Consider the following 56,360-nt stretch of genomic DNA (forward strand, 5'->3'; position numbering starts at 1 on the left):
CGAAGATGATGACGGTGGTTGCGATCATGGCCGGCCTGCTGCCGATCATGTGGAGCAGCGGAACGGGATCGGAGATCATGCAGCGGATTGCCGTGCCGATGATCGGCGGCATGATCTCGTCGACGCTGCTGACGCTGATCGTAATTCCCGCGATCTTCGGGCTGGTGAAGGGCTTTGGGCTGCGTACGGGCGATGGGGTTATCGCGTCGGAGCAGATTCCGGAGGCCGCCGAATGAACGCGTAACCGCCGTTTGTTGCGAACCGGTCGCAGTCGCATCGTGATGCTGCAACTGCGACGTTGAGTTCCGCATACGTAACATTATTGCGGGTCGACACTGTTCCCGCCGCCATGCTAGGCCAGCCGAACCGACAGCGAGAGTGAATTCGTGGTCCTGAATCGCCGGCCCTTCAGACTGAGCTACACACGCAACTGGCGTGGGCTCGTGGCTGTGTTCGTCGCGGTCATGTATCTGCTCTCGGGCGCGCTCCACGGCGCCCACGACATCGATGTCACCAGCCCGTCCGGCGGCCCGGAGATCGCCTCGATGCTCGAAGACGGCGCCGCCGGCCATGGCGATCACAAGGCGCTTGCCGGCCATCACTGCCACGGCTGCTTCTCCGTCGCCGTCGTGCAACCGGTGCAACCGGAAACCGCGGCCGACGTGATGGCCGCGCCGGTCCCGCAGCGGCAGCCGGCGCTCGCCGGCATCGCGCCCGATACGGACTCTCCTCCCCCCAAGCACCTGACCTGAACGGATCAGCCGGGCGCCCCATCGCGCCCATCGGTTCTCCTTCACAGGTTCGGTTCATGTCTTGCAGGCGACTGGCCGCGCGCATCGCGTGCGCGACGGCTATTCTCATCAGCCCACCCCTGGTGCTGACGTCACACGCCCAGACGCTGACGATGCGCGCAGCGCTCTCGCGCGCGCTGGCCGCGAGCCCACGCCTGACGGCGGCGGAGCGCGACGTCGGCATTGCCACGGGCCAACGCATCCAGGCAGGCGCCCTTCTCAATCCGGAACTGTCCTATGAACAGGACAATTCATTCGGGTCGGGCATCTATCGCGGCACGCGATCGGCCGAGACCACGCTCCAGATCAGCCAGGCCTTCGAGCTGTTCGGCAAGCGGGACGCCAGGATCGCTGCCGGACAGGCCGGCATCGAGGTCGCCGCGATCCAGCGCAAGGCTGTCAGGTTGGAGGTGCTGTCGGAGACCGCGATCGCCTTCCTGAGCGTGCTCGGCGCGCAGCGGCGCATCCAGATCCTCGACGAGCAAATTGTCGCGATTGACCGGCTGACGCCGCTGCTCCGCCGCCGCGTCGAGGCCGGCGCCTCCTCCCCGGCCGAGACCGGCCGCGCCGAGGTCGCCTCCGCCCTGGTGAAGGCCGATCGCGAGCGCTTCAAGGCGACGCTGGCGAGCGCCCGGCGCGAGCTTGCGGTCCTGATGGGCGATGCTGCGGCGAAGTTCGGCGAGGTCTCCGGCCGGCTCGACACCACGGGACGCCCGCCCACGTTCCAGTCGGTCGTCGCTGCCATCGATGCCAATCCGCAACTGGTGCGCTGGACGGCGGTCTTTGCCCAGCGCAATGCCGAACTATTGATGGCGCGGCTCAAGCCCTATCCGGACGTGCGGATCGCGGCCGGCTGGCGCCATTTCAACGAGACCAATGACGATGCGGCGCGCCTCACCGTCTCGGTGCCGATCCCCGTGTTCGACCGGAACCAGGGCAACATCCTCTCCGCGCAGGAAAGCCTCGCCAAGACCAGGGCCGAGCGCGAGGCCAACCGCAACACGCTGATCGTAATTGCGGGCCGTGCCTATGACTCGCTCCAGGGCTCGCTTCGCGAGCTCGCCGTGCTGCGCGAGACCGCTATCCCTAAAGCCACTGAGGCTGCGGACGCGATCTCGCAAGGTTACGGCCAGGGCCGCTTCACCCTGCTCGAAGTGCTCGATGCCCAGGCCAGCGTCGCACAGGCGCGGCTGCGCGAGCAGGAGGCGCTGCAGAATTTCCATGCCGGGGTGGCGACCATCGAAGGCCTCGTCGGCAATCCCTTTGCGCTGGCCCGGGAGGGCGCACGATGAAGACATCCTCTACCATCCTCCTCGCGATCATCACCGCAGCGCTCGGTGCCTATGGCTACGCCATGCTTGCGCCGGCCAGGGTCGCGCCGACCGAACATGCCGCCGACAAGAAGCCGGAGAAACCGAACGACCATGTCGAGCAGGACGAGCACGGCGCCGACCGCATCCGCATCTCCGACGTCAAGCTGGCCGCCGCCGGCGTCACGCTGGCGGAGGCCGCGGGCGCCACGCTGACCGACACGCTGGCCTTCAACGGCATCCTGCGCGCCAACCAGGAGGCGGTCGTTCAGGTCACACCCCGATTTCCCGGAATTGCAAAATCGATCCAGAAGCGCATCGGCGACAAGGTCGCCAGGGACGATCTGCTCGCCGCGATCGAGAGCAACCAGAGCCTCACCGTCTACGAGCTGAAGGCGCCGATCGCCGGCACCGTCATCGAGCGGCAGATCTCGCTCGGCGAATACGCCTCCGAGCAGAAACCGGCCTTCGTCGTCGCCGACCTCTCCAGCATCTGGGTCGACCTGTCGATCTACCGGCAGGACCTCCGGCGCGTTCGCCTGGGCGACGAGGTGCTGATCGATCCCGACGATGGCCGCGGCGAGATCAAGGGCGCGATCTCCTACATGGCACCGATCGGCTCGAGCGAGACCCAGACCGCGCTGGCGCGCGTGGTGCTGCCGAATCCCGATGGCCGGCTTCGCCCCGGCCTGTTCGTCACGGCGCGGCTGATCCTCGCCGCCCGCAACGTCGCAGTTGCCGTGCGCCGAAGTGCGATCCAGACGCTGGAGAGCAGGACCATCGTGTTCGTCCGCGAGGACGGCGACAAGATCGAGGCGCGCCCCGTGGAGCTCGGCGACTCCGATCCGAAATTCGTGGAGATCCGCGCAGGGCTCTCCGTCGGCGAGCGCTACGTCGCCGAGAACAGTTTTGTGGTCAAGGCGGAGATGGGCAAGGGAGACGCCGACCATGATTGACGCCCTCCTCGCCTTCTCCATTCGTCAACGATGGCTCGTGGTCCTGTTCGCGCTCGCGGCCGGCGCCTTCGGCGCCTGGAATTTCACCCGCCTGCCGATCGACGCGGTGCCCGACGTCACCAACGTCCAGGTCCAGATCAACACGCGCGCGCCGGGCCTGTCGCCGCTCGAAGCCGAACAGCGCATCACCTTCCCGATCGAGACCGCGATGGGCGGCCTGCCCAGGCTCGACTACACCCGCTCGATCTCGCGTTACGGCCTGAGCCAGGTCACCGTCGTATTCCAGGACGGCACCGATATCTACTTTGCGCGCCAGCTCGTCAACGAGCGCATCCAGCAGGCAAAGGACCAGCTGCCTGCAGGCACCGAGGTCGCGATGGGCCCGATCTCGACCGGGCTCGGCGAGATCTATGTCTACTCGGTCGAGGCCAAGGCCGGCGCGAAGTCGCCAACCGGGGCCGAGTTCACGCCGACGGAACTGCGCACCATCCAGGACTGGATCATCAAGCCGCAACTGCGCACCATTCCCGGCGTGATCGAGGTCAACTCGATCGGCGGTCATGAGCGGCAATTCCACGTGCTGCCGATCCCCGGCCGGCTGATGGCCTACAAGCTCGGCTTCCGCGATATCATGACGGCGCTGGCCGCCAACAACGCCAATGTCGGCGCCGGCTATATCGAGCGCAACGGCGAGCAATATCTCGTCCGCGCGCCCGGCCAGGTCGCCAATATCGAGGAGATCCGCGACATCGTGATCGGCTCGCGCGGCGGCGTTCCGGTGCGTATCCGCGACGTCGCCGACGTCCAGGAAGGCCAGGACCTGCGCTCGGGCGCTGCGACAACGAACGGCAGCGAAACCGTGCTCGGCACCGCCATGCTGCTGATCGGCGAGAACAGCCGCACCGTGGCCCAGCGCGTGAAGGCCAAGCTCACGGAGATCGCGAAATCGCTCCCCGACGGCGTGGTCGCGCGGGCCGTCTACGACCGCACGCATCTGGTTGAAGCCACCATCCAGACCGTCGAGAAGAACCTCGTCGAGGGCGCGGCGCTGGTGATCGCGGTGCTGTTCCTGATCCTCGGCAACATCCGCGCCGCGCTGATCACCGCCTGCGTCATCCCGCTGTCGATGCTGTTCACGATCACGGGGATGGTCGAGAGCAAGGTCAGCGCCAATCTGATGAGTCTGGGCGCGATCGACTTCGGCATCATCGTCGACGGCGCGGTCATCATCGTCGAAAACTGCCTGCGGCTGCTCGCTTCCGAGCAGCACCGGCGTGGCCGGCTGCTGTCGCTCGATGAACGGATGGAGACCATCCGCGCCGCCAGCAGCGAGGTCATCAAGCCGAGCCTGTTCGGCACGCTCATCATTGCCGTGGTCTATTTGCCGGTCCTGACCCTGACGGGGACCGAGGGCAAGATGTTCACGCCGATGGCCCTGACCGTGCTGATGGCGCTCGCGGGCGCGGCGCTGTTGTCGATCACCTTCGTCCCGGCTGCGGTGGCGATCTTCGTCACCGGCAAGGTCTCGGAGACGGAAAACATCTTCATGCGCGCGGCCAAGCGGCTCTACGTTCCCCTGCTCGACCGCGCCATCTGCTACCGCGGCAGCGTCGCGTTTGGCGCGCTGCTGATCGTTGCCGGCAGCATCTTCGCCGCGACGCGCATGGGCGGCGAATTCATCCCGAGCCTCGACGAAGGCGACATCACCATCGAGACCATCCGGATTCCCGGCACCAGCCTGACCCAGAGCGTCGACATGCAGCTCCGGCTGGAAAAGACAATCAAGCAGGTACCGGAGGTCGCGACTATCTTCTCCAAGATCGGCACCGCCGAGATCGCCAACGATCCGATGCCGCCGAACGTCGCCGACACCTATGTCACATTGAAGCCGCGCGACGAATGGCCCGATCCCGCCAGGCCGAAGGACGAGGTGGTCGCCGAGCTCGAACGGGCCGCCAACACCCTGCCCGGAACGGCCTATGGCATGACCCAGCCGATCCAGATGCGCTTCAACGAGCTCATCGCCGGCATCCGCAGCGACGTCGGTGTCAAGATCTTCGGCGACGATCTCGACGTGCTCGCCGGCATCGCCCAGCAGGTCAACGGCGTGGTCCGCGGCATCGAGGGCGCTGCCGACGTCAAGACCGAGCAGGTCGCGGGCCTGCCGATTCTCACCGTCAAGCTCGACCGCCAGGCGCTGTCGCGCTACGGCCTCAGCCTCAGCGAGGTGCAAAACCTGGTCGAGATCGCGATCGGCGGCAAGCCGGTCGGAAAGCTGTTCGAAGGCGATCGCCGCTTCGACATCGTGGTGCGGCTGCCGGAAAGCCTGCGCGCCAACCCTGACACGATCAAGTCGCTGCCGATCCCGCTGCCGCCGGGCGAGGATGCCGCCGCCGTCACGAAAGCCGCATGGGCGGGTGGAAACACGGCGCTTCGCTACGTGCCGCTGTCCTCCGTCGCGGCGATCGAGATCGCGCCGGGCCCCAACCAGATCAGCCGCGAGAACGGCAAGCGCCGCGTGGTCGTGATGGCCAACGTTCGCGGGCGTGATCTGCGCTCCTTTGTCGCCGAGGCCCAGGACGCGGTCGCGGAGAAGGTCAAGCTGCCGCCGGGGTACTGGATCGGCTGGGGCGGACAGTTCGAGCAGCTGGTCTCCGCCACCAAGCGGCTGACCATCGTCGTGCCGGCGGCGCTGCTGCTGGTGTTCCTGCTGCTGTTCATGGGCATGGGGTCGGCGGCGGATGCGGCGCTGGTGTTCTCCGGCGTGCCGCTGGCGCTGACCGGCGGCGTCGCCGCGCTCTTGCTGCGCGGCATTCCGCTGTCCATCAGCGCCGGCGTCGGCTTCATCGCGCTGTCGGGCGTCGCCGTGCTCAACGGCCTCGTCATCATCGCCTTCATCGAGCGGCTGCGCAGCGAGGGACGCCCCATTGCGGAGGCCGTGCGCGAGGGCGCGCTGACCCGCCTGCGCCCGGTGCTGATGACCGCGCTCGTCGCCTCCCTCGGCTTCGTGCCGATGGCGCTCGCCACAGGTGCCGGCGCCGAAGTGCAGCGGCCGCTTGCGACCGTGGTGATCGGCGGCATCATCTCCTCGACCGTGCTGACGCTCCTGGTGCTGCCGGCGCTCTACGTGCTGTTCCGGCGTGACGGGGCTACCGAAACGCCTACAATGGCGCCTGATTTGGCAGCTTCCGGGGAGCGCTAGATTTGGGCAACCACGACCATCACGGCCATCATCATGACCATGCCGGCCACGCCCATGATCATGGCCATGGTCACGACCACAGCCATGCTCACGGTCCTGGCCACGCGCATGTCCACGCCCCCGCCAGTTTCGGCAAGGCGTTCGCGATCGGCATTTCGCTCAACGTCGCGCTGGTCGTGGCCGAGGCGGTCTACGGCTATATCGGCAACTCCACCGCGCTGCTTGCGGACGCCGGCCACAATCTTTCCGACGTGCTTGGCCTGGTCGTGGCATGGAGCGCCTCGATCGCGGCGCGGCGCGCGCCGCGCGGCCGCTTCACCTATGGCCTGCGTGCCTCCACCATCCTGGCGGCACTGGCCAACGCGGTGTTCCTGCTGGTCGCGACCGGCGCGATCGGCTGGGAGGCGATTTTGCGCCTGCGCGAGCCGGAGCCGGTCGCGGGGGTGACCGTGATGGTGGTCGCCGGCATCGGCATCCTCGTCAACGGCTTCACCGCCATGCTGTTCGCGCGCGGCCGCAAGGACGACATCAACATCGAAGGCGCCTATCTGCACATGGCCGCCGACGCCGCCGTCTCGCTCGGCGTCGTGGTCTCGGCGGCGCTGATCATCTGGACCGGCTGGCTCTGGCTCGACCCCGTCACCAGCCTCGTCATCTGCGCCACCATCCTCTGGAGCACGACCAGCCTGCTCCGCGGCTCCATCGACATGTCGATGGCGGCCGCCCCCAAGGGCACCGACCTTGCCGCCATCAGGGCGTTTCTGCAGCAACGGCCCGGCGTCTCCGCCATCCACGATCTCCACGTCTGGCCGATCTCGACCACCGAGACGGCGCTGACCTGCCATCTCGTCATGCCCGCAGGTAGCGGCGATGCGTTCCTGATGGAGACCGCGCAGCTGCTCAAGGCGTCCTTCCGCATCGGCCACACCACGCTCCAGATCGAGACGCATCCGGATAATGGCTGTGCGCTGGCGCCGGATGATGTGGTGTGAGGCATTCCGCCTCCACACCGTCATTGCGAGCGAAGCGAAGCAATCCAGACGACCACCGCGGGCACATTCTGGATGGCTTCGTCGCAAGAGCTCCTCGCAATGACGGCGCGGCGAGAGCCGCGCCCTACACCGCCTTCGCCGTCACGATCCAGATCGCGCCCTGGAGCGCCACCGACTGTCCCTTCAGGAACGGCGCCAGCATCTCGCGGATCGAGGCTTTTGCGGCCTGGTACGTCTCCGGCGGATGGCCCTGGAGCGCGCGGCTGGCCGGGCCAATCTGCAAGGCGCCGTCGACGGCCGCATCGAGACCGCCGCCGATCGCGACATCCATCGCGAGATTGTGCGGCTCCATCGCCACATCGACGAAGCCTGCACCTTTCAGGATGCGCGTCACGCGCTCCTCCGATGCAAAGGCGAACGGCCCCGGCTCCTCCGGTCCGACCGGCGGCATCTTCGGCACGTGTTTGTAGACCGCCATCAACGGCGCCATCATCCAGGGATTTTCCTTCGGCTCGCGCCAGCAGGCAAAGGCAAGCCGCCCGGACGGCTTCAGCGCACGGCGAAGGTTGGTGAAGGACGCGATGGGATCGGCGAAGAACATCACGCCGAACCGCGATGCGAGCAGATCAAAGCTCGCCGGCTCGAACGGATGGACCGTCGCATCCGCCAGCACGAACTCGAGCGGCAGGCCATTCGGCGCCAGCGCACGTGCCTGCGACAGCATCGGATCGGAGACGTCGAGCCCGAGCGCAAAGCCGTTCGGCGCCACCTCCTTTGCAAACGCGACCGTCGTAGCACCCGAGCCGCAGCCGACGTCGATGACGCGCTCGCCCGGCTTCGGCTTGGCCCGTGCGATCAGGACATCGGCGATCGGCCCGAGTAGCCGCTCCTGCGCCGCATGGCGGTCGGCCCAGCGCTGCCCGCTCGGTCCGTTCCAATAGGCGATCTGGTCGGCGTTCTGCGCGTCACCGCTGGGCTGTTGCATCAGGCCCTCTCTCAAATTTCGCAATCCAGCCACTCGTCACGAAGCCTCAAGCGATGCGCTTGACGAGCTGCGCCGGATTTCCGCCCATCATGACATTCGGCTCGACATCGGTACTGATCAGGCTGCCAGCCATGACCTGGACATTGTCGCCGATGATCCTGTTCGGAAAGACGCCGCTCTTCATGCCGAAGAAGCAATTGGCGCCAACCCTGACCCCGCCGCCGAACGTCACGCCGACCGTCACCTGGGACAGCGCACCGAGAATACAATCGTGGTCGACGCTGGAAAGGGTGTTGACGATCGTGTCGCGCCCGATCAGGGCTCTGGAGCCGATGACGGCACCAGCCCCAATCACGGCGCCGCTCTCGATTTCGGCATCCCTCGCGACAAAGGCCGTCGGAGCGATGCACGGCGGCATATTCACCTTGGCTGCCCGCAAGCGCGATGCACAGAGATCGCGCGCCGCGTTGGCTCCTATTCCGAGGTAGGCATCCCCGAGCGGGAGCTCACGGAAATAGTCGTCCTCGGACATCATGCTTCCCGGCAACGCCGCCTGGCCCTCCAGGCTCTGAACGACAAAGACGGGCGCAACATCGAGGAACGAGGCGATCACGCGCGCATGGCCACCTGCACCGAAGATATATGCCTTAGCCATGGGATTTCTTCGTCATCATGTAGGCCATCACGACACCATCGCTCTTGGAAGCATTCCCTTGACCAGGGATCACATAACCCGACGCGGATGGCCGGATAGACCGCATCAGCAAGCGTATCTGGTGGGCGGTCACGGATTCGAACCGCGGACCCTCTCGGTGTAAACGAGATGCTCTAACCAGCTGAGCTAACCGCCCCTCGCCGCCTCTTTATCCCTACCCGCCCTCGGTGGGCAAGTACGGAACATCAATCCCCCGGCCTCCCCGGCAGCACCGGCACGGTGTCGATCCATACCGCCGCCGACTGGCACCAGATCTGCCGGCTGGGCCTCAGAGCGTCGCGCTGGCGGATGCTGCCCCAGCGGATGCCCCAATCGTCGGCCTGGTCGCCCTCGCCGCTGGTGAACAGCGGGGAACCGCAATCGGCGCAAAAATGCTGGAAGCGCATCCGGCCGTTGTCGCCGCGCTTGCCGTAGATTTTCGGCGTGCCGCCGGTGAGCCTGACGTCACCGGCGGAACAGATCGCGGTGACCCGGAACGGCGATCCCGTCAGCGTCTGGCAGTCCCGGCAATGGCAGATCGAGACCGCCTCGGGGTCGATCTCGGCCTCAAATGTGATCTGCCCGCAATGGCATTGCCCGTCGATCTTCATCGCCCTCGTTCCCTTGCCTCAAAACAAAAACGGCGCCCGAAGGCGCCGTTTTATCATCTTTCGCTCGAGATCAGTGAGCGGTCAGGCCGCCGGCGGCTTCGTCGCCGTCCGGCTTCACCGTCACCTTGGTGTCCTCTTCCCAGACGATCGGCACCGGCTTCTTCACCAGCGCCTTGGCGACGACGTCATCCAGCCGCGAGACCGGGATGATCTCCATGCCGCCCTTGATCGCATCGGAGATCTCCGTGAGATCCTTGGCGTTGTCCTCGGGGATCAGCACCGTCTTGATGCCGCCGCGGGCAGCAGCCAGCAGCTTCTCCTTCAGACCGCCGATCGGCAGCACGCGGCCGCGCAGCGTGATCTCGCCGGTCATCGCGACATCGTGGCGAACCGGGATGCCGGTCATGACCGAGATGATCGCGGTGGCCATCGCCACGCCCGCCGATGGACCGTCCTTCGGCGTCGCGCCTTCCGGCACGTGCACGTGGATGTCGCGCCGGTCGAACAGCGGCGGCTCGATGCCGTAGACGATCGCGCGCGAGCGGACGTAGGACGCCGCCGCCGAGATCGATTCCTTCATCACGTCGCGCAGGTTGCCCGTGACCGTCATCTTGCCCTTGCCGGGCATCATGACGCCTTCGATGGTCAAGAGCTCGCCGCCGACATCGGTCCAGGCAAGGCCGGTGACGATGCCGACCTGCGGCTCGCTCTCGATCTCGCCGAAGCGGTACTTCGGCACACCCAGCAGCTCTTCGAGAGACTTCTCGGTGACCTTGACCGACTTCTTCTTGGAGATCATCAGCTCCTTCACCGCCTTGCGGGCGAGTGTGGAGAGCTCACGCTCCAGGTTACGCACGCCCGCTTCGCGGGTGTAGCGGCGGATCAGCAGCAGCAGCGCGTCGTCGTCGATCGAGAACTCCTTGGAGTCCAGGCCGTGCTTGGACACCGCGTTCGGGATCAGGTGCTTGCGCGCGATCTCGACCTTCTCGTTCTCGGTGTAGCCCGCGATCCGGATGATCTCCATGCGATCCATCAGCGGCCCCGGAATATTGAGCGTATTCGCGGTCGTGATGAACATCACGTTGGACAGATCGTAGTCGACCTCGAGATAGTGGTCGTTGAAGGTCCCGTTCTGCTCGGGGTCGAGGACCTCGAGCAAAGCCGAGGACGGATCGCCGCGGAAGTCGGCGCCCATCTTGTCGATCTCGTCCAGCAGGAACAGCGGATTGGACGACTTGGCTTTCCGCATCGACTGGATGATCTTGCCGGGCATCGAGCCGATATAGGTGCGGCGGTGACCGCGGATCTCGGCCTCGTCGCGCACGCCGCCGAGCGAGACGCGCACGAACTCGCGCCCCGTCGCCTTCGCGATCGACTTGCCGAGCGAGGTCTTGCCGACGCCGGGAGGTCCGACGAGGCACAGGATCGGTCCCGTCAGCTTGTTGGCGCGCGACTGCACCGCGAGATACTCGACGATGCGTTCCTTGACCTTCTCCAGACCGTAGTGATCGGAGTCCAGGATGGCTTGCGCCGATTCCAGGTCCTTCTTGACCTTGGACTTCTTGTTCCACGGGATCGACAGCAGCCAGTCCAGATAGTTGCGCACGACGGTCGCTTCCGCGGACATCGGCGACATCTGGCGCAGCTTCTTCAATTCGTGCTGCGCCTTCTCGCGCGCTTCCTTGGAGAGCTTGGTCTTGGAGATCTTCTCTTCGAGATCGGCGAGCTCATCGCGACCGTCGTCGTCGCCGAGTTCCTTCTGGATCGCCTTCATCTGCTCGTTGAGATAATACTCGCGCTGGGTCTTCTCCATCTGGCGCTTGACGCGCGAGCGGATGCGCTTCTCGACCTGGAGCACCGAGATCTCGCTCTCCATCAGGCCCAGCACCTTCTCGAGGCGCGTGGTGACCGACAGCGTCTCCAGGATGCCCTGGCGATCCGCGATCTTGACGGCGAGATGGGAGGCGACGGTGTCGGCGAGCTTGGCGAAATCGGTAATCGCCTGCACGACGCCGACGACCTCGGCCGAGATCTTCTTGTTGAGCTTCACATAGCTCTCGAAGTCGGACACGACCGAGCGCGCCAGCGCCTCCGCCTCGACCGACTTCGCATCGGTGTCGGCCAGGGCAATGGCGGTCGCTTCATAGTAGTCGGCGCGATCGGTGTATTTCTGCACGCGCGCACGCTCGAGCCCTTCGACCAGCACCTTCACGGTGCCGTCGGGAAGCTTCAAGAGCTGGAGCACGCTGGCAAGCGTACCGGTCTCGTAAATCGCATCGGGCGCCGGATCATCGTCGGACGCGTTCTTCTGCGTTGCGAGCATGATCAGCGCGTCGTTCTTCATCACCTCTTCGAGCGCGCGGATCGACTTCTCGCGGCCGACGAAGAGCGGCACGATCATGTGCGGGAAGACGACGATGTCGCGCAAGGGAAGCACGGGATAAGCGTGCGTCTCGCCATGGACGATGGTTGGCCGGGGTTTTGGATTAGTCATGGCCTTTTCCTTTTGCTTTGCCCCCTTGCACGCAGCCCGCCATGCTCATGCGCAACCGCCACAAGGTGCCGAGGTGATCCACAAAACCGGTCTACCATTCGAAGGGCGGACCGGGCTTGCCGGATCGGAACTGAGGCGAATCTTGAAGAGAATTCACGCTCGCCGCCGACATTAGGTGGCTATCGACCCGGGGGGTGTCAAGTCATTGAAAAACGCGCGCCATCAGGCGCTTACGCACACGGGTAAGCGACGCAAACTCGGCTGCGGAGATGCATTCCGCAGCCGTCACCTCTCAGGACGATTGGAGCGTTCCAGCGCCGCAAATCAGGCGCTGGCGTTCTCGACGGCACGATCGGATCGATCGGCGTAGATGTAGAGCGGACGGGCCGTGCCTTCCACGACTTCGCGCGAAATCACGACTTCTTCCACACCTTCCAGACCCGGCAAGTCGAACATGGTCTCGAGCAGGATCGCCTCGAGGATCGAACGCAGGCCACGCGCGCCGGTCTTGCGCTCGATCGCCTTGCGGGCGACCGCGCCAAGCGCCTCGTCGGCGAAGGTCAGCTCGATGTTCTCCATCTCGAACAGGCGCTGATACTGCTTCACCAGCGCGTTCTTCGGCTCGGTCAGGATCTTCTTCAGCGAGGTCTCGTCCAGATCCTCGAGCGTCGCCACGACAGGCAGACGGCCGACGAACTCGGGGATGAGGCCGTACTTCAGGAGATCCTCAGGCTCGACGTGACGGAAGATCTCGCCGGTACGGCGGTCCTCCGGCGCGAGCACCTGGGCGCCGAAGCCGATCGAGGTCGACCGACCGCGCGCCGAGATGATCTTCTCGAGCCCGGCGAAGGCGCCGCCGCAGATGAACAGGATGTTGGTGGTATCCACCTGCAGGAATTCCTGCTGCGGATGCTTGCGGCCGCCCTGCGGCGGGACCGAAGCCACCGTGCCTTCCATGATCTTGAGCAGCGCCTGCTGCACGCCCTCACCCGACACGTCGCGCGTGATCGAGGGATTGTCGGACTTGCGGCTGATCTTGTCGATTTCGTCGATGTAGACGATGCCGCGCTGGGCGCGCTCGACATTGTAGTCGGCGGCCTGGAGCAGCTTCAGGATGATGTTCTCGACGTCCTCACCGACATAGCCGGCTTCGGTCAGCGTCGTCGCGTCCGCCATCGTGAACGGCACGTCCAGAATGCGGGCGAGCGTCTGCGCGAGCAGCGTCTTGCCAGAACCGGTCGGACCGATCAGCAGGATGTTCGACTTCGCGAGCTCGACGTCGTTGTGCTTGGTCTGGTGGTTGAGGCGCTTGTAGTGGTTGTGCACCGCGACCGACAGGACCTTCTTCGCATGGCTCTGGCCGATCACGTAATCGTCCAGCACCTTGCAGATTTCCTTCGGCGTCGGAATGCCGTCGCGCGACTTGACCAGCGAGGACTTGTTCTCCTCGCGGATGATGTCCATGCAAAGCTCGACGCACTCGTCGCAAATGAAGACCGTGGGACCCGCGATCAGTTTGCGGACTTCGTGCTGGCTCTTGCCGCAGAACGAGCAATATAGCGTGTTCTTGGAGTCGCTCGTGCCGACCTTACTCATTCATGTCTCCGTCCGCGGTTCGATCCCGTTCCGCTCGATCGCTCCATCCCGACACACCGGTCGGTATGAAGCTCAAATAGAGCAAATTCCGTACCAAAAAAGACCCTACGCGTTACATCCCGTGCGAATCGCGGTCACTCGATTCTTCCGCGATCATAGCGGATCATTCGTAGCCAACCATGCTGTCACCCGACTATCAAGAATTCGCTAATCGGGGGTCGCCGGCTACCCGTGACAATACCGTGATTTCAGGTCTTGGCACGGACGAAGTGATCGAAATCACCCCGGCGTTGCTGGATTGCCACGAAAAACAAGCACGAAAGCGGAACTTTCGGCCTGTCGCAGGGCACAAAACGGCGTTTTGCGATGCGCACACGAGTTCTAAACGTGAACGCTCCCCTGGAGGTCCCCGGCGAACCCGAGGGATCGCCGTTGCCGACCAGTAGTGCTACTGGGTCTTCGCTGCTGCCGGCTCTTCGGCGCGCTTGTCGATGACCCTGTCGACCAGGCCGAACTCCTTGGCGTCGTTGGCGGTCAGGAACTTGTCGCGTTCCAGCGCATCCTCGATCGTCTTGTAGGTCTGGCCGGTGTGCTTGACGTAGATCTCGTTGAGCCGCTTCTTCAGGTTCAGGATTTCCTGCGCGTGCAGCATGATGTCGGTGGCCTGGCCCTGGAAGCCGCCGGAGGGCTGGTGCACCATGATGCGCGCATTCGGCAGCGAGAAGCGCATGTCCTTCTCGCCGGCGGCTAGCAGCAGCGAGCCCATCGAAGCCGCCTGCCCCGTGCACAGCGTCGAGACCGGCGGGCGGATGAACTGCATGGTGTCGTAGATCGCAAGGCCCGACGTCACCACGCCGCCCGGCGAGTTGATGTACATCGAGATTTCCTTCTTCGGATTTTCCGCTTCAAGGAACAGCAGCTGCGCGACAACCAGCGTCGACATGCCGTCCTCGACCGGACCGGTCAGGAAAATGATGCGCTCTTTCAGCAGGCGCGAGAAAATGTCGTAGGCGCGCTCGCCACGGTTGGTCTGCTCGACCACCATGGGCACGAGGTTCATGTAGGTTTCAACCGGATCGCGCATGAGTCACCTAGGGTTTTCGGAGGCGGACATCGCCACTCTTGGCTGCCAGTTTGGCTGGATTTGCCGGAAGGCCGATGGACGCCCGTGATGCAGGAAGTTGGTAACGTAGAAGTTTGGGTACAGGGTGTACCGACAGATATAGCCCAATTCGCGCCAGACAAGTGCGGGGCGAATTAAGGCTTAATCCGCCGGGCACTTGAAGCTGATTCTCGCAAAAAGGCCCAGCCAGCCACATGGCTAGCCGGGCCCTTCCGCTGATCATCCTTAATAGAAGACTGTCTCAAAGCCTTCAGGCCGCGGTCTTTTCCGCCTCGTCGTCCTTGTAGAGGTCCTCGCGCGAGACCTTCTTCTCGGTCACGTTGGCGAGTTCGAGAATGAAGTCGACGACCTTGTCCTCGTAGATCGGCGCGCGGAGCTGGGCCAGCGCCTGGGCGTTGCTGCGGTAATAGTCCCAGACTTCCTTCTCGCGGCCGGGCATCGAGCGCGCGCGCTCGATCACGGCGCGGCCGACCTCGTCGTCGGTTACGGTGATCTTGTTCTTCTCGCCGATCTCGGAGAGCACGAGGCCGAGCCGCACCCGGCGGTCGGCGATCTTGCGGTATTCTTCCTTGGCGGCATCTTCAGTGGTGTCCTCGTCGGCAAAGGTCTTGCCGGCCGAGTCCATCTCGGCCTTGACCGAGTTCCACATCAGATTGAACTCCTCGTCGACGAGCGAGGGCGGCGCCTCGAAGCGATGCGCCTCGTCGAGACGGTCGAGCAGCGCACGCTTGACGCGCTGGCGCGTCGCACCCGCGAACTCGGCAACCAGACGCTCGCGCGCGGCTTCCTTCAGCTTGTCCAGCGATTCGAGGCCGAGCGTCTTGGCGAACTCGTCGTCGATCGCAATGTCCTGCGGCGCTTCGATCGTGGTCGCGGTGGTCTCGAACTCGGCCGGCTGGCCGGCGAGCTTGTCGTTCATATAGTTCTTGGGGAACGACACCTTCAGCGTGCGCGTCTCGCCCGCGCCGATGCCGGCGAGCTGCTCCTCGAAGCCGGGGATGAAGGTGTTGGAGCCGATCACGACCTGGATGCCCTCGCCGGCGCCGCCCTCGAAGGCTTCGCCGTTGATGGTGCCCTTGAAGCTGACGGTGACGCGGTCGCCGGTCTCGGCCTTGGCGCCCTCGGCCTTCGCGGTATAGCCGCGGTTGCTGTCGGCGATGCGCTTGATCGCCTCGTCGACGTCGGAGTCGGAAACGTCAGCCACGGGCTTCTCGACCTGGAAGGTCTTGAAGTCGGCGAGCGCGATCGACGGCACCACCTCGATCGCGACCGTGTAGGTCAGATCGGTCTTGCCGCTCAGCAGCTCCTCGACCTCGGCCTGCTCGGTCGGCATCGTGATCTTCGGCTCGGTCGCGAGGCGGAAGCCGCGCTCGGAGAACAGCTGCGTGTTGGTGTCGCGGATGGTCTGGTCGATGGTCTCGGCCATCACCGAGCGGCCATAGACCTTCTTGAGATGGGTGACCGGCACCTTGCCGGGACGGAAGCCGTTGATACGGACCTTGTCCTTGAGGTCGACGAGCTTGGCGCCGGCCTTGGCGTCGAGATCAGACGCGGGAACGCTGATCTTGAACTCGTGCTTCAAACCTTCCGAGAGGGTTTCTGTGACCTGCATGGCGTCCAATCTTCTTCTCGTTCGGTCCCGGCACGCATGCGTCGGGACGCTGTCATTAATCGATCCGGCGCGAGGCAAACGCCTCAACGCCGGTGGTTCATCAGAGCCCTGCTCCCGACGGAAAACATCCGCACGAAGCGAGGCCCTTCGGTAATCCGTGCAAACGCTGAAAGCGCTTGGTGCGGGCGGAGGGACTCGAACCCCCACAACTTTCGTCACTGGAACCTAAATCCAGCGCGTCTACCAGTTCCGCCACGCCCGCGTGAATTTGCATCAAGACCGGCCGCGATGCCGCGGGCGGCCGGGCTTATAGCATGCGCCTGACTGTTCGCAGCAAAAAAATGGCCTGATGGCGGCAGGCTTCAAGTAGGCACGATGGCTGGACTTATCCAGCGCGGCGTGGTCCGGATCGGGCCATGAAACCGCGGATCATTGACCCCAATCGGCGTGAGGTTTTGGCCGGCCTTCTTGCCGGCCTCGGAGCCTCGGCGGCCGGGTTGATGGCCGGTGGCGCAGCCCCACCGGTGACCGCCCAGCTCGCCCTCCAGGCCCGCCTGGCGACCTTGGCCTTGAGGCCGGGTCAGCCGCCCACACCCGTCTGGGAGCTGGCCGCCGTAAGCCATACCAGGGGCGTCCATCTCAAGCGTGGCGACCGCTGCGAGGTGGTGTTCCGTAACGACCTGCCTGTGCCACTTGCGCCAGTCTGGTACGGCCTTAACGGCCCGGCTGCGGCCGACCCGCTGCGGGGGCGCGCGCCGACCGCGCCGGATGCGACTGAAACTTCAATTATTTCAATACCAAACGCCGGTACCCTGCTGACCGACTTTCGTCTCTTCGAGGACGGCCTGAAGCAACCGGCGCGCCCGCTTCCGATCATCGCGGAGGAGACGAGCCGCATCGCCGTCGATCGTGACGAGGTCCTGCTGATCGAGGAATGGCGCCTGCGGCCGGACGGGACAGCGCTGCCCCCGGGCCGCGACCCGAAGGACACGACCCCGCTCTATACGATCAACGGGCAGACTTCATGTGAGCTCTCAGCCGCGGCCAATGAGCGGCTGCGATTGCGCTTTATCAATGGCTCCCAACGCACTGTTCTGGCGATCAAATTGGAAAGTCACGACGTCCGCGTGATGGCCCTGGACGGACAGCCGGCCGAGCCGTTCCCGGCGCGCAACGGCGCCCTGGTGCTGGCTCCCGGCGCGCGTGCCGACGCCTTCGTGGATGCAGCCATATCGGCGAAATTTCTGCTGCATGACGGCAAGGAAGGCCGCCCGATCGGAAACCTCACGATCTCCGGCACGATGGAGCGGCGTGCGCCGCTGTCGCCGCCACAGCCGCTCCCTGCGAATGCCCTGCCCGACCAGCTCGATCTCAGAGGCGCCCTGCGGTTCGATGTCGCGCTCGGTGCCCCCGACACCGGCTGGGCACGGCCTGCGAATTTCTCGACCGCCTCGGCGCCAGCCTTCCGCGCCAAGACCGGCCGCACCGTCGTGCTGACCCTCAAGAACCCCGCAGCCCTCACCGCCGTGTTCCATCTGCACGGCCACCCCTTCCGGCTGCTCGACCGCCTCGACGATGGCTGGAAGCCCTACTGGCTCGACACGCTCGCGGTCGAGCCCGGCCAGACCCAGCGTATCGCGTTCGCGGCGACCTCACCGGGACGCTGGCTGATCGAATCCGTCGTGACCGACTGGGCCGCGCCGCGGCTGGTGCGCTGGTACGCGGTGGAGTGAGCTATGCGCGCGCCCAGACGTAGCGGGCGTCCGGCTCCTTCTCCTCGTTCCGCGCCCCGTCCGTCTGCTCGACCAACGCGAAGCCACGGGCCTCGTAGAAGCGTCGCGCGCGTTCATTGCACTGGAAGGTCCAGAGCTCCAGCCGTTCGCAGGCACGCTTGGCCACATCGAGGAGCTCGGTGCCGACACCGCGGCCCTGGGCAGCGGGAAGGACATAGAGCTGCTCGACCCAGCCATCGCGGAAGGCAATGAGCCCGCTGAGCGCGTCCTGGTCGAAGCGGCCCCACACGCGGCACGTTTTGAAAACATGCTCGCGATAAAACCAACGATCCTCCTCCGGCGTGTGCAGCCCGACGAGCCGCGGCATCGCCTGGTCAAACGCGATCCGATGGACCTGCGCGGCCGCCCCCATATTGGTGAGCGCGAGCTGCCTCAGCACTAGTACTCGATCCCGAGCGCATTATAGATCCGCCGGTGCACGGCCGGCAGCGTCTCGGTGAGATCTTCCGCGATCAGCCCCGGCCCCGCCTCGCTTGCCGCCTCGCCATGCATCCACACGCCGATGCTGGCGGCTTCGAAGGCCGGCACCCCCTGCGCCAAAAGCCCTGCGATGACGCCGGAGAGCACGTCGCCGGCGCCGGCGGTGGCGAGCCAGGGCGGCGCATTGGCGGCGACGGTGGCGCGGCCGTCGGGCGCGGCGATGGTGGTATCCGGGCCCTTCAGCAGCACCACGGCGCCGGAACGTTCGGCGGCGGCGCGGACGCGCTCGAGCTTGGAGCGGCCGGGATGCTTGTTGCTGAGATCGGAGAACAGGCGCGGGAATTCACCCTCGTGCGGCGTCAGCACCACCGCACTGTCCTGCGAGGACTTGATCGCTTCAAACAGGCGCTCGGGATTCGCGGCAAAGCTCGTCAGTGCATCGGCGTCCAGCACCAGGTGTCGTTGCGCGGTAAGCGCCGTGTGGACGAAATCGCAGGTGCGATCGCCGACGCCCGTGCCGGGGCCAATGATGCAGGTGTTGTAGCGCTTGTCGCCGAGCAGCTCGCCAAACTCGATCGCGGTGTCGACGGGGCGAACCATCACCGCAGTCAGCGCCGCCGCATTGATCGCGAGCGCATCGCGCGGGCTCGCCAGCGTCACCAAGCCGGCACCGGCCCGCAACGCGCCGCGCGCGGCGAGCCGCGCCGCGCCGGTCGCGACTGCGTCGCCCGAAACCGCCAGCACATGCCCTCGCGCATATTTGTGGCCGTCGATCCGCGGCACCGGAAAGGCCGCGCCCCAGAAATCCGGATCGTTCTCGAAGGTCTGCGGCCTGATCTCGTCCAGCACCTGCGCGTCGATACCGATGTCGGCAACGCGCACGCGGCCGCAATGCATCCGTCCCGGCAGCAGCAGGTGCGCCGGCTTCTTTCGAAAGAAGGTGACGGTCTCGGCGGCGTTGACTGCAGCGCCCAGCACGGCGGCGCTGGTGCCGTTGATGCCGCTCGGCAGATCGACCGCAAGCACCAAGGCACCGTTGGCGTTGATCGCCTCGATCATCGCGCGCGCCTCGCCGTCGACGGAGCGGCTGAGGCCCGCGCCGAACAGCGCATCGATGATCAGCGCCGGCTTTCCGATCGCCTGCGGATTGAACGGGAGCACCGGGTGTTTCCAGCCGCGCGCGGCGGAGGCCGCATCGCCCTGGAGCTGGTCGCGCTCGCACATCAGGATCACCGAGACCTCGCGGCCCTGGGCGGCGAGCTCGGCGGCTGCGACAAAACCGTCGCCGCCATTGTTGCCGGGGCCGGCCACGATCAGGATCGGCCCCTCCTCCACCAGCGCATGGGCGGCCTCGGCGACCGCCTGGCCCGCGCTCAGCATCAGCTTGAAGCCGGGCGTGCCGGCCGCGATCGAGAGCTGGTCGGCGCGCTGCATTTCGGCGTTGGTCAGAACTTCCATGCCACTTCCCTGTACAAACGCCTCTTCAGCAGGCATCTTCCGTGCCGACCCGACCGGCGGAACGTCGATTTGCACATAGATTGAACCGTTTGCCTATTTCGTAGTCTTCGGTATTTTGGGCCGGTCGGCTCCACCTATCAGAGATGCTCGTTAAAAGGCTGATAACGCTCCAATAATCAGGGCATTTGCAACTTGGCATAGACCCTGCTTTCGAGGAAGCCGCTTCGGTTCGTCGTGCTCACTGACGTCTATCAGGGTGTGACCGGCCGTTGGTGCCGGACTGGTCAGGGATCCCGGCATAGCGAGGACAAGATCGTGCGTGAGATAAAGCGCATCCTGACGAGACGTTGCTATTTGATCGAAATGCCGGGAGGCGCGCAGTGAAGAAAATCGAAGCCATCATCAAGCCGTTCAAGCTCGACGAGGTGAAGGAAGCGCTTCAGGAAGTCGGCCTTCAGGGCATCACTGTCACCGAAGCCAAGGGCTTTGGCCGGCAGAAGGGCCACGCCGAGCTCTACCGCGGCGCAGAATACATCGTCGACTTCCTGCCGAAGGTGAAGATCGAGATCGTGATCGGCGACGATCTGGTCGAGCGCGCCATCGACGCGATCCGCCGCGCTGCGCAGACCGGTCGCATCGGTGACGGCAAGATTTTCGTCTCCAACATCGAAGAGGCGATCCGCATCCGAACCGGCGAATCCGGGCTGGACGCTATCTGAGCCGGGTGCTATCCCGCATTTTGCGACACTCTGACAAGAAATAAGGCTGCTTCGGCGGCCTGAATTCGTTTGTGCGGTCGCGCGCGAACTCGCCAAAAGCGAGAATAATCCTGCTCATCTGGAAACCGACCCGCAGAGCCAAAAGGGGTATGCATGAAGACCGCCAAAGACGTCCTGAAATCGATCAAGGACAACGACGTCAAGTACGTCGACCTGCGCTTCACCGATCCGCGCGGCAAGTGGCAGCACGTGACGTTCGACGTCAGCATGATCGATGAAGACATATTTGCCGAAGGGACGATGTTCGACGGCTCCTCGATCGCCGGCTGGAAGGCGATCAACGAGTCCGACATGTGCCTGATGCCGGATCCGGTGACCGCGACGATCGATCCGTTCTTCGCAGAGACCACCATGGTCATCACCTGCGACGTGCTCGAGCCGACCACGGGCGAGCCCTACAACCGCGACCCCCGCGGCATCGCCAAGAAGGCCGAGGCGATGGTGAAGTCGATGGGCGTGGGCGACACCGTCTTCGTCGGTCCCGAAGCCGAGTTCTTCGTGTTCGACGACGTGCGCTTCTCCTCCAGCCCCTACAACACCGGCTTCCGCCTCGACTCCTCGGAGCTGCCGACCAACACCGACACCGAATATGAAGGCGGCAATCTCGGCCACCGCGTCCGCACCAAGGGCGGCTACTTCCCGGTCCCGCCGCAGGATTCCGTACAGGACATGCGCTCGGAAATGCTCGGCGCCATGGCCAAGATGGGCGTCAAGGTCGAGAAGCATCACCACGAGGTCGCCTCCGCCCAGCACGAGCTCGGCATGAAGTTCGACACGCTGACCCTGATGGCCGACCATCTGCAGATCTACAAATACTGCATCCACCAGGTCGCCCACATCTACGGCAAGACCGCCACCTTCATGCCGAAGCCGGTCTATGGCGACAACGGCTCGGGCATGCACGTGCACCAGTCGATCTGGAAGGACGGCAAGCCGGTGTTCGCCGGCAACAAATACGCCGACCTGTCGGAGACCTGCCTCCACTACATCGGCGGCATCATCAAGCACGCCAAGGCGATCAACGCCTTCACCAACCCGTCGACCAACTCCTACAAGCGTCTGGTCCCGGGCTATGAGGCTCCCGTGCTGCTCGCCTACTCCGCGCGCAACCGTTCGGCCTCCTGCCGCATCCCCTACACCGCTTCGCCGAAGGCCAAGCGTGTCGAGGTGCGCTTCCCCGATCCGCTCGCCAATCCCTATCTCGGCTTCGCCGCGATGCTGATGGCCGGCCTCGACGGCATCAAGAACAAGATCGATCCGGGTCCGGCGATGGACAAGGACCTCTACGATCTGCCGAAGGAAGAGCTGAAGCAGATCCCGACGGTGTGCGGCTCACTGCGCGAGGCGCTCGAGAACCTCGACAAGGACCGCGCCTTCCTCAAGGCCGGCGGCGTGTTCGACGACGACTTCATCGACAGCTACATCGAGCTGAAGATGACCGAAGTCGAGCGCTTCGAAATGACCCCGCACCCGGTCGAGTTCGACATGTACTATTCGGGCTAAGCGGCCCGAACTGAATGCGACAGGCAAAAGGCGCTCCGCGAGGAGCGCCTTTTCGTTTGTGATCGACCCCTGCCGGAATCAGCAGGACCCACATGGGTCCGATCACCACGTCGCCGTAAAGGCCCGCTGGAGCTCGGCCGGAGCCTTCACGCCGCTCGCGATCAGCAATTGGGCGAGAACGCGCGCCTTCTGGGGATTGAGGTCCTCGGAGACGACGAAACCATTCTTGTCATCGTCGACCTCGACGTTCCGCGTGACGAAGCCGGACCGAACCCGCGTGGAGCGGACGATCAGGATGCCCTTCTTGGCGGCCGCTTCGAGCGCATCGAGGGCCGGCTTCGACGTATTGCCGTCACCGACACCGGCCAGCACGATGCCCTTTGCGCCGTGGGAAATGGCGTCCTCGATCGGAACGGCGTCCATGTTGGCATGCGAGTAGTCGATCTCGACGCGGGGCAATTGCTCGCCCGCCGGAAGCTGATAGGTCGCGCGCTTGAGACCGGCAGCCTGGGCCATGAAACGGATGCCGCCCGCGGTGTCGACATAGCCGATCGGGCCGTCATTGGGGGAGCTGAACGTCTCGATGCTCGTAGTGTTGGTCTTGGTGATCGAGCGGGCTCCTTGAATCTTGTCGTTCAACACGGCCATGACGCATGGGTCATCCCGCCGCCTATGGCTACGGGTTGTCCCGCCGCGGCAAAAAATGGTCGAGCAGGCCCATCGGCAGCGGGAAGACGACGGTCGACGACCGTTCGCCCGCGATGTCATGCAGGGCCGCGAAATAACGTAGCTGCATCGCCTGAGGCTCCTGCGCGAGAATCCGGCCGGCCTCGACGAGCTTTTCGGCAGCCTGCTGCTCGCCCATCGCATTGATCACCTTGGCCCGCCGCAACCGCTCCGCCTCGGCCTGTTTGGCAATCGCGCGCACCATGGTTTCGTTGAGATCGATGTCCTTGATCTCGATCCCGGTGACCTTGATGCCCCAGACGTCGGTCTGCTTGTCGAGGATCTCCTGGATGTCCGCGTTCAACCTGTCGCGCTCGGCCAGCATCTCGTCGAGTTCGTGCTTGCCGAGCACCGAGCGCAAGGTGGTCTGGGCGAGCTGGCTGGTGGCGGCCATGTAATCGCCGACCTTGATGATGGCCCGTTCGGGGTCGACGATGCGGAAGTACAGAACGGCGTTGACCTTGACGGAGACGTTGTCCCGCGAAATCACGTCCTGCGGCGGCACGACCTGCACCATCACCCGCAGATCCACCTTCACGAGTTGCTGCACGATCGGAATCAGGATGATGAGGCCCGGGCCCTTCACGCCGGTAAAGCGGCCGAGCGTGAAGATGACGCCACGCTCGTATTCGCGCAGGATTCGAATAGCCTGGGACAGGAACATGATGACAAGCAACGCGAGCGCCGCATAAGTCAGATATTCCAGCATCATGACGTTCCTCCCTCGCCTGTTGGTGCGCGCCGTATCAGCAGCGTCAGGTCGATGATGTTGGCGACTTCGACCGTCTCTCCGGGCTTGAACGTTTCGGCGCCGCGCGCCTGCCAGCGCTCACCATGGGCGAAGACATGACCTTCGTTCCCATTCCAGTCGAGAACCTCGGCGGGCAAGCCGCGCATGGCCTGCGCGCCGACCAGTGCAGGAGCCCTACCGACGCGCCGGAGCGAACCAAGCACGACGAGCGCAAAGCCGACGAACACAGCCGCAGTGATGCCGATCACCCACCACGACAGGTGGTAGCCCGGCGCCTCGCCCCTGAAAAGCATCAGCGCGCCCAGCACGAAAGCGACGATCCCTCCGAGCCCGATCACCACGGTCGGGTTGAAGGCTTCGATGGTTAGAAGCACGAGTCCAACCAACATCAGGGCGAGGCCGGCATAATTGATCGGCAGCAGATTGAGCGCATAGAGGCCGATCAGCAGGCAGATCGCGCCGACGACTCCGGGGGCGACGGCACCGGGAGACATGAACTCGAAGATCAAGCCGTAGATGCCGACCATCAGGAGAATGAACGCCACGTTCGGATCGGTGATCACCGCCAGGAAGCGGGATATCGGTCCGGGATCGATGGCTTCGACGGCGGCATCCTTCGTCACCAGCCGTTGCGTCTTGCCGCCTGCAACCTCGACCACGCGACCATCGAGCTGTCTCAGCAATTCGGCCTGATCGCGCGCGACGAGATCGATGGCATGAGCCTCCAGCGCGGCGTTGGCGGAGAGCGTGGCGGCCTCACGGACCGCCTTCTCGGCCCAGTCCGCGTTGCGGCCACGCAGCTCGGCGAGGCTGCGGATGAAGGCGACGGCATCGTTCGTCACCTTCGCCGTCATCGCGTCCTTCGGCTCGTCCTTCTTGTCTTTGCCATCCTTGTCCGCTGGTCCGCTCGGAAGTCCCGGCAGCGGCCCGCCAATCTGCACCGGCGTCGCGGCGCCAATATTGGTGCCCGGCGCCATCACCGCGATGTGGGTCGCATAAAGGATATAGGTCCCCGCGCTCGCCGCGTGGGCGCCGGAGGGTGCGACGTAACCGACGACAGGGATCGGCGAGGCCAGCACATCCGCGATGATCTCGCGCATGCTGGAATTCAGACCGCCGGGCGTGTTCAGTCTCAGAAGCACGACCTCGGCGCGCCGTTCGCTTGCTTTGGCCAAAGCCTCCTTGACGTAGCTGGCCGACGCAGGGCCGATGGCTCCGTCGATCGAAACGATCAATGCAAGACGGCCGTTCTCCTCCGCTGAACTGGGAAGGAGGCAGCAGATCAAAGCCACGACGCCAATCGCCGCAACGAGGGCCGCCTTCATGGTCTGCACGGCAGGGCTCCCTTGCAGAGCATATGGTGCGCGCCTTGCGAACCTCAATGTGGCCCGCGTGCAGGCCATGGTCGTGATTGTGCGATGCAATGGAAATCGCGCGGTAGATCGATTGAGCACGGGGCGGTGGGCGAACCATCCCTTTGGCTGGTCCGCCCGCGCACGCTGCGCTGCTACGGCCGCGCGACCCGCACGCCATCCGCGCCGATCGCGCCGAACATACCGGCGATGATCTCCGGTGTCGGCTGCATCCCGCCGAGCGACCAGTGTGCCGGCTCCTGCTCCTCGATCCTGACCCAGACGTTGCGGCGGAAATCCGGGTTGCCCTGCCCTTCGACCTCGACCAGGAGGTCGGTGACGCGTTCGAGCAGCGTCTTCTTCTGCGCGGCATCCAGGATGCCGCGGACGGTGGAAATGGTGACGTAAGGCATGTCTCTCTCCAATCATGTCGTGTGACGACGGAGCGAATTTGGACCTGACGCCCTCGGCAAGGCAGTGGCGGACAAGCCAGAGATCGGGCAATTTCCGCCACGCATCGCCCGCGCCGATCGGATAGGATCGGCCGGCCACTGCCCGGAGATCCCATGAAGCTCGCAGTTCTCGCGCTGGAAGGTTGCATGCATTCGGCGATCTCAGGCGTCGCCGACGTCCTGTCGCTCGCCAATCATGTGATGCAGCAGAGCGGCGCAAAATCCCGCTTCAGCTGGCAGACGCTGTCGCTCGACGGCAAGGCCGTGCGTGCCGGCGGCGGCCAGACGGTCGCGGTCGACGGGGCGATCGGCAAGCGCGCCGGCTTCGACGTTATCCTCGTCCCCGGCAGCCTCGTCGATCACGTCACGGCGGAACGCCTGCAACCGCAATATGCCCGTGCCGGCGCCTGGCTGCGGCAACAGCACGCCAACGGCCGGCTGATCGGGGCCTTTTGCAGCGGCGTGTTCCTGCTCGCGGGAGCTGGCCTGCTCGACAACCGCCGCGCCACCATCACCTGGTGGCTGCAAAGCGAGCTTCGACAGCGCCATCCCGCGATCGACCTCGCCCCGGACGCCGTCATCACCAGCGCGGACCGCATCGTCTGCGCCGCCGGCCCGATGTCGTGGGTCGACCTCCTGCTCAGGCTGATCGAGATGGTCGACGGCAAGGAGATCGCAAAACTATGCGCGGACTACGTCGTCATCGACACCGCGCAGCGCACCCAGTCGATCTTCATGCCCGTGGGCTACCTGCTCTCGCAGGACCCGCTGCTGACCAGGGCCGACCTGCTGGTCCGTCGCACCGGCCGGAGCCCGATGACGGTCAAGCGCCTCGCCGGCGCGCTCGGCCTCAGCGAGCGCACGCTGAACCGCAAGTTTCAGGAGCTCACGCACGAGCCGCCACAAGCCTTCATCATGCGCCGCCGCGTCGAGCACGCGCGCACCCTGCTGGAGACGACGACGCAGCCGATCAAGACCATCGCGCGCACGGCCGGCTACGAGGACCAGAGCAGCTTTCGCAAGGCCTTCCGCAAGCTCACCTTGATGTCGCCGCAGGCCTATCGCGCGCGAAGGATGGAGCGGACGGCGTAAGAGCGAGCCTCTTGTTACACCGTCGCACGCTGGCGTACGACCATCGCCTCACCAAACGCCTCGAACAGCTTGCGGTTGATCGGATTGCGCTGGGGGTCGTATTCGGCGTGCCATTGCACGCCGAGCGCGAAGGTCGGGGCTTCCGCGATGCGGATCGCCTCGATGGTGCCGTCCTCGGCGACGCCTTCGATCAGCACGCGCTTGCCGGGATCGAGAATGCCCTGGCCGTGCAGCGAATTGACCCTGATCTTCTCGCAGCCGAGCAGCTGTGCGAAGGCGCCTCCGGGCGTCAGGTCGACGTCATGACGGTCGGCGAACACCACGGTCGGATCGGGATGGATCTCGCCGTTCTCGAGCCTGGGCATGCGGTGATTCATGCGGCCGGGGATTTCGCGGATCTCCGGATGCAGCGAGCCGCCGAAGGCGACGTTCATCTCCTGCAGGCCGCGGCAGATCCCGAACAGCGGAATGCCGCGGGACACGCAGGCAACGGAGAGCGCCAGTGCCACCTCGTCGCGGTGGATGTCGTAGGGCTCGTGCCGCTCGCACGGATCGACATTGAAACGGGTCGGATGCACGTTGGCGCGGGCGCCGGTGAGCACGATCCCGTCGACCACGTCGAGCAGCGCGCCGATATCTGTGATGTCGGGCGCTCCCGCAAACATCATCGGCAGGCCGCCGGAAACCTCGGCCACAGCGCGCAAATTGCGCTCGCCGACCATCTGGACCTGAAATCGATTTTCGACGCGATGGGCGTTCCCGATCACGCCGACGACCGGCTTTCTCATCTCCCGTTCCGACCTCCCGCGTAAGAAGATTCTCCAAACATGCCCTTGGGGTGGAACAAATTCAACAGAAGGGATCGCGGGACGGCAATGCTATTTTCGCGCAAATGCCTCCCGGCCCTCGGTTGTCCCCCCGACGGGCAGGCCGGCCGCCTTCAGCGCAGTCGCCGCCGCCTCACCGGGCACGCCCAACCAGGGCAATTTCGCCTCGATTCCGCGCGTCACGGGCTCCCCGAGCACGCCACCGAAATCGATCGGCCAAAAGCCGTTGGGCACCACCTCGGCGGTGAGGCCGCGGACGGCGTAGCCGTCGCCCAGAACCGTATCCGCATGGTCGCCGGCGACAAGGCGCGCGGTCTGGGGATCTCGGGGATCGCCAAAGCTGACGAGCACGGGGATCGGCTCCCCCTGCACCGGGACAATGCCGGCCTGCCGGCTGATATCGTTGAACGAGACGCGGTCGCCGCGCGCAGCGCCATAGGCACGCAGCGCGACGTAGTTGATGTCGTCGAGGTCGAGCTTGCCGCCCTGCTGATGCGCCAGCAATGCCACCAGGTTCTTTCCTCGGCCGAGGTCGACGAACACAGCCTCCCCGCGCATCGTGGTGCGGCCGCCGCGGTTATAGTTGCGGTCAGGCACGACAGCCAGAACGCCGGACCCCGTCTTGATCCCGTCAGGCGTCGTCACCTCGACCGTGAGGCGATATTTGTGGCCGGGCCGACTGATCCGGATCTGGTCGCCGATCACGATCAGCGCCAGAAGCCCGAGCAGACCGGCCCACTTGCTAATGAAACTCAAGCGCCCCCCACCTGTTCTGTCCTCATCGCTCTGCACCGTTCGCGCGGCAGCGTCAAACCAGCGCGTTGACGCGGTCTTGATCGGAAGCGCGTTTGTCGAAAGAGTGCCCCGCCCGCAGCCGCCGAAAAGGACATGATGTGACCATCCTCGCAGACCAACGCTCCTCGACCCGCACCGATCTGGCTTGGGCAATTTCGGTCGGCGGCATCGGCGTCGTGCTGTTCACGGCGATGCTGGTCTTCACCTGGTATTTTGCGACCACCCTGCTGCTGATCTTCACCGGCATGCTGCTCGGTGTCGCCCTCAACGCACTGACCAACGCGCTCGGCCGCCGCGTGCACCTGCCGCATCCGGTCCGGCTCGCGATCGTCTGCGTCGTGCTTGCGGTGCTGCTCGCAGGCGTCGCCTATCTCGGCGGCGCCACCATCGCCGAGCAGGCCTCGCTGCTGAGCAAGACCATCAAGTCGCAAATCGGCAACGTGAAGACCTTCCTGGAAAACCACGGGATCGACACCAGCTTCTTCGATCTCGGCAACGCTGCGTCTGACGCCTCGGCCAATCCGGCACCGGACTCGACACCCTCACCCGCAGCGCCCCCGCGCGGTCCCTTGCCCGGCGCCGGCGCGCTGGCCTCCAGCGGTGGAGCGATTGTGAGCCAGACCTTCAAGCTGCTGCTCGGCACCATCCACGGCGTGGGAAACATCTTCATCGTGCTGTTCCTGGGGCTGTCCTTCGCCGCCCAGCCCAGCGTCTATCACGACGGCCTGTTGTTCCTCGCGCCGGCGAGGCATCGCACCCGCGTCACCCTGATCATCGACCGCATCAGCGAGACGCTGGAACGCTGGCTGATCGCGCAGATCGTCGTGATGATTGCGGTCGGCGTCGTGACCTGGATCGGGCTTGCCATCATCGGCATCCCGGGCTCGTTCATCCTGGGGATTCAGGCGGGCCTCCTCGCCTTCATTCCGACCGTCGGCGCCATCATTGCCGGCGTCGTCGTGGTGCTCGCGAGCCTCGCCTCGGGCTGGATTCCGGCACTGTCGGCCTTCCTCCTGTTCATGGGCGTGCACACGATGGAGAGCTATGTGCTGACGCCAATCCTGCAGCGGCAGGCGCTGGACATTCCGCCGGCCACGCTGTTCGCGTTCCAGATCCTGCTCGGCGTCGTCTTTGGAATCTGGGGCCTGGCGCTGGCGCTGCCACTGGTCGCCATCGCCAAGGTCATGATCGACCATTTCAAGACCTATGAGGCGCCGCCTCTGGCAGAGGCGGCTTAGAGCATGATCCGGACCCGAAGGGCCGCGCCAGCGCAAAGTGCGCCGCGGTTTTCCCTCGCGACGAACGCTGAACGCGTTTGCGCGGAGATCATGCTCCTGAAATAGAGGCCCCTCAGGTCGCCAGCACGGTCTCGGTGTGCTCGACCTCGGGGGGCGCGGCAAAATACTGGCCGACGAGGCCGCGCCATTCGGTGAAGTTCTCGGAGCCGCGGAAATCGACGGTGTGGTTCTCCAGCGTCGCCCACTTCACCATCAGACGATAGCGCTGCGGCTTCTCGATCGACTTGTGCAGCTCGAAGCCGTGAAAGCCCTTGGAGCGGCCGAACGCGGCCTTGGCCTTGGCCACGGCGGCCTCGAAATCCTTCTCGCTGCCCGGCTTGACGTCGATTTGCGCGATCTCGGTGATCATCGGTTTTCCACCCTTCTTGCTTGATGGGCGTGTCTACCGCACCCCGCCCAAAAGAAAAAGGCGCCGAAACGGCGCCCTGGCTGGCCGGAAACTGCAGGTCTGTCAGGCGAACAGCAGAACGGTGCCTGCCACGATGAGCGCGCAACCGACGAACAGCACGAGCGGCCAATAGCTGCGGCTCTGCGTGTAGCGTCCCTGGGCGCGGCGCTCGGTGATCAGCGCCGTCTCGTATTCCTCTGCGGTCGAGAACAGACAAGCGAAGCCGCCTCGCGCCGAGGCGGCTTGGGCTTCGAGGGACATCAGGGCGGTCTGCGGGGTCTGTCGACGGATCGATTCCATGACCGGAATGGTAGGGATCGAATGGTAAACAGAGGATTACCGCAGGGCCCTTTGCCTCAAGCCGTGACCGGACGCGCCTGCGGCGCGCCGATCCGCGCGGCGCTCTGGCGGCGCCAGTTCTCCAGCGACAGCGGCAGCTCCTCCGCCGCCTCGACGCGGTTACGGCCGCCGCGCTTGGCCTGGTAGAGCGCAGTGTCGGCCGAGGCCAGCAGCACTTCGAGCTCGGTGCCGGCCGGACCGCCGGCCACACCGATGCTGACGGTGGTGTCGACCGGGCCTTCATCGACCACGATGCCGGAGGTCTCAAACGCCTCGCGCACGCGCTCGGCGACCAGCACGCCCTCCTCCAGCGAACACGGCAGCAGCGCCGCGAATTCCTCACCGCCGATGCGGCCGGAAAGGTCGGTCATGCGCAGATTGCTGACCACCACGGTCGAGAACAGTTTCAGCATCTCGTCGCCGGCGGGATGGCCGAAGCGGTCGTTGATCGACTTGAAGTGGTCGATGTCGAAGATCATCACGGTCACGGGACGTCCGGCCTTGGCCTCGCGGTCGATCACGCGGCCGCAGGCTTCCGAGAAGCCGCGGCGGTTGAGCATGCCCGTCAAGGGATCGGTCGACGCGGCGGTCCGGTGCGCGGTGACGGTGCGCTCCGACACCAGCATGAAGATCACGAACACGGTGCCGACGGCGTAGAGCACGAGCTCGACCGCGAACACGGTGACCCAGATGCTCGAGGAGAAGCCGGCATCGTGCGGGCGCAGGAAGCTGCCGAGCAGGATCGGCAGCATCAGCGCGCAGCCGTGCATCACCGGCACCACGAAGGCCGGCCAGCGCCGTTGCAGGCTCTTGCGCCGCTCGACCCAGAGCTCGCTCGCGGTCAGCGCGGCATAGACCGAGACGATGCCGGCGCCGATGATCATGCGCAGCATCGACGCCGCGGGATCGAGCAGCGTCGCGGCCGCTGCCCAGGCGAGCGCGCCGAGCACGAGGCCGGGCCAGTTCGGCTTGCGGCCGTGGAAGACGCGCGCCGCATTCCACACCATGCCGCAGGCGACGAAGCCGACGGCATTTAATGCCAGATAGAGATGCGGCCCCAGCCTGTCGCCTGCCGCCGTCCACAATGCGACCGAGGCCGCGCCGAGGAGATAGGCGGTGCCCCACCATTTCAACGCAGGACTATTCTCCTGCTTACCGAAGAACACCATCATCGCGCCGAGCAGTGCGGCAACCATGGTGGCAACCAAATAGAGCGTGATGCTATCGAGCGACATCATGTCGGCCCCCTTGAAAACATAGCAGTTACGCGATCGGCCCAGCCGATTTGCGCGCCCTTCCGAATGCGACGCTAGGTTCCCGCGGGTTCCATTCAGGTTTTCACGCGGCCGCAAGTTTTCGGGAAACACGTCGTCAATTTGCATACAAACGAACAACAAAAAGGGCGCTGAAATCAGCGCCCTTTTGCATCTCATTGAAGCCGCTTTCGCGGCGAATGTGACCGAAGCGATTAACGCTTCGAGAACTGGAAGGAACGGCGGGCCTTGGCCTTGCCGTACTTCTTGCGCTCGACCACGCGGGAGTCGCGGGTGAGGAAGCCGCCCTTCTTGAGCACGGTGCGCAGCTCCGGCTCGAAATAGGTGAGCGCCTTGGAGATGCCGTGGCGGACGGCGCCGGCCTGGCCGGACAGACCGCCGCCGGCGACGGTGCAGATCACGTCGTACTGGCCGGAACGCTGGGCCACCGAGAACGGCTGCTCGATCATCATGCGCAGCACGGGACGGGCGAAATAGACCTCGACCTCACGCGAATTGACCGTGACCTTGCCGGCACCCGGCTTGATCCAGACGCGGGCGACCGCGTCCTTGCGCTTGCCGGTGGCATAGGCGCGGTTGAACTTGTCGACCTTCTTCTCGTGCTTCGGCGCGTCGGGCGCCGCCGCCGTCTTGAGCTGCGAGAGCTGGTCGAGCGACTGAATGGATTCGGCCATGTTATGCGGCCCTCGTGTTCTTGCGGTTCAACTTGGCGATGTCGAGCTTCTCGGGCGTCTGCGCCTCGTGCGGATGATCGGCTCCGCCGTAGACACGGAGATTGCCCATCTGCACGCGACCGAGCGGACCACGCGGGATCATGCGCTCGACGGCCTTCTCGAGCACGCGCTCGGGGTGCTTGCCCTCGAGGATCTGGCGCGCGGTGCGCTCCTTGACGTGGCCGACATAGCCGGTGTGCTTGTAGTAGGTCTTCTGCTCGCGCTTGCGACCGGTGAGGACCGCATGCTGCGCGTTGATGATGATGACGTTGTCGCCGCAATCAACGTGCGGGGTGTAGGTCGGGAGGTGCTTGCCGCGCAGGCGCATGGCGACGATGGTGGCGAGACGGCCGACGACCAGACCCTTGGCGTCGATCAGCACCCACTTCTTCGTCACCTCAGCCGGCTTTGCCGAAAAGGTTTTCATATCGGAGTTTCCGTGGACGGGAGATATCGGCGCGAACACCGCACCGGACTGCGCGGTTTTCTAGAGAAGAGACGCGCAACGGTCAATGCCCGAAGACGGAAATTACTTATGCAAAATCAATGGCTTAAAAATATGGTGCTATATTACCTGCTAAAAGCTCAAACATTTGGAATGGAATAGGTCGAGGTGACATGGGCGATCGGATCGGGCGAGGTGCCCGACAGCAGGTTTACCTCCCCGACCGCCAGCCGCTTGCCGAGCTTGAGGAGCCGAGCCTCAGCCAGGACGTCCTGCCCGGGCTGGCCCTTGCGCAGGAAGTTGATGTTGAGATTGGTGGTGACCGCGAGCCCGATCGGCCCGATCGCGGACAGAAGCACCACATACATCGCGAAATCGGCGAGCGCCATCAGCGTCGGGCCGGACACGGTTCCGCCCGGCCGCAGCATCCTTTCGCTGTAGCGCTGGCGCAGCAGGCAGGTCTGGCCGTCCGCGCTCTCGATCGTGATGTCGTCGCCGCTGAAGGCCTGGGGAAACTCGCCGCGGAGAAACTGCTCGACCTCCGCCACGCTCATTTTCGCTAACGCCATGCTCCGCCTCACCCTCGCTTCACGTCCGCTGTTACATTAGGTTATCTGCATCATCCAATTGCAATAATCCAACTGGAAACGCTTCAATGTCCGTCCAGCCCGCCCGCACCCCCTCCCCGGAACCGCCGATCCTGCTGCGCGAGATCGTCGGCACCGTCGCCGTGCTCACGCTGAACCGCCCCGCCGCGCGCAACAGCCTGTCGGAGGCGATGATCGGCCAGCTGCATGCGAGCTTCAACGCAATTGCCGAGGACAAGCGCATCCGCGCCGCCGTCATCGCCGCCAACGGTCCGGCCTTCTCCGCCGGCCACGACATGAAGGAATTGACCGCGCGCCGCAGAGACCCCGATCGCGGCCGCGCCTTCTTCGCCGAGATGATGAACGCCTGTAGCGCGATGATGCAGGCGATCGTGCGTCTGCCGAAGCCAGTGGTCGCCGCCGTCCAGGGCATCGCGACCGCCGCCGGCTGCCAGCTCGTCGCAAGCTGCGATCTCGCGATCGCCTCGGAAGCGGCGAGCTTCGCCACGCCGGGCGTCGACATCGGCCTGTTCTGCTCGACGCCGATGGTGGCGCTGTCGCGCAACGTGCCGCGCAAGCAGGCGATGGAGATGCTGCTGACGGGCGAGCCGATCCCGGCCGCCCGCGCCCGCGAGATCGGGCTCGTCAATCGCGTCGTGACAGCGGGTACCGAGCGCGGCGCCGCGATTGCGCTGGCGGAACAGGTCGCGCTGAAATCCGCCTACACGGTCAAGCTCGGCAAGGAGGCGTTCTATCGCCAGGCCGAGATGAGCCTTGCGGACGCCTATCGCTATGCGGCAGAGGTGATGACCGAGAACATGATGGCGCGCGACGCCGAGGAAGGCATCGGCGCCTTCATCGAGAAGCGCGCGCCGACATGGCGGGATGAATAGTCAACTCCTCATCCTGAGGAGCCGCGGAACGCGGCGTCTCGAAGGATAGAGGCCCGACTGTGGCTTCATGGTTCGAGACGCGCGTGCCGCGCTCCTCACCATGAGGGTCAGAGAAAGAAAAAGATGAACCACGACGCCTATCCCGACAATTACATCCGCGCCATCCTCAACAGCGTGAAGTCGATCGCGATGGTCGGCGCCTCGCCGGTCAATGTGCGGCCGAGCTATTTCGCGTTCAAATATCTGGCGCAGCGTGGCTACGACATGATTCCGGTCAATCCCGGCCATGTCGGCAAGGAGCTGCTCGGAAAGCCCTTCGTCGCCTCGCTGTCCGACATCGGCCGTCCCGTCGACATGATCGACATCTTCCGCAACTCCAGCCACATCATGCCCGTGGTCGAGGAAGCCCTGAGGCTCGATCCGCTGCCGAAGGTGATCTGGATGCAGCTCGGCGCGCGTGACGACGTTGCGGCGGCGAAAGCCGAAGCGGCCGGTATCAAGGTCGTGATGAACCGCTGCCCCAAGATCGAATATGGCCGCTTGTCGTCGGAGATCTCCTGGATGGGCGTCAATTCGCGCACGCTCAGCTCCAAGCGCGCGCCGGCACCGACGCAAGGCATGCGGCTATCCCTCAATCGGATGAGTGTCGGCGGCGGCGATACCGCGGCATCCGATCGTGCCGCCAAAAACAAGAGCGAGCAAAGCTGACGCAACTGCGAAGGATTCGTTTCGCGAACGCGACAATACGCAGCACGATCGTTCCGTTGTGAAGTCGCGCCTTGACGCCAGCAGCGGCGCCGATCAGCATGCCGCGCGATTTCAGACCACAAGAACAGGACGCCCTCAATGAGCGATCGCCTTCCGGGATTTTCAACCCTCGCCGTGCATGCCGGTGCACAGCCCGACCCGACGACCGGTGCGCGCGCGACTCCGATTTATCAAACGACCTCTTTCGTCTTCAACGACGCCGACCATGCCGCCTCGCTGTTTGGATTGCAGGCGTTCGGCAACATCTATACCCGCATCGGCAACCCCACCAACGCGGTGCTGGAAGAACGCGTTGCGGCGCTCGAAGGCGGCACGGCCGCGCTGGCCGTTGCCTCCGGCCACGCCGCGCAGGTCGTGGTGTTGCAGCAATTGCTCCAGCCCGGCGACGAGTTCATCGCCGCACGAAAGCTCTATGGCGGCTCGATCAACCAGTTCACGCATGCGTTCAAGAGCTTCGGCTGGAACGTGGTGTGGGCGGATTCCGATGACATCGCCAGCTTCGAGCGCGCCATCACCCCGCGCACCAAGGCGATCTTCATCGAGTCCATCGCCAATCCCGGCGGCAGCATCACCGACATCGAGGCGATCTCGACGGTCGCGCGCAAGGCGGGCGTGCCGCTGATCGTCGACAACACGCTGGCCTCGCCCTACCTGATCCGGCCGATCGACCACGGCGCCGACATCGTCGTGCACTCGCTGACGAAATTTCTGGGCGGCCACGGCAATTCGCTCGGCGGCATCATCGTCGATGCCGGCACGTTCGACTGGTCGGCGGGCGGCAAATATCCGATGCTGTCGGAGCCGCGGCCGGAATATCACGGCATCCGCCTCCAGGAGACCTTTGGCAATTTCGCCTTCGCGATCGCCTGCCGCGTGCTCGGCTTGCGCGACCTCGGGCCGGCGCTGTCGCCGTTCAACGCCTTCATGATCCTCACCGGCATCGAGACGCTGCCGCTGCGCATGCAGAAGCACTGCGACAACGCCAAGGCGGTCGCCGAATTCCTCGCCGGCCATCCGGCGGTGGCCTCGGTGAGCTATGCGGGCCTTGCCAGCGACAAGTACAACCAGCTAGCGCGCAAATACGCGCCGAAGGGCGCAGGCGCCGTGTTCACCTTCAGCCTGAAGGGCGGCTATGACGCAGGCGTCAGCCTGGTGTCGAAGCTGCAGCTGTTCTCGCATCTGGCCAATGTCGGCGACACCCGCTCGCTGGTGATCCACCCGGCCTCGACCACGCACAGCCAGCTCGACGACGCCGCCAAGGTGAAGTCCGGCGCCGGCCCCGACGTGGTGCGGCTCTCGATCGGCATCGAGGACAAGGAAGACCTGATCGCGGACCTGGAGCAGGCGCTGGGGGCGTAAGCCCCTGAGTCATTCCGGGGCGCGCGAAGCGCGAACCCGGAATCTCAATATTGCCGGGTCATCTCTGGATTCCGGGTTCGGTGCTTCGCACCGCCCCGGAATGACGACGCCCGGTTAACAGTCATTAACCACATCTGCCGCATACATCGTCTTTGGATCACCCTTTGATTCGGAGCCGACGATGCTGCGCTGGATGCTGCCTGCCCTTGCGGCGATGCTGACGCTCTCAAGCGCGCTCGCCGCCGATCTTCCGGCCACGCCGAAGCGGCGGGCCGCCGCGCCGCCGCAGGAGGCGCCACAGGTCTATGTCGAGACCGATCCCGATGCGCTGATCTCGCCGGCCTATGGCATCGGCAGCTACATCCGCAATCTGCCGGGCACGCCGCTCCTGCCCGGCTCTCACACGCTGCCGGGCTATTACGGCCGCCCCTGGGACTACGACTATCAGGGCTCGTATTACGGCGGCAAACAGGTCGACTATTTCTGGCGCCTGCCCTACGCGTGCGGCGTCTATGGCTATTGCTGATCAGCCGGACTGATGGTGATCAGCCGGGCTGACTGACCGGAACCGCGCGCGGCTGGGCTTGCGCAGAATGCCGCGAGGCCAGCCGTTCCGCCTGCATCACCGCAAGCGTGAGCACCACGATCGCAACCGCCTGGTGCGCGAGCGCGAGCCCGATCGGCACCTGGTTGAGCAGCGTAAGGATGCCGAGTAGAGCTTGCAGGCTCACCGCCGCGAACAGCCACAGCGCGCCGCTCGCCGCTGAACCTGCGCGCGAGCGCACCGCATCGAACGCGTGCAGCGCCGCCAGCACGAACAGCGCATAGGCCGTCATGCGGTGCTCGAACTGCACCGTCAGCACATTGTCGAACATGTTGCGCCACCACGGCGTCTCGAACCACAGCCGCTCGGCAGAGGGAATGAACGCACCGTCGATCTGCGGCCAGGTGTTGTAGGCGCGGCCCGCACGCAGGCCAGCGACCAGCGCACCGAAATAGATCTGCACGAAGGTCGCGACGAGCAGCAGCGCACTTGTGAACCGTAGCCGCGCGGGACCTGCGATCTTCGGCCGGTCAGCCAGTCGCCGTACCGTCCAGACGATGCCGGCGAAGATCAGCAGCGCGAGCACCAGATGCGTCGCCAGCCGATATTGCGACACCTCGACCCGCTCCGTGAGACCCGAGGCCACCATCCACCAGCCGACCGCTCCTTGCAGCCCGCCGAGCGCGAACAGCAGCCACAGCCTGCGCTTCAATTCACCGGACAGGCCACCGCGCCACAGGAAGAACAGGAACGGCAACAGATACGCGACGCCGATGAAGCGGCCGAGCAGCCGGTGGCTCCACTCCCACCAGAAGATCTCCTTGAACTCGGACAGGCTCATGCCCGCGTTGAGCTCGCGATATTGCGGGATCTTCTTGTAGGCCTCGAACGCCGCGGCCCACTGCACCTCCGAGAGCGGCGGCAGGCTGCCCGTCACGGGCTTCCATTCGACGATCGAGAGACCGGATTCCGTCAGCCGCGTCGCGCCGCCGACCAGCACCATCAGTGCGATCAGCGCGGCCACGGAAATCAGCCACCAGCGCACGGCGCGATACGGCTCGGACGGGGCGGAATTCGTCGTCATTTCAGGGCGAAACCAAACCTTGTGCCAAAGAGACTTGAACCAAGAGGCTTGAACCGGATTGCGTGCCCCTTATAGTCCCCCGCTCCCGCAGCGCAAGTTACGCGAAAGCCGCAGCATTCCGTCATGACGATCCGCACCCGCAAGTTCCTCGGCGCCATCCTGCTCCTGGTGCTGGCCACGGTCTGGGCCCTGCTCGGCATGGCGCTGGCGCAGATGCCGTGGATCGCCGAATCCGGCTGGCGGCAGGCGATCTACTACGTGGTGGTCGGCATGGGCTGGGTGCTGCCGGCGATGCCTATCGTGAGCTGGATGCAGCGGCCTGATCGCGCCAAGTCGACGTAACGCTGCTACGTCGCGCGGCCCGTCGGTTTCACCGGCGCAAAGGCAATTCCCGACACCAGCACGCGCAGCATGCGCAGCGAGCGCACCCGGCCGTCCCAGGAAATCCGCGGCAGCGCGCGCAGATTGGTTCGCCCTTCCGCATCCACGATGCCCGGTATGGTCGACACCGCGCTGGCAAAGCCCGCCTCCTCCGCCATCACCACGTGGCTGCGCCGGAACGAGGCGCGATCGCCGAACGGAAAGGCGAGATGCCTGATCTCGCGGTGGAAGGCCGCTTCCGCAACCACCTTGCCCATCGTCATCTCGCGCAGCGCCGCGGTGTCCTTCATGTTGGCGAGAACGGGATAGTTCACCGTCGCGCTGCCGATCGTGACGAGCGGATCGGCCGCAAGCTTCGCCAAATCCTCCCAATCCATCGACGCCTCGCGCGAGATCCTGGCGAGATCGATCCGGTAGCGCGTGCAGAGATCGGCGATCGCAGCCGACACATCCGCCGGCGGCAGCGAGCGCAGCCAGCTCTCGAGATGCGAGAACAACGCCCGCTTCTCGGCATTATCAGTGACGGTGAAGCGCTGCTCCTTCTCGCCCATCATCAGGCTGATGCGGCTCTCGCACGCGATCACCTGCTCGAGCCCGAGCCACCAGGCTTCCCCGACGCCATCGGGAAATGCGGTAGGCACATAGATCGTGAACGGCACGGCGTGGCGGGCCAGCACCGGATAGGCGAACGTGATGAGATCCTTAGGCGCGCCGTCGAAGGTGAGCGCCACGAAGCGCCGCTTCTCCGGCAGCGTCACCGCACGCCGGCAGACCTCGTCCATGCCGAGAAGGTCGTAGTTCCAGCGCTTCAGCGCCCGAATGGCACGGTCGAGGAATTGCGGCGTGATCTCGCTCTCGCGCAGCGGCTGAAACCCGCCGCGCCGCCGCGGCCGCACGTGCGCAAAGCGCAGGATGGCGCCGGCCCCACGACTGCGCAGCGCAGCCTGGCCGGTGAACCAGGTCAGCTCGAGGCGCAGCCGTTCCAGCCATCTGTCGTCGGATGCCAATATCCCACCTTCGCGCTCGCCGGCGGCCCGTTCCCTCGTCCATTGTCATTACCCTTTGTTGACATTTCTTTGCAAAGGTCGGCCACAGGCCGAAATACGCATATTTTTGATTTCTCGACAGGTTTCGCGAATGACCATGGCTGCGGCGATGCAAAGCCGGACGGCAGAAGCGCCAGCGCGGTCGAAAGCGAGCCGCATCGCGCATGTCGATATCGTCCGGGATCCCGGCGAGGCCGAGCCGGTCTGGCGCGCCCTCGAGGAGAGCGCCCACCTCTTCACGCCCTACCAGCGCTTCGACCTGCTCAGTCCCTGGCAGCGGCTGGTCGGCGGCTGCGATGGCGCGCGCCCCTTCATCGTGATCGCCCGCGATGCCGAGCGCAGGCCGCTGGTGCTGTTGCCGCTCTCCTTGCGCCAAGGCCACGGGGTGCGCACGGCCTGCTTCATGGGCGGCAAGCATACGACCTACAACATGGGGCTGTGGAACGCCGAGTTCGCGGCACAGGCCGTCGCCGCCGATCTCGACGCGCTGCTTGCGCCGTTGCGCGAGCATGTCGACGTGCTCTCGCTGACGCAGCAGCCGCTGCGCTGGGACGATCAGCAGAACCCGTTCGCGCTGCTGCCGCGGCAGAGTGCGATCAACGGCTGCCCGCTGCTGGTGATGGAGCCGGGCGGCCCGCCCGCATCGCGGATCAGCAACTCGTTCCGCCGCCGCCTCAAGAGCAAGGAGAAGAAGCTCCAGGCGCTCGCCGGCTATCGTTATCACCTCGCCACCACCGACGCCGACGTCACCCGCCTGCTCGATTGGTTCTTCCGCGTCAAGCCGGTGCGGATGGCCGAACAGAAACTGCCCGACGTCTTCGCCGAGCCGGGCGTCGAGCAGTTCGTCCGCAGCGCCTGCCTGTCGCCGCGCGGCGAGGGCCGTGTCATCGACATCCACGCACTCGAATGCGACGACGAGGTGATCGCGATCTTCGCTGGCGTCGCCGACGGCCAGCGCTTCTCGATGATGTTCAACACCTACACCATGTCCGAGCACGCCCGCTACAGCCCGGGCCTGATCCTGATGCGCTACATCATCGATCGCTACGCCGAGCGCGGCTACCGCTCGCTCGACCTCGGCATTGGCTCGGACGACTACAAGCGGATGTTCTGCAAGGACGACGAGGACATCTTCGACAGCTTCGTGCCGCTGACCTCGCGCGGCAAGCTTGCGGCAATGGCGATGTCCTCGGTCAGCCACGGCAAGCGGCTGGTGAAGCAGAACCAGATGCTGTTCGATCTGGCGCGACGGCTGCGGCAGGCGTTCGGGTAATCTCCCGAGTTTTCTCAGACTCTATCGGCTTGCAAGCTGCCCTTCCTTCTCCCCTTGTGGGAGAAGGTGGCGCGAAGCGCCGGATGAGGGGTCTGCATCAGCACATTCAAGTGAGAGTTGGACTCGTGGAGAGTGACCCCTCACCCGCCGAGCTTCGCTCGGCCCCCTCTCCCACAAGGGGAGAGGGTAAGAGGCCTACGCCGCCACCACGCGCGGCGTGTCCATTGCATCCGACGGCTGTACCGGCCTGCTCAGCATCGTCACCTCGCTGAAGCCGACGGCCTTGAGCTGCTCGCACATCAGCGTGCGCGCATCCGGCTCCATCGACGCATCGGGCACCACGACGGCGCGAGCATTGGCCGTCAGCAGCTCCGCCGGAAGGTCGGAGGCGCTGCCGGCGTCGAGCAGCACGTGGTCGTAGGCGCGAAGCAAGGCGTCGATCGCGAGCGTCACCCGCGGCGATTGCAGCAGGCTGCGGTCGAAGCCGGGACGGCCGGCCATCACCAGATGCAGCCGCGACAGCTTGTCCCGGGTGATCACCTGGGCGAACGAGGCTTCGCCCTGCATCAGTTCGGCAAGGCCAGGCGCCGAGGCATCGACGGACACCGCGGCAATCGTCGGCGAGGACGCGGCGAGATCGACCACGACCACCCGCGCATCGCGCGCCAGGTGGCGGGCCAGCGTCAGCGCCGACAGCGTGACGGCTTCGCCTGGCGCGGTGCCGAGCACCGTGATCTTTTTTGCCGCCGCGGCGCGCAGGCTGTCGGCCAGATGCCCGATCTCGGCAAACTCGGTGACACCGACATCGGCCGTCATCTCCGGCTGAAGCGGCGCGGGCCCTTCCATGACCGGTTCGACGACCGGCTCGACCATCGGCTCGACCATCGGCTGGACGAATGGTTCCTGGCGAACCGCCGCCTGCGTTTGCGCCGGCGCCGGAGCAAAGACAGCCACGGCGCGCGGCGCGGTCTGGCGCAACAGCTCGCCGGTGACGACGACGCCGGACGAGAGCAGCAGCGTCGCGATCGTCGCAATCAGCACGATCGGAAGTTTCTTCGGATAGGCCGGCGTGTTCGAGACGACGGCGCGCGAGATGATGCGGCCTTCCGCCGGTGCTGTGTCGATGGTCTCGCGGGTGCTGGCTTCGCGATACTTGCCAAGATACGTTTCCAGCAGGTCGCGCTGCGCCTTGGCCTCACGCTCGAGCGCGCGGAGCTGCACGTCCTGGCCGTTGGTCGACGTCGCCTGCTTCTTGAGCTGCTCGAGGCTCGTGGTCAGGCCATCGACCCGGCCACCGGCGATGCGCGCATCGCTTTCGAGCGAGCGGGAGATCTTGGCCGCCTCGTCGCGAATCTGATTGTCGAGGTCGCCGAGCTGCGCCTTCAGCTCCTTGATCCGCGGGTGATTGCCGAGCAGCGTGGACGACTGTTCGGCGAACTGGGCCCGCAGCGTGACCCGCTGCTCGGACAGTCGCCGCATCAGCTCGGAGTTCACCACCTCGGACGCCTCGATCGGCTTGCCGCTCTGGAGCATCTCCTTGATCAGCCGTGCCTTGGATTCCGCATCTGCCCTCATCGAGCGCGCGTTGTTGAGCTGGGTGTTGACCTCGCCCATCTGCTGGTTCGACAGCGTCGTGTTGTTGGTGCCGACGAAGAGTGACGACTTGGAGCGGAAGTCCTCGACCTTGGCTTCGGCGTCGGAAACCTTCTTGCGCAGATTCTCGATCTCGCCCGCGAGCCATTGGCTGGCATTGCGCGCCTGGTCCTGGCGCGCATTCTGCTGGAGCACGAGATAGCCGTCGGCGATCGAATTGGCGACGCGCACGGCGAGATCCGGATCAGCCGACTGGAATTCGATCACGATCACGCGCGACTTGTCGACCGCATAGGCCTGGAGGCGCTCGTAATAAGCATCCAGTACGCGCTCTTCCGGCGTCATCGAGAACGGATCGCGGCCGATGCCGATCAGCGCGGCAAGCGACTTCAGCGGCGAAATGCCTTGCAGCACCGGATCGAATTCGGGCCGCTCCGCAAGCTTGTTCTTCTTGATGATCTCGCGCGCGAGATCGCGCGACAGCACGAGCTGGACCTGGCTGGTGACGGCCTCGGGGTCGAGCGCCTGCCGCTCCTCGTTGCTGCGGTCGCTGTTCGGACGCAGGAACACGTTCTCGCGGCCATCGATCAGGATACGCGACTCGGACTTGTAGCGCGGCGTCACGAGATTGACGACGGCGACGGAGGCGACCAGCGCCAGCACCGTCGGCACGATAATCCAGCCGCGCTTGCGCGCAAGCGCGGCACCGAGCGCGTGAAGATCGATGTCGCCGGATTCGCCGGACGCCTGCCTCGTGACAACAGGCGCAGGCCTTGCATCAACCTTGGGCTTGGCTTCGGCTTTGGACTTCGAAACAGCCCGCTCGACCACCGCCTTGACCTTGCCGGCACGCCAGAACGCTAAACGCATCGAACACTCCCGCAGGGCAACGCCGCCAAGCTACCTCAACCGGGGCGATTACACTTCATTAAGGTTGCCGCTGGGTTAATCGGGCAATCCCGCCATCAGCGCACGCGCGCTCGTCACCGTTTGTTAACCACGAGGCCTCTTAATCCGTCTCGATATTTCGACAATTGTTCGGCATTTGCCGTCGAGCGCTGGTTCAGATCATGCCCCCCTCTCCCGACCGGCCGCTTCGCATCCTGCACGCCGTGCGCGCACCGGTGGGCGGCATCTTCCGCCACATCCTCGACGTCGCCAACGGCCAGGTCGATCGCGGCCATCATGTCGGGATTCTCGCCGACAGCCTCACCGGCGGCGAGCGCGCCGACAAGACGCTGACCGAGCTCGCGCCGCGGCTGAAGCTCGGCATGCACCGCATGGCGATCCGCCGCGAGCCGTCGCCCGACGATGTCCTGGTGTGGCTGCGGATGCGGCGGCTGATCGCAAAGCTCAAGCCGGACGTCATGCACGGCCACGGCGCCAAGGCCGGCGCCTTCATCCGCATGCGGCGGCGCACCGACGACACCATCCGCATCTACACCCCGCATGGCGGCTCGCTGCACTATCCACTCAACACCGTGAAAGGCGAATTCTACGCGCGGCTCGAACGGTCGTTGATGGGCGCGACCGACCTGTTCCTGTTCGAGAGCGCCTTTGCCCGCGACACCTATCAGCGCATCGTCGGCACGCCCAAGGGCGTGGTGCATTGCGTCTTCAATGGCGTGACGCCGGAGGAATTCGAGCCTGTTGTCACCACCGAGGATGCCACCGACCTTTGCTATGTCGGCGAGTTCAGGCACATCAAGGGCGCGGATCTGCTGGTCGACGCCGTGGCGCGCCTGCACGAAGGCGGCAAGAAGGTCACCCTCACGCTCGGCGGCGACGGCGAGGAGACGGCAGCGCTGAAGGCGCAGGTCGAGAGGCTCGGCCTCTCCGGCGCGATCCGCTTCATCGGCCACGTCAAGGCACGCTACGGCTTCTCCAAGGGACGGCTGCTGGTCGTTCCCTCGCGCGGCGATTCCATGCCCTATGTGGTGATCGAGGCGGGCGCGGCCGGCATTCCCATGATCGCCGCGCGCGTCGGCGGCATTCCAGAGATCTTCGGCACGGAGAGCCCGGCCCTGTTCGCGGCAAGCAACGCCGAGGCGATGGCGGAGGCGATTGCGGCCGCACTCGCCGATCCGCAGGCGACAGCGCAGCGCGCCTCCGCCTTGCGCAAGCGCATCTCCGCGTATTTCTCCCAGCAGGCGATGGTTGACGGCGTGATCGCGGGCTATCGCGACGCATTCGCCAATCATTAACCATCCTTAAGGCCGCTTTAGAGATTCTTCCGATTTGTCCGATAACGAAGTGCCCGGGGATGCTCGCCCGGGTGCAATGCTGCGCCGCGGGTTTTTGGAATGGACGTGGACGCCCGTGGAACCGCTCAACGCACGCTCGATGCTCGATGCCGCGACCGGTGCCGCGGCGAAGCCGGCTGACCAGCCCTTTGTGGAGCGCCGCCGCCGGCTCTCTCCCGCCGCGCTCGACGTCGTCAACCAGAAGGTCGCCCGCGCCTATTCGCCGATCGTGATCACCGGAATCGTGCGCCTTGCCGACTTCGCGCTGCTGAGCCTCATCGGCATCGCGGTCTATGTCGGCTACGTCATGCCGCTGGCCGGCTCCTTCAGCTGGGTCTATCCGGCAGAGATCCTCGCCGTCGCGGTCGCCGCCGTGGTCTGCTTCCAGGCCGCCGACATCTACCAGGTGCAGCTGTTCCGCGGTCAACTCCGGCAGATGACGCGGATGATCTCGTCCTGGTCGTTCGTTTTCCTGCTGTTCATCGGCATCTCCTTCTTCGCCAAGTTCGGCAGCGAAATATCGCGGCTGTGGCTTGCCGCCTTCTACGTCCTCGGGCTCGGCGCGCTCTTCGTCGAGCGCCTGGTGCTGCGCTCGCTGGTGCGTGCCTGGGGACGCGAGGGCCGGCTCGACCGCCGGACCATCATCGTCGGCTCCGACAGTAACGGCGAGCAATTGGTGGAGGCACTGACGGCGCAGGAGGATTCCGACATCCACGTGCTCGGCGTGTTCGACGACCGCAACGACAGCCGCGCGCTCGACACCTGCGCCGGTGCGCGCAAGCTCGGCAAGGTCGACGATATTGTCGAGTTCGCCCGCCGCACCCGCGTCGATCTCGTGCTGTTCGCGCTGCCGATCTCGGCGGAAACGCGCATCCTGGAGATGCTGAAGAAGCTCTGGGTGCTGCCGGTCGACATCCGCCTCTCCGCGCACACCAACAAGCTGCGCTTCCGTCCCCGCTCCTACTCCTATCTCGGCGAAGTCCCGACGCTCGACGTGTTCGAGGCACCGATCACCGACTGGGACCTCGTGATGAAATGGCTGTTCGACCGCCTCGTCGGCGGTCTCGCGCTGCTCGCGGCCCTGCCGGTGATGGGACTGGTGGCGCTGGCGGTGAAGCTCGACAGCCCCGGCCCGGTGCTGTTCCGCCAGAAACGCTTCGGCTTCAACAACGAGCGCATCGACGTCTACAAATTCCGCTCGATGTACCATCACCAGGCTGATCCGACGGCCTCGAAGGTCGTGACCAAGAACGATCCGCGCGTGACCCGCGTCGGCCGCTTCATCCGCAAGACCAGCCTCGACGAATTGCCGCAGCTCTTCAACGTGGTCTTCTCCGGCAACCTCTCCCTGGTCGGCCCGCGCCCGCATGCGGTGCAGGGCAAGCTCCAGAGCCGCCTGTTCGACGAAGCCGTCGACGGCTATTTCGCCCGCCATCGCGTCAAGCCCGGCATCACCGGGTGGGCCCAGATCAACGGCTGGCGCGGTGAGATCGACAACGAAGAGAAGATCCAGAAGCGCGTCGAGTTCGACCTCTACTACATCGAGAACTGGTCGGTGCTGTTCGACCTCGTCATTCTGCTGAAGACGCCGATCTCGCTGCTGACCAAGAACGAGAACGCGTATTGAGTTTTGTCGTACCCGAGCCTCACGGTCATCGCCCGGCTTGACCGGGCGATCCAGTAATCGCCGGCAGTAGAAACTGCCACGAACGGCTCGGAGTACTGGATGCCCCGCTTTCGCGGGGCATGACGTCGGAAGTTGTGTGCGTGTACGAGTAGCGTGAGCATATGATGGCGTATGCGGCGACAGCCGGTGGAGTGAAATTAGCCGCGCCGGCTGCGCCCGGCGTGCTGGCGCTCCAGCGCGCGCTGGTGTGGCTGGTCGGCGCTTCCGGCGCCATCGTCTTCATCGAACCAAGCCCCTACGAGATCGTGACGCTGCTCGCCACCGTCGCCTTCTTCGCCACCGGCCTGCGCCTGCGGCTTGCGCTGATGCCGTTGCTGCTGATGCTGGTCCTGCTCAATGTCGGCTACACCATCAGCGCGATCCCGCTGTTCGAGCAGCCCGAGGTGGTGAGCTGGATCGCGACCTCCTGGTACATGGCGGTGACCGTGGTGTTCTTCGCCATGATCACGTCCGAGGACACCGCGGCCCGGCTCGACATGCTCCGCCGCGGCCTCGTGGTCGGCGCGATGGTTGCCTCGCTGGCAGCGGTCGCCGGCTACTTCCACCTGGTTCCCGGCGGAGACGACCTCCTCACGCTCTACGGACGCGCGCGGGGCACGTTCAAGGACCCGAACGTGCTCGGCGCCTTCCTGATCCTGCCGGCGCTGTTCGCGCTCCAGAGCGTGGTCTCTGACAAGCTGGCTAAGGCCCTCCGCAACGTCATCGCCTTCGGCATCATGTCGCTGGCGATCCTGCTCGCCTTCTCCCGTGCCGCCTGGGGCGGGCTGGTGCTGACCTCCGCCTTCATGCTGGCGCTGATGGTGCTGACCAGCCGCACCAACGCGCAGCGCTCGCGCATCGTCGTCATGGCGATCGTCGCCGCGGTTCTGGGCCTCGCGCTGATCGCGGTGCTGCTGTCATTCGATTCCACCGCCGAGATGTTCAAGCAGCGCGCCAGCTTCGATCAGAGCTATGACGAGGGCCGCTTCGGCCGCTTCGGCCGGCACATCCTGGGTGCGGAGATGGCGCTCGACCTGCCATTCGGCATCGGCCCCCTGCAATTCCACCGCTTCTTCCCCGAGGACACCCACAACTCCTATCTCAACGCCTTCATGTCCGGCGGCTGGCTCTCCGGCGTGTGCTATCCCGCGCTGGTCTTCACCACCGTGATCATGGGCTTCAGGCACATCTTCGTCCGTGTGCCCTGGCAGCGTGCCTATATCGCGGTCTTCTCCGCCTTCGTCGGCACCGTCGGCGAAAGCTTCGTGATCGACACCGACCACTGGCGGCACTTCTGGATGATGCTGGGCGCGATGTGGGGCATGATCGCAGCCGCGCAGGCCTACAAGGCTAGGTCTCGCGACGAAGTTTCTTCAGCTTGAGATCGGGCCGCTTCTCCGGCGGCGTGTCGAGAAGGCTCTTCAGCGCTTCGGTGGCGGCAAGCACGCCCTTGTAGCCCTCCGTCGCGAAGCGCAGCAGCAGGCGCAGCTCCTCGTCGGAATAGGCACCAAACACCTTCTCCATCGCCTGCTGCATCGGCACGTAGAGCTGGCCGATCTTCATCGCCTTCTCGGGCACCACGGAAATAAAGACCTTGCGGCGGTCCTTCTCGTCCCGCTCGCGGCGCACGAGGCCCGCCTTCTCGAGCCGGTCGACCACGCCGGTGATGGCGCCCGTCGTGAGGCCCGTCACCTCGGCGAGCCGGCCTGCGGTAACGCGACCCTCGAGATAGAGGATGTCCATGCATTCGAGGTCGGAATTGGCAATTCCCGCCACGTTCGCAACGGTTTGGCCATAGAGCACGCCCTGCGCCGACGATCGCCGCATCGCCTCCTCGAGTTCCTGCAACAGCGTCGTGCGCGCCTTCGTCCTTGACAAGGCCGGCCTCATATCTTAGTCGACATATATCTTAGTCACTAAGAGATTTAGCGACCGTAATTTCTCCTAGCACCACGGAAACGTCGGGAGCAAGCCATGTCCAACCGTCCCCGCAAGGCCCTGATCGTCGGCGCCGGCATCGCCGGGCCTGTCGCCGCGATCCTGCTCCGCCGCGCCGGCATCGAGTCCGCGATCTACGAGGCCTGGCCGTATTCGAAGGGCATCGGCGGCGGCCTTCAGATCGCGCCGAACGGCATGCATGTGATGGACGAGATCGGGCTCGCAAACGAGCTGATCAGCCGCGGCTCGGTCGCGGAATCCTTCGATTTCTATTCCCAGGAAGGCCGAAAGCTCGGCTCGATCAATCGCGACATGGAGCGTCGCTTCGGCCAGCCCGCGGTGAACGTGTGTCGCGCCACGCTGAACGAGATGCTGATCGACAAGGCCTGGTGCGCCTGCGTCTCGCTCTATTTCGAGAAGCGCCTGATCAAGATCGAGGATCGCGGCGACCAGCCGATCATCGCGTATTTTGCCGACGGCACCACCGCCGAAGGCGACTTACTGATCGGCGCCGACGGCGTGCATTCCATCACGCGACGCCAGGTGGTGCCGGACGGACCCCGGCCCTTCGACACCGGCCTGATCGGCTTCGGCGGCTTCGTGCCGCACGCCGTGCTCGACGGCAGGCCGATCGGCCGGCACGTCGAGACCACGTTCGGCCAGAGCGGTTTCTTCGGCTACGGCTATTGCAGCCCGGATCCGAACGACGGCGTGATGTGGTGGAGCACGCAGCCCGCGCACGGCATGGACGCGGCGATGTTCCGCGCGCTCGATGCGTCGACGCTGAAGCAGCACCTGCGCGGCTTCCATCGCGGCTGGCACGATCCGATCCCCGACATCATCGAGGCGGCCGAGAACATCGTGGTCACCGACACGCTCGATGTCGCGACCTTGCCGACCTGGTCGCGCAAGCGCTCGCTGCTGATCGGCGATGCCGCGCATGCGACCAGCCCCCATGCCGGCCAGGGCGCCTCGCTCGCTCTGGAAGATGCGATGCGGCTCGCGCGCCTGATGCAGGACGGACAGGAGCTCGGCGCCACCTTCCAGGCTTTCGAGGCCGAGCGGCGCCCGCGCACCGAGAAGATCGTCGCAATGGCCCGCCGCAACGGCAACAGCAAGCGCGAGTTCAGCGCCACTGGCGCGTGGGTCAGAAATCAGATGATGAAATGGTTCTTGCCGTTGGGCGCAAAGGGCATGGAATTCATGTACGCCTATGACGCGCGGGCGGTGTAGCGATTGACGCTGTCATGCCCTGCGAAAGCGGGCATCCAGTACGCGCGGCCTCTCGGCTCAATCACTGCCCTCTCTGGAATACTGGATCGCCCGGTCGGAGCCGGGCGATGACACCATGATTGTGGTGGGCAACCTCGCTAGCTTTCCACCCCGAACGTCAGCCCCGCATGCTCCTGCAGCCGCTGGATCAGCTTGTGCTGCATCGCCGCACCCGGCGTCCAGATGCCGGCGGCGACGTCCGGCATATCGCGCAGCAGGCAGATCGCGCATTCGGAGATCATCTTCGAGGTCGAGCCGTAGCCGGGATCGCGGTCACCGGTGACGCCGGCGCGGACCATGCGGCCGTCGGGCGCGACCGCGACATAGAGCAGATTGAACAGCCCCTTCTCGCGCTCTTCCTTCGACGGCCCCTCGCCCGGTTTCGGCGCATTCGGACCGGTCTTTTCGGCGTTGGCGGCCATCACGCGCTTCGCATTGGCCTCGCCCTTCTCGCCGGGGCCGGTCAGGACCATCTCGTCGTAGACGAACTCGCGGCCGTAGGGAAAGCCCATCAGCATGTTGGAGCGATGGACGTTGCGCGTGTTGATCAGCGCCATCATGAACGGCGCGGTCCAGGACTGCAGATCCTCCTCATAACCTGCTCGGTTGCCCTTCGGCTGCTTCGGGCCGGTGAAGCCGGGCGTCAGCGCGAAGTGATCGTTGAGAATGGCGACAAGGCTGAGATCCTTGGCGACCGCATCGAAGGTCGCTTTCGCGCTTGCCGCGGTGCCGCCTGACAGCGTGCCGCGCATGTCGCGCACACGCCCCTTCACGCGCGCAGCCGGCGCGCCGAACACGCGCCGGGCCTCTTCCTGCACGAAGAACGTGCCGAGCTCGAACGGCACGGAATCATAGCCGCAGGAAAACACGATGCGCGCGCCACTCGCCTTGGCCGCCGCCTCGTACTTGTCGATCATCTGCCGCATCCAGACGGGCTCGCCGCAGAGGTCGAAATAGTCCGTGCCGCCGGCGACGCAGGCCGCGAGCAGCGCTTCGCCATAGAGTTGATACGGACCGACCGTCGTGATCACCGACTTGGTCTGTGCGACCATTGCCTTCAGCGAGGCGGCATCGGACGCATCGGCCACGATCAGCGGCGTATCCGCGGGCGCGCCGATCGCCTCGCGCACCGACTTCAGCTTGTCGAGGCTGCGGCCCGCCATCGCCCATTTCAGCGCCTTGTCGTCCTTGTAGTGCGCCGCCAGATATTCGGCGACGAGCTGGCCGGTGAAGCCGGTCGCACCGTAGACGACGATGTCGAATTTCGCAGAGCTCATGACTGGCCTTTACTTTTTCGCGTAACTCACGCCCATGCCGGCACGGACGTCGCTTTGAATGCCATAGGGCGGAATCGGATAGCGCAGGCCGTTCTTCGCCAGCGCCTTCATGCCCAGGGTCGCCTTGGCGAGATGCTCGGGCTTCAGGGCCATCAGCATCTCCTCGTCCGGCACGCCGCCATAGCGCCGTTCGGCATAGCATGGCAAGGACAGGCTGGGCTCCCCGGTCTTGAGCGCCCGCCCCCACGAATCCGCGCAAGCGGTCTCCCCGACCACGCCCCATTCGAACTTCTTGTAGCCGGTATATTGCAGGCCGTTGATCAGGATGATCATCTGCCCGGGCGTCGCATAGACGAGGCAGATGTCGGGCGGATCGAGCCGGCCGCTGGCAAGCGGGCTGACCGCGAGCGCCTGATAGTGCCCGAACGGCACCACGTCGAGCGCCTCCTGGCGCTTGCGTGCGTCCTCGGCCGTGCCGTGCCAGACCCCGACATAATTTTCGCCGGCGAGCCATTTGTCGTCCTGCGGCGCCAGGCCGATCACCGCGCGGCACTGTGCGCCTACGAGATCGTCGGCGGTGATGCCGACGGTCCAGCCCAGACGCGCGGCCATGCTGACGATCTGGTCGGTGGTGTGGATCGCGTTCGGCCGCCGGATTTTCGGGATCGCCTCCATGTCCGCGGCGCGTGCGAACAGCTTCATGCCGATTACCGTCGTCTTCAGCCGCAGCAGGCTGTTGAGATCGGCGACGAGGCCGGCAAGATCGATCCTGTCTTCACTCTGCTGCTGCATGGCGTCCTCCCGGGGGCCGACGATCGCGCGCCGGTCCGTGTTCTTGTTTGACGGCTCTCGTTCTAGTCCTTCGCCGGGCCCGGAAGAAACTCGCCGGTCCTGCCTCTCAGGCGATAGGCAAGAAGCCCGAGCCATTCGCGCACGGCGACTTCGGTTCTGCCAAGTCCATCCGTACCAACGTTGGTGAAAGAGAAGAGATCGTCGCGCCCGTTCATCCGCCAGTCCACCGGATAGGCTTCGACGTCAAAGCCGGCCTTGCGGAAAATCCCCATCGAACGCGGCATGTGGTAGGCCGAGGTGACCAGGAGCCAGCGCTCCCCCGGCTTCGGCGCCACCAGCTGCTTTGTGAACAGCGCGTTCTCGAAGGTGTTGCGCGAGTTCCGCTCCATGATCAGGCGGTCTTTGGCAATGCCGATGTTTTCCAGCACGGTACCCGCCCAATCGGCCTCCCTCGCATCGTTCGAAACGACGTTGGCACTTCCGCCGGTAAAGACGACACGCGCCTTCGGATAGCGTCGGGCGAGCTCTGCCGGCGCCAGCAGGCGATCGGCGGCATGGCGCACGATCGGCGTTTGATGCGCCACCGACATGTCCGGATCGATCGAGCCGCCGAGCACGATGATGCCGTCAGGCGCACCGCGCGAGGGATCCCAGGGTGGAAAGCGGGACTCCAGCGGATAGAGCAGGAGATTGCCGAGCGGCGAGAACGAAACGAGCGCCAGCAGGACCAGCGTGGCCACGGCGAGCTTGCGGCCGAACGCGGCAAAGCGCGTCGCCATCAGAACGACCGAGACGATCCCGAGCTCGATGATCAGATTGAACGGCAGCAGCGCGGCGCCGAAGGTCTTGGACAGGATGAAGAACAGGGGGGCCTCGCTGGAATGATCGTGCCTTGCGCGGGCTTGACCGGCCCGTCCATCTTCAATCTTCTTGAAAGAGGATCGATCGCCCGGTCAAGCCCAGGCATAACAAGCAAAACCGAACGGACGCGGCAAATGACCCATCACCACCTGCATTCCAGCCCCGAGACCTGTCATTGGGGCTTCTTTGAAGCCGCGCTCAAGCCAGTGCTGACGATCAAAAGCGGCGATGAGGTGACCGTCGACACCATCAGCGGCAGCCCGGACGTGCTGCCCGACCGCGACAAATTTCACATTCCGCCGGAGATGCACGAGGTCCACGCGAAGAGTGAGCGCATGCTGCCCGGCCACATCCTCACCGGGCCGATCGCGGTCGAGGGGGCCGAACCCGGCGACGTGCTCGCGGTCGAGATCCTCGACGTCCAGCTCCGGCAGGACTGGGGCTGGAATCTGATCAAGCCGCTGGCCGGCACCCTGCCCGACGATTTTCACGAGACGCGCATCCTCAACATCCCGCTGGACCGGACGCGGATGGTGGGCCGCATGCCCTGGGGCCTCGACCTGCCCCTCAAGCCGTTCTTCGGCGTGATGGGCGTTTCGCCGCCGCCGGCCTGGGGCCGCATCTCCTCGCTGGAGCCGCGCGCCATGGGCGGCAATCTCGACAACAAGGAACTCGGCGCCGGTGCGACGCTGTATCTGCCGGTGTTCGTCCCGGGCGCGCTGTTCTCCTGCGGCGACGGCCACGGCGTGCAGGGCGACGGCGAGGTCTGCGTCACCGCGATCGAGACCGCGCTCCAGGGCCGCTTCCGCCTGACGCTGCGCAAGGACCTCGGGCTCGACTATCCCCGTGCCGAGACGCCGACGCACTACATGACCATGGCGATGGACCCCGATCTCGACCAGTGCGTGGTGCGCGCGCTGCGCGACATGATCGCGCTGCTCGCCGAGACGCGAAACCTGTCGCGCGAGGACGCCTACACGCTGTGCAGCCTGGCGGCCGATCTGCGGGTGACCCAGACCGTCAACGGCTCCAAGGGCATCCATTGCATGATCGAAAAGGCGATCGTGCACGGCTGAGCCGGCCCCGCCTTCCCCGACCTGTTGACGTCAAGCCGCCGCGCGATCGCTCGCGCGGCGCGCCGCGCCATGCCAAATTTCTCAAGCGATTCCAAGGGGCTGAACCGTCGCCTTTCACGGGATTTGACTTCCCCCATCGAACCTAAATAGAGTCTTAATCGTTACTTTTATGTACCCGAGTAAGAGGCTAGCGTTCGGGCCATGGCCACCGAAAAAGCCGAGACTGACCGCATTCCCGTAACCTTGGCGCTCTCGACCATCACCTATCTGGAGAAGCTGGTGAGACAGGGCACCCACGGCACCAGCGTTCCCGGCGTCGCACGGACATTGATCGAGGAAGGCATCCGTCTCGCCATCAAGGACGGGCTTTTGTCGATTCGCGACAATGGCAGGACGTGAGCGCGCGCCGGACGTGAGGCGGACGATCTCGAGAGGCGGATGGCCGACATCTGCAACCTGGGACCGTTACAAATGCCTGTTCTCTCACCGACCTGGACCGACGAACGAATTGAACTTCTGAAGCGGCACTTCGAGGCCGGCCTCTCCTGCCGCGAGATCGCCGCCGACATCGGCGTCAGCCGCAATGCCGTGATCGGCAAGCTGTCCCGGCTGAACCTCACGCGCGGACGCACGGTCGACGACCGCAAGATTCAGGACAGGAGCCTTGCGCCGGCGCGCGCATCGAGGGCCGTGCCGCGGCTGCAATATGAGATGCTCGCCACCATCTACGGCGAGACCGACGCGCCCGTGGTCGCAGGTCCGATCGGCGACGCCAATCGCTGCTCGCTGATGGAGCTCTCCGAGAACCGCTGCCGCTGGCCGATCTCGACGCCGGGCGCAGACGATTTCTGCTTCTGCGGCAATACAGCGCCCGACGGCCAGTCCTATTGCGCCGGCCACAGCCGCCTCGCCTACCGGCCGAACTCGCGCGCGCGGCTCGCACGCGGCTGAGGCCGCAAGCTCATCACAAAACAAAAACCTCCGGCAGGGCATTGCCGGAGGTTTCGAGAGGCTTAGCGTGAAGCTAAGAGCCGTGATTTTGATATTTCGGCCTTGGACTATATAGCTGAGTAACTCAGGTAAGTAAATAAATTTGGCGGCGACGGATTCGCATAGCTCGTCTTCGTCCTGTGCAGCGCGCTTTTCCGGATTGTCGAAGCCTGCATCCAGCAGCAAGAAAGCCCCGGCAGTTTTCCGCCGGGGCTCTCCGAAATCGATCTGAAAGATCGATGATTAGAAGTTGCGCTGAGCGCGCAGCAGCATGGTGACCGAGTTCTGGTCCTTCAGCTCGTACACGGCCGCCGGCTTCGCAGCGGTGGCAATGCCCGGGCTCGCGATGGAGCCAGAGTACTTCTGGTCCAGACGCGACCAGCTCAGGTCGGCAGTGAACGCCAGGTTCTTGACCGGAGTCCACACGGTGTTGACACCGACGACCGCGAAGTTGAAGTCCGGATTGCAGGTCGCACCGGCCAAGGCGATCGCAGCGAAGTTGGTGCAGATCAGGGCCTTGCCCGTATCGCCGTACTTCAGCTGAGCATAGCCACCGTAGACGGCGCTCGCCCAGTTCGGGCTCCAGTTGTGGGTATAGCCACCGCGGACGCCCCAGGTCTTGACGGTATCGATGCCGGTACCGGCTCCGAAGACGCCGTCGGAAAGACCGGCGAAACCGGTGCTCTGATACGCGCCGTTGCCGCTACCGCTGAACATGAAGAAGCTCTGCGGGAACAGGCTCTGGAAATTGTAGCGAGTTGCACCGTCCGTATAGACGGCCTGCAGGTTGATGACGTCGCCCGCACCGGTCGGGATGTTCTTGATCGCCAAAGAGCCCTGCACAGCCCAGCCCCACTTGTCAGAGGGGTGACCCGTGGATTCCGTCGCGCCGTAGTAGGCCGTATGGAGGTCATGTGCGGCAACCGAGAGCTGGGCCAGACCCCAGGCCTGGTCGACGCGCACCTGACCGATGATGTCGGGCGAACGCGTGCCGCCCCAGGCGTTGGCACCGTAGACGCCGGTCACGAACTGAGCGGCCGTACCCGACGACACGTTCCAGAGGTTCGACTGGCCGTTGGTCGCCGTCGTCTCATCCTGCAAGGCGAACGAAGCAGTGATGCCCTGGCCGAAGTCAGCCGTGTAGGCAACCTGGTTCACACCGTTGGTGTGGTTCGAGCCGCCCGGAATGGTGTCGGGACCGCCAGCCGGATAGCTCTGCCACGGGGCATCGAAGATCGAGACCGTGCGGCCGAAGGTGAAGCCGGCGAACTGGATGAACGCATGGTAGAGGCCGAGCGCGGCCGAACCGGTCGAGAACGTCGACGGGTTGCTTCCAGTGACCGACTGGGAGTCCCAGGTGAAGACCATGTCGGCATAGGTGCGAACCACGCCGTATTCGGTCGCCGTGCGCGTGTCGACGTTGAAGTCGAAACGAGCGCGGCTCATGTAGTAGTTGGTCAGACGGTTGTTCGAGCCGGCGTTCGCGCCCTGCTGGAAATTGTAATCGCCTGCGCCGCCAAGGACGGCATCGGCGCGCAGATAGCCGCCGAACTTGATGCAGGTGTCAGTGCCCGGCATGTAGTAGAATCCGGCACCGTACAGGGAGCAGATCTTCACGTATTCGACCGCCTTGGCCTTCACGGGAAGATCGGCTGCCTGAGCTCCGCCAACGGCGATCAGACCCGCCGCTGAGCCGAGCAAGAGGCTCTTCACCAATTTCATATTCAATCTCCAAGTTGCTCATGTGCGAAGGAGCTCGAACCATTCGCGACCCCTAGGCTCTTTCGCTTTCAAAACCGCTCTGGGGGCTTCGCGATTTCGGACCCACCGCATCGACGCGAGGGACTTGAGCGAACCACCTGCAACGGGACGATTGAGATTCCCCCACCGCCGAATCCAATATGCATAGGTCCCTTCGCTAATTAAAATAGTTTATTAGATCAGCT

The 56,360-nt window shown here is 65.0% G+C and carries 53 protein-coding genes and 2 tRNA genes (1 of these 55 running past the window's edge); 24 read left to right on the forward strand and 31 right to left on the reverse strand.

Annotated features, from left to right (window positions below; translation table 11 throughout):
• The 6 genes from E4K65_RS22490 to E4K65_RS22515 form a co-directional block, all read left to right on the forward strand.
• On the forward strand, window positions 1-236 hold the 3' end of the coding sequence (locus E4K65_RS22490) for an efflux RND transporter permease subunit (protein WP_135176031.1). 2,923 nt of this gene lie to the left of the window's left edge; only the last 236 of its 3,159 coding nucleotides appear in the window; the start codon falls outside the window, past its left edge; the stop codon is at window positions 234-236.
• A 150-nt stretch (window positions 237-386) separates the two neighbouring features.
• On the forward strand, window positions 387-752 hold the full coding sequence (locus E4K65_RS22495; RefSeq protein ID WP_135176032.1) for a hypothetical protein: 366 nt from the start codon (window positions 387-389) through the stop codon (window positions 750-752).
• A gap of 56 nt (window positions 753-808) precedes the next feature.
• Window positions 809-2,083: a divalent metal ion exporter subunit IhpA gene (ihpA, locus tag E4K65_RS22500; RefSeq protein WP_135176033.1), complete on the forward strand. Its 1,275-nt coding sequence runs from the start codon at window positions 809-811 to the stop codon at window positions 2,081-2,083.
• Window positions 2,080-3,057, forward strand: a complete 978-nt coding sequence (gene ihpB / locus E4K65_RS22505; protein WP_135176034.1) for a divalent metal ion exporter adaptor subunit IhpB — start codon at window positions 2,080-2,082, stop codon at window positions 3,055-3,057. The genes ihpA and ihpB overlap by 4 nt, the downstream gene beginning before the upstream one ends.
• Window positions 3,050-6,259, forward strand: coding sequence for a divalent metal ion exporter subunit IhpC (ihpC, locus tag E4K65_RS22510; protein WP_135176035.1), 3,210 nt, complete (start codon window positions 3,050-3,052; stop codon window positions 6,257-6,259). The genes ihpB and ihpC overlap by 8 nt, the downstream gene beginning before the upstream one ends.
• 2 nt (window positions 6,260-6,261) lie before the next feature.
• The gene (locus E4K65_RS22515) at window positions 6,262-7,251 is read left to right on the forward strand and encodes a cation diffusion facilitator family transporter (RefSeq protein WP_167771037.1); all 990 of its coding nucleotides are present in this window, start codon (window positions 6,262-6,264) and stop codon (window positions 7,249-7,251) included.
• Window positions 7,252-7,375: 124 nt separating this feature from the next.
• Here the strand turns inward: E4K65_RS22515 and E4K65_RS22520 are convergent, their stop codons facing one another.
• From E4K65_RS22520 to E4K65_RS22560, 9 genes are all read right to left on the reverse strand, one after another.
• Entirely contained in the window at window positions 7,376-8,236 is an 861-nt protein-coding gene (locus E4K65_RS22520; RefSeq protein ID WP_167771038.1) for a class I SAM-dependent methyltransferase, read from the reverse strand.
• Window positions 8,237-8,282: 46 nt separating this feature from the next.
• Window positions 8,283-8,891, reverse strand: coding sequence for an acetyltransferase (locus tag E4K65_RS22525; RefSeq protein ID WP_135176036.1), 609 nt, complete (start codon window positions 8,889-8,891; stop codon window positions 8,283-8,285).
• 119 nt (window positions 8,892-9,010) lie between these two features.
• A tRNA-Val gene (locus E4K65_RS22530) sits at window positions 9,011-9,087 on the reverse strand.
• Between the two features lie 49 nt (window positions 9,088-9,136).
• Window positions 9,137-9,541: a GFA family protein gene (locus tag E4K65_RS22535; RefSeq protein WP_025576560.1), complete on the reverse strand. Its 405-nt coding sequence runs from the start codon at window positions 9,539-9,541 to the stop codon at window positions 9,137-9,139.
• A gap of 70 nt (window positions 9,542-9,611) precedes the next feature.
• Complete coding sequence (lon, locus tag E4K65_RS22540) at window positions 9,612-12,035, reverse strand: endopeptidase La (RefSeq protein ID WP_027547359.1); 2,424 nt, start codon at window positions 12,033-12,035, stop codon at window positions 9,612-9,614.
• A 324-nt stretch (window positions 12,036-12,359) separates the two neighbouring features.
• On the reverse strand, window positions 12,360-13,631 hold the full coding sequence (clpX, locus tag E4K65_RS22545; RefSeq protein ID WP_008547851.1) for an ATP-dependent Clp protease ATP-binding subunit ClpX: 1,272 nt from the start codon (window positions 13,629-13,631) through the stop codon (window positions 12,360-12,362).
• A 448-nt stretch (window positions 13,632-14,079) separates the two neighbouring features.
• On the reverse strand, window positions 14,080-14,715 hold the full coding sequence (locus E4K65_RS22550) for an ATP-dependent Clp protease proteolytic subunit (protein ID WP_011087708.1): 636 nt from the start codon (window positions 14,713-14,715) through the stop codon (window positions 14,080-14,082).
• Between the two features lie 289 nt (window positions 14,716-15,004).
• The gene (tig, locus tag E4K65_RS22555) at window positions 15,005-16,366 is read right to left on the reverse strand and encodes a trigger factor (protein ID WP_135176037.1); all 1,362 of its coding nucleotides are present in this window, start codon (window positions 16,364-16,366) and stop codon (window positions 15,005-15,007) included.
• 177 nt (window positions 16,367-16,543) lie between these two features.
• Window positions 16,544-16,628, reverse strand: a tRNA-Leu gene (locus E4K65_RS22560).
• Between the two features lie 154 nt (window positions 16,629-16,782).
• On the opposite strand from E4K65_RS22560, the gene E4K65_RS22565 reads away from it, so the two are divergent.
• Window positions 16,783-18,099, forward strand: coding sequence for a multicopper oxidase family protein (locus E4K65_RS22565; RefSeq protein WP_135176038.1), 1,317 nt, complete (start codon window positions 16,783-16,785; stop codon window positions 18,097-18,099).
• Window position 18,100: 1 nt separating this feature from the next.
• Here E4K65_RS22565 and E4K65_RS22570 read toward each other — a convergent pair whose 3' ends face one another.
• Window positions 18,101-18,538, reverse strand: a complete 438-nt coding sequence (locus E4K65_RS22570) for a GNAT family N-acetyltransferase (protein ID WP_135176039.1) — start codon at window positions 18,536-18,538, stop codon at window positions 18,101-18,103.
• Window positions 18,538-20,037 carry an NAD(P)H-hydrate dehydratase gene (locus E4K65_RS22575; RefSeq protein ID WP_167771039.1) on the reverse strand — a complete coding sequence of 500 codons (1,500 nt, stop codon included), beginning with the start codon at window positions 20,035-20,037 and terminating at the stop codon, window positions 18,538-18,540. Before E4K65_RS22575 ends, E4K65_RS22570 begins: the two co-directional genes overlap by 1 nt.
• A gap of 380 nt (window positions 20,038-20,417) precedes the next feature.
• On the opposite strand from E4K65_RS22575, the gene E4K65_RS22580 reads away from it, so the two are divergent.
• The gene (locus E4K65_RS22580) at window positions 20,418-20,756 is read left to right on the forward strand and encodes a P-II family nitrogen regulator (RefSeq protein WP_007603495.1); all 339 of its coding nucleotides are present in this window, start codon (window positions 20,418-20,420) and stop codon (window positions 20,754-20,756) included.
• Window positions 20,757-20,909: 153 nt separating this feature from the next.
• The gene (gene glnA / locus E4K65_RS22585; RefSeq protein WP_011087712.1) at window positions 20,910-22,319 is read left to right on the forward strand and encodes a type I glutamate--ammonia ligase; all 1,410 of its coding nucleotides are present in this window, start codon (window positions 20,910-20,912) and stop codon (window positions 22,317-22,319) included.
• A gap of 102 nt (window positions 22,320-22,421) precedes the next feature.
• On the opposite strand, the gene E4K65_RS22590 is transcribed toward glnA, so the two are convergent.
• The 4 genes from E4K65_RS22590 to E4K65_RS22605 all read right to left on the reverse strand — a co-directional run bounded on the left by E4K65_RS22590 (window position 22,422) and on the right by E4K65_RS22605 (window position 25,561).
• The gene (locus E4K65_RS22590; protein ID WP_283813864.1) at window positions 22,422-23,087 is read right to left on the reverse strand and encodes an asparaginase domain-containing protein; all 666 of its coding nucleotides are present in this window, start codon (window positions 23,085-23,087) and stop codon (window positions 22,422-22,424) included.
• Window positions 22,996-23,757: a slipin family protein gene (locus tag E4K65_RS22595; protein WP_027547365.1), complete on the reverse strand. Its 762-nt coding sequence runs from the start codon at window positions 23,755-23,757 to the stop codon at window positions 22,996-22,998. The genes E4K65_RS22590 and E4K65_RS22595 overlap by 92 nt, the downstream gene beginning before the upstream one ends.
• Complete coding sequence (locus tag E4K65_RS22600) at window positions 23,754-25,130, reverse strand: NfeD family protein (RefSeq protein ID WP_135176041.1); 1,377 nt, start codon at window positions 25,128-25,130, stop codon at window positions 23,754-23,756. Before E4K65_RS22600 ends, E4K65_RS22595 begins: the two co-directional genes overlap by 4 nt.
• Before the next feature lie 173 nt (window positions 25,131-25,303).
• Entirely contained in the window at window positions 25,304-25,561 is a 258-nt protein-coding gene (locus E4K65_RS22605; protein WP_135176042.1) for a tautomerase family protein, read from the reverse strand.
• 153 nt (window positions 25,562-25,714) lie between these two features.
• Between E4K65_RS22605 and E4K65_RS22610 the strand changes: the two genes are divergently transcribed.
• Complete coding sequence (locus tag E4K65_RS22610; RefSeq protein ID WP_135176043.1) at window positions 25,715-26,692, forward strand: GlxA family transcriptional regulator; 978 nt, start codon at window positions 25,715-25,717, stop codon at window positions 26,690-26,692.
• Between the two features lie 14 nt (window positions 26,693-26,706).
• On the opposite strand, the gene E4K65_RS22615 is transcribed toward E4K65_RS22610, so the two are convergent.
• Window positions 26,707-27,480 (reverse strand): gamma-glutamyl-gamma-aminobutyrate hydrolase family protein, encoded by a 774-nt coding sequence (locus tag E4K65_RS22615; RefSeq protein WP_135176044.1) that lies wholly within the window; start codon window positions 27,478-27,480, stop codon window positions 26,707-26,709.
• A 90-nt stretch (window positions 27,481-27,570) separates the two neighbouring features.
• Entirely contained in the window at window positions 27,571-28,275 is a 705-nt protein-coding gene (locus tag E4K65_RS22620; RefSeq protein WP_135176045.1) for a hypothetical protein, read from the reverse strand.
• 137 nt (window positions 28,276-28,412) lie between these two features.
• On the opposite strand from E4K65_RS22620, the gene E4K65_RS22625 reads away from it, so the two are divergent.
• On the forward strand, window positions 28,413-29,552 hold the full coding sequence (locus E4K65_RS22625; RefSeq protein ID WP_135176046.1) for an AI-2E family transporter: 1,140 nt from the start codon (window positions 28,413-28,415) through the stop codon (window positions 29,550-29,552).
• A 112-nt stretch (window positions 29,553-29,664) separates the two neighbouring features.
• On the opposite strand, the gene E4K65_RS22630 is transcribed toward E4K65_RS22625, so the two are convergent.
• From E4K65_RS22630 to E4K65_RS22655, 6 genes are all read right to left on the reverse strand, one after another.
• Window positions 29,665-29,961 (reverse strand): antibiotic biosynthesis monooxygenase family protein, encoded by a 297-nt coding sequence (locus tag E4K65_RS22630; RefSeq protein ID WP_027547373.1) that lies wholly within the window; start codon window positions 29,959-29,961, stop codon window positions 29,665-29,667.
• Between the two features lie 102 nt (window positions 29,962-30,063).
• The gene (locus E4K65_RS22635) at window positions 30,064-30,300 is read right to left on the reverse strand and encodes a hypothetical protein (RefSeq protein ID WP_135176047.1); all 237 of its coding nucleotides are present in this window, start codon (window positions 30,298-30,300) and stop codon (window positions 30,064-30,066) included.
• A 56-nt stretch (window positions 30,301-30,356) separates the two neighbouring features.
• Complete coding sequence (locus E4K65_RS22640) at window positions 30,357-31,577, reverse strand: GGDEF domain-containing protein (RefSeq protein ID WP_167771040.1); 1,221 nt, start codon at window positions 31,575-31,577, stop codon at window positions 30,357-30,359.
• A gap of 230 nt (window positions 31,578-31,807) precedes the next feature.
• Window positions 31,808-32,287, reverse strand: coding sequence for a 30S ribosomal protein S9 (gene rpsI / locus E4K65_RS22645; protein WP_011087725.1), 480 nt, complete (start codon window positions 32,285-32,287; stop codon window positions 31,808-31,810).
• A gap of 1 nt (window position 32,288) precedes the next feature.
• Window positions 32,289-32,753, reverse strand: a complete 465-nt coding sequence (gene rplM, locus E4K65_RS22650) for a 50S ribosomal protein L13 (RefSeq protein ID WP_015685724.1) — start codon at window positions 32,751-32,753, stop codon at window positions 32,289-32,291.
• A 158-nt stretch (window positions 32,754-32,911) separates the two neighbouring features.
• The gene (locus tag E4K65_RS22655) at window positions 32,912-33,340 is read right to left on the reverse strand and encodes a PaaI family thioesterase (RefSeq protein ID WP_027547377.1); all 429 of its coding nucleotides are present in this window, start codon (window positions 33,338-33,340) and stop codon (window positions 32,912-32,914) included.
• A gap of 86 nt (window positions 33,341-33,426) precedes the next feature.
• Between E4K65_RS22655 and E4K65_RS22660 the strand changes: the two genes are divergently transcribed.
• The 4 genes from E4K65_RS22660 to E4K65_RS22675 all read left to right on the forward strand — a co-directional run bounded on the left by E4K65_RS22660 (window position 33,427) and on the right by E4K65_RS22675 (window position 36,904).
• Window positions 33,427-34,251, forward strand: a complete 825-nt coding sequence (locus tag E4K65_RS22660) for an enoyl-CoA hydratase (protein ID WP_167771041.1) — start codon at window positions 33,427-33,429, stop codon at window positions 34,249-34,251.
• Window positions 34,252-34,374: 123 nt separating this feature from the next.
• Window positions 34,375-34,959, forward strand: coding sequence for a CoA-binding protein (locus E4K65_RS22665; RefSeq protein ID WP_135176050.1), 585 nt, complete (start codon window positions 34,375-34,377; stop codon window positions 34,957-34,959).
• Between the two features lie 138 nt (window positions 34,960-35,097).
• Window positions 35,098-36,378, forward strand: a complete 1,281-nt coding sequence (locus E4K65_RS22670) for an O-acetylhomoserine aminocarboxypropyltransferase (protein ID WP_135176051.1) — start codon at window positions 35,098-35,100, stop codon at window positions 36,376-36,378.
• A 181-nt stretch (window positions 36,379-36,559) separates the two neighbouring features.
• Complete coding sequence (locus E4K65_RS22675) at window positions 36,560-36,904, forward strand: hypothetical protein (protein ID WP_135176052.1); 345 nt, start codon at window positions 36,560-36,562, stop codon at window positions 36,902-36,904.
• 19 nt (window positions 36,905-36,923) lie between these two features.
• Here the strand turns inward: E4K65_RS22675 and E4K65_RS22680 are convergent, their stop codons facing one another.
• Entirely contained in the window at window positions 36,924-38,006 is a 1,083-nt protein-coding gene (locus tag E4K65_RS22680; protein ID WP_135176053.1) for a COX15/CtaA family protein, read from the reverse strand.
• A gap of 123 nt (window positions 38,007-38,129) precedes the next feature.
• Here E4K65_RS22680 and E4K65_RS22685 point away from each other — a divergent pair, with 123 nt between their 5' ends.
• The gene (locus E4K65_RS22685; protein ID WP_027547383.1) at window positions 38,130-38,348 is read left to right on the forward strand and encodes a DUF2842 domain-containing protein; all 219 of its coding nucleotides are present in this window, start codon (window positions 38,130-38,132) and stop codon (window positions 38,346-38,348) included.
• A gap of 5 nt (window positions 38,349-38,353) precedes the next feature.
• On the opposite strand, the gene E4K65_RS22690 is transcribed toward E4K65_RS22685, so the two are convergent.
• Window positions 38,354-39,394, reverse strand: coding sequence for a polysaccharide deacetylase family protein (locus E4K65_RS22690; RefSeq protein WP_135176054.1), 1,041 nt, complete (start codon window positions 39,392-39,394; stop codon window positions 38,354-38,356).
• 130 nt (window positions 39,395-39,524) lie between these two features.
• Here E4K65_RS22690 and E4K65_RS22695 point away from each other — a divergent pair, with 130 nt between their 5' ends.
• Entirely contained in the window at window positions 39,525-40,706 is a 1,182-nt protein-coding gene (locus E4K65_RS22695; protein ID WP_167771042.1) for a GNAT family N-acetyltransferase, read from the forward strand.
• 195 nt (window positions 40,707-40,901) lie between these two features.
• On the opposite strand, the gene E4K65_RS22700 is transcribed toward E4K65_RS22695, so the two are convergent.
• On the reverse strand, window positions 40,902-43,169 hold the full coding sequence (locus E4K65_RS22700; RefSeq protein ID WP_135176056.1) for a GumC family protein: 2,268 nt from the start codon (window positions 43,167-43,169) through the stop codon (window positions 40,902-40,904).
• A gap of 200 nt (window positions 43,170-43,369) precedes the next feature.
• On the opposite strand from E4K65_RS22700, the gene E4K65_RS22705 reads away from it, so the two are divergent.
• From E4K65_RS22705 to E4K65_RS22715, 3 genes are all read left to right on the forward strand, one after another.
• A complete protein-coding gene (locus tag E4K65_RS22705; RefSeq protein ID WP_135176057.1) occupies window positions 43,370-44,503 on the forward strand; it encodes a glycosyltransferase family 4 protein in 1,134 nt (377 codons plus the stop codon).
• Window positions 44,504-44,618: 115 nt separating this feature from the next.
• Window positions 44,619-46,169, forward strand: a complete 1,551-nt coding sequence (locus tag E4K65_RS22710) for an undecaprenyl-phosphate glucose phosphotransferase (RefSeq protein WP_167771043.1) — start codon at window positions 44,619-44,621, stop codon at window positions 46,167-46,169.
• 164 nt (window positions 46,170-46,333) lie between these two features.
• A complete protein-coding gene (locus tag E4K65_RS22715; RefSeq protein WP_167771044.1) occupies window positions 46,334-47,590 on the forward strand; it encodes an O-antigen ligase family protein in 1,257 nt (418 codons plus the stop codon).
• Here E4K65_RS22715 and E4K65_RS22720 read toward each other — a convergent pair.
• Complete coding sequence (locus tag E4K65_RS22720) at window positions 47,559-48,035, reverse strand: MarR family transcriptional regulator (protein ID WP_167771056.1); 477 nt, start codon at window positions 48,033-48,035, stop codon at window positions 47,559-47,561. The two genes, E4K65_RS22715 and E4K65_RS22720, sit on opposite strands and share 32 nt — an antisense overlap.
• Window positions 48,036-48,182: 147 nt before the next feature.
• On the opposite strand from E4K65_RS22720, the gene E4K65_RS22725 reads away from it, so the two are divergent.
• On the forward strand, window positions 48,183-49,379 hold the full coding sequence (locus E4K65_RS22725) for an FAD-dependent monooxygenase (RefSeq protein WP_135176060.1): 1,197 nt from the start codon (window positions 48,183-48,185) through the stop codon (window positions 49,377-49,379).
• Between the two features lie 137 nt (window positions 49,380-49,516).
• Here E4K65_RS22725 and E4K65_RS22730 read toward each other — a convergent pair whose 3' ends face one another.
• From E4K65_RS22730 to E4K65_RS22740, 3 genes are all read right to left on the reverse strand, one after another.
• Window positions 49,517-50,695 carry a saccharopine dehydrogenase family protein gene (locus E4K65_RS22730; RefSeq protein ID WP_135176061.1) on the reverse strand — a complete coding sequence of 393 codons (1,179 nt, stop codon included), beginning with the start codon at window positions 50,693-50,695 and terminating at the stop codon, window positions 49,517-49,519.
• 9 nt (window positions 50,696-50,704) lie between these two features.
• The gene (locus E4K65_RS22735; protein ID WP_135176062.1) at window positions 50,705-51,487 is read right to left on the reverse strand and encodes a DUF169 domain-containing protein; all 783 of its coding nucleotides are present in this window, start codon (window positions 51,485-51,487) and stop codon (window positions 50,705-50,707) included.
• Between the two features lie 62 nt (window positions 51,488-51,549).
• Window positions 51,550-52,317: a YdcF family protein gene (locus tag E4K65_RS22740; protein ID WP_135176063.1), complete on the reverse strand. Its 768-nt coding sequence runs from the start codon at window positions 52,315-52,317 to the stop codon at window positions 51,550-51,552.
• Window positions 52,318-52,482: 165 nt separating this feature from the next.
• Between E4K65_RS22740 and E4K65_RS22745 the strand changes: the two genes are divergently transcribed.
• The 3 genes from E4K65_RS22745 (at window position 52,483) to E4K65_RS22755 (ending at window position 54,375) form a co-directional block, all read left to right on the forward strand.
• Window positions 52,483-53,424: an acetamidase/formamidase family protein gene (locus E4K65_RS22745; RefSeq protein ID WP_135176064.1), complete on the forward strand. Its 942-nt coding sequence runs from the start codon at window positions 52,483-52,485 to the stop codon at window positions 53,422-53,424.
• 201 nt (window positions 53,425-53,625) lie between these two features.
• Window positions 53,626-53,823 carry a hypothetical protein gene (locus tag E4K65_RS22750; protein WP_007603456.1) on the forward strand — a complete coding sequence of 66 codons (198 nt, stop codon included), beginning with the start codon at window positions 53,626-53,628 and terminating at the stop codon, window positions 53,821-53,823.
• A gap of 72 nt (window positions 53,824-53,895) precedes the next feature.
• On the forward strand, window positions 53,896-54,375 hold the full coding sequence (locus E4K65_RS22755) for a GcrA family cell cycle regulator (protein WP_167771045.1): 480 nt from the start codon (window positions 53,896-53,898) through the stop codon (window positions 54,373-54,375).
• Window positions 54,376-54,657: 282 nt separating this feature from the next.
• Here E4K65_RS22755 and E4K65_RS22760 read toward each other — a convergent pair whose 3' ends face one another.
• The gene (locus tag E4K65_RS22760) at window positions 54,658-56,136 is read right to left on the reverse strand and encodes a porin (RefSeq protein ID WP_135176066.1); all 1,479 of its coding nucleotides are present in this window, start codon (window positions 56,134-56,136) and stop codon (window positions 54,658-54,660) included.
• Window positions 56,137-56,360: the final 224 nt, after the last annotated feature.

The organism is Bradyrhizobium niftali (assembly GCF_004571025.1).
Taxonomy (GTDB): Bacteria; Pseudomonadota; Alphaproteobacteria; order Rhizobiales; family Xanthobacteraceae; genus Bradyrhizobium; species Bradyrhizobium niftali.

Bases quoted from the DNA above. Each gene is read 5' to 3' on its own strand.
- E4K65_RS22760 (WP_135176066.1), bottom strand. From the start codon at position 56,136: ATGAAATTGGTGAAGAGCCTCTTGCTCGGCTCAGCGGCGGGTCTGATC.
- E4K65_RS22720 (WP_167771056.1), bottom strand. From the start codon at position 48,035: ATGCGGCGATCGTCGGCGCAGGGCGTGCTCTATGGCCAAACCGTTGCG.
- E4K65_RS22565 (WP_135176038.1), top strand. From the start codon at position 16,783: ATGAAACCGCGGATCATTGACCCCAATCGGCGTGAGGTTTTGGCCGGC.
- E4K65_RS22735 (WP_135176062.1), bottom strand. From the start codon at position 51,487: ATGCAGCAGCAGAGTGAAGACAGGATCGATCTTGCCGGCCTCGTCGCC.
- E4K65_RS22715 (WP_167771044.1), top strand. From the start codon at position 46,334: ATGGCGTATGCGGCGACAGCCGGTGGAGTGAAATTAGCCGCGCCGGCT.
- E4K65_RS22610 (WP_135176043.1), top strand. From the start codon at position 25,715: ATGAAGCTCGCAGTTCTCGCGCTGGAAGGTTGCATGCATTCGGCGATC.
- ihpA (WP_135176033.1), top strand. From the start codon at position 809: ATGTCTTGCAGGCGACTGGCCGCGCGCATCGCGTGCGCGACGGCTATT.
- E4K65_RS22590 (WP_283813864.1), bottom strand. From the start codon at position 23,087: ATGACATCGCGGGCGAACGGTCGTCGACCGTCGTCTTCCCGCTGCCGA.
- lon (WP_027547359.1), bottom strand. From the start codon at position 12,035: ATGACTAATCCAAAACCCCGGCCAACCATCGTCCATGGCGAGACGCAC.
- E4K65_RS22550 (WP_011087708.1), bottom strand. From the start codon at position 14,715: ATGCGCGATCCGGTTGAAACCTACATGAACCTCGTGCCCATGGTGGTC.
- E4K65_RS22705 (WP_135176057.1), top strand. From the start codon at position 43,370: ATGCCCCCCTCTCCCGACCGGCCGCTTCGCATCCTGCACGCCGTGCGC.
- E4K65_RS22655 (WP_027547377.1), bottom strand. From the start codon at position 33,340: ATGGCGTTAGCGAAAATGAGCGTGGCGGAGGTCGAGCAGTTTCTCCGC.
- E4K65_RS22535 (WP_025576560.1), bottom strand. From the start codon at position 9,541: ATGAAGATCGACGGGCAATGCCATTGCGGGCAGATCACATTTGAGGCC.
- E4K65_RS22730 (WP_135176061.1), bottom strand. From the start codon at position 50,695: ATGAGCTCTGCGAAATTCGACATCGTCGTCTACGGTGCGACCGGCTTC.
- E4K65_RS22615 (WP_135176044.1), bottom strand. From the start codon at position 27,480: ATGAGAAAGCCGGTCGTCGGCGTGATCGGGAACGCCCATCGCGTCGAA.
- ihpC (WP_135176035.1), top strand. From the start codon at position 3,050: ATGATTGACGCCCTCCTCGCCTTCTCCATTCGTCAACGATGGCTCGTG.
- E4K65_RS22685 (WP_027547383.1), top strand. From the start codon at position 38,130: ATGACGATCCGCACCCGCAAGTTCCTCGGCGCCATCCTGCTCCTGGTG.
- rpsI (WP_011087725.1), bottom strand. From the start codon at position 32,287: ATGGCCGAATCCATTCAGTCGCTCGACCAGCTCTCGCAGCTCAAGACG.
- E4K65_RS22680 (WP_135176053.1), bottom strand. From the start codon at position 38,006: ATGACGACGAATTCCGCCCCGTCCGAGCCGTATCGCGCCGTGCGCTGG.
- ihpB (WP_135176034.1), top strand. From the start codon at position 2,080: ATGAAGACATCCTCTACCATCCTCCTCGCGATCATCACCGCAGCGCTC.
- E4K65_RS22755 (WP_167771045.1), top strand. From the start codon at position 53,896: ATGCCTGTTCTCTCACCGACCTGGACCGACGAACGAATTGAACTTCTG.
- E4K65_RS22675 (WP_135176052.1), top strand. From the start codon at position 36,560: ATGCTGCGCTGGATGCTGCCTGCCCTTGCGGCGATGCTGACGCTCTCA.
- E4K65_RS22630 (WP_027547373.1), bottom strand. From the start codon at position 29,961: ATGATCACCGAGATCGCGCAAATCGACGTCAAGCCGGGCAGCGAGAAG.
- E4K65_RS22750 (WP_007603456.1), top strand. From the start codon at position 53,626: ATGGCCACCGAAAAAGCCGAGACTGACCGCATTCCCGTAACCTTGGCG.
- E4K65_RS22700 (WP_135176056.1), bottom strand. From the start codon at position 43,169: ATGCGTTTAGCGTTCTGGCGTGCCGGCAAGGTCAAGGCGGTGGTCGAG.
- rplM (WP_015685724.1), bottom strand. From the start codon at position 32,753: ATGAAAACCTTTTCGGCAAAGCCGGCTGAGGTGACGAAGAAGTGGGTG.
- E4K65_RS22595 (WP_027547365.1), bottom strand. From the start codon at position 23,757: ATGATGCTGGAATATCTGACTTATGCGGCGCTCGCGTTGCTTGTCATC.
- E4K65_RS22660 (WP_167771041.1), top strand. From the start codon at position 33,427: ATGTCCGTCCAGCCCGCCCGCACCCCCTCCCCGGAACCGCCGATCCTG.
- E4K65_RS22695 (WP_167771042.1), top strand. From the start codon at position 39,525: ATGACCATGGCTGCGGCGATGCAAAGCCGGACGGCAGAAGCGCCAGCG.
- E4K65_RS22670 (WP_135176051.1), top strand. From the start codon at position 35,098: ATGAGCGATCGCCTTCCGGGATTTTCAACCCTCGCCGTGCATGCCGGT.
- E4K65_RS22605 (WP_135176042.1), bottom strand. From the start codon at position 25,561: ATGCCTTACGTCACCATTTCCACCGTCCGCGGCATCCTGGATGCCGCG.
- E4K65_RS22745 (WP_135176064.1), top strand. From the start codon at position 52,483: ATGACCCATCACCACCTGCATTCCAGCCCCGAGACCTGTCATTGGGGC.
- glnA (WP_011087712.1), top strand. From the start codon at position 20,910: ATGAAGACCGCCAAAGACGTCCTGAAATCGATCAAGGACAACGACGTC.
- E4K65_RS22575 (WP_167771039.1), bottom strand. From the start codon at position 20,037: ATGGAAGTTCTGACCAACGCCGAAATGCAGCGCGCCGACCAGCTCTCG.
- E4K65_RS22665 (WP_135176050.1), top strand. From the start codon at position 34,375: ATGAACCACGACGCCTATCCCGACAATTACATCCGCGCCATCCTCAAC.
- E4K65_RS22525 (WP_135176036.1), bottom strand. From the start codon at position 8,891: ATGGCTAAGGCATATATCTTCGGTGCAGGTGGCCATGCGCGCGTGATC.
- E4K65_RS22635 (WP_135176047.1), bottom strand. From the start codon at position 30,300: ATGGAATCGATCCGTCGACAGACCCCGCAGACCGCCCTGATGTCCCTC.
- E4K65_RS22520 (WP_167771038.1), bottom strand. From the start codon at position 8,236: ATGCAACAGCCCAGCGGTGACGCGCAGAACGCCGACCAGATCGCCTAT.
- tig (WP_135176037.1), bottom strand. From the start codon at position 16,366: ATGCAGGTCACAGAAACCCTCTCGGAAGGTTTGAAGCACGAGTTCAAG.
- clpX (WP_008547851.1), bottom strand. From the start codon at position 13,631: ATGAGTAAGGTCGGCACGAGCGACTCCAAGAACACGCTATATTGCTCG.
- E4K65_RS22640 (WP_167771040.1), bottom strand. From the start codon at position 31,577: ATGATGTCGCTCGATAGCATCACGCTCTATTTGGTTGCCACCATGGTT.
- E4K65_RS22725 (WP_135176060.1), top strand. From the start codon at position 48,183: ATGTCCAACCGTCCCCGCAAGGCCCTGATCGTCGGCGCCGGCATCGCC.